Raw genomic sequence first — 57,671 nt, 5'->3', positions numbered from 1 at the left:
TTCTATCGATTAAATCATTATCTAACCCTTCTCCTTTTACTCTTTGAGCAGCGGCCATTGAGTGAACTCTGATTTTTTCGTGTAATTCCTGTCTGTCTTTGCCTCTTTTTACAGCTTCCATCATTATATTTTCAGTAGCCATAAATGGTAACTCTCTTTGAACATGAGATGCTATTACCTTATCGTATACTACCATGTTTTCAGCTATATTTATGTATAAATTTAAAACTCCATCTAATGCTAAGAATCCTTCAGCAACTGATAGCCTCTTATTAGCTGAGTCATCTAAAGTTCTTTCAAACCACTGAGTACCAGCAGTTATTGCTGGATTTAATGCATCTACTATTACATATCTAGCAAGTGCACTTATTCTTTCACTTCTCATTGGATTTCTCTTATATGCCATTGCTGATGACCCAATTTGATTTTTTTCAAATGGCTCTTCCATTTCCTTCATGTTTTGAAGTAATCTTAAATCATTACTAAACTTATAAGCACTTTGAGCAATTTCTGATAAAGTATTTAAAACTATAGAGTCAAGCTTTCTTGGATAAGTTTGGCCTGTAACTCCATAACTCTTTTCAAAGCCCATTTTTTCTGCAACTATTTTATCTAAAGCCTTAACTTTACTTTCATCCCCATCAAATAATTCCATAAAGCTTGCTTGAGTTCCTGTAGTTCCTTTAACTCCTCTAAGCTTTAGTGTTGAGATTAAAAAATCTATATTTTCAATATCCATTACTAAATCTTGCATCCATAATGTAGCTCTTTTTCCCACTGTAGTTAATTGAGCTGGTTGAAAATGTGTAAAACCTAATGTAGGCATATCTTTATATTCTAATGCAAAATTTTTCAAATGATTTAAAACTGTAACTATTTTGTTTTTAATTAAATTTAACGCATCTCTCATAATTATGACATCTGTATTATCTCCAACATAGCACGATGTAGCTCCTAAGTGAATTATACCTTTCGCATTTGGACATTGAAGACCATATGCATGTACGTGACTCATAACATCGTGTCTAACTTCTTTTTCTTTCTTAGCAGCTTCTTCATAATTTATGTCATTAATGTGTTCTTTTAATTCTTTAATTTGCTCTTCAGTTATATTTAACCCTAATTCTCTTTCACCTTCTGCAAGAGCTACCCATAACTTTCTCCATGTTGTAAATTTCATATCATCAGAAAAAATAAAACTCATTTCTTTTGATGCATATCTTGAATTTAAAGGTGTGCTATATAAATTTCTCATTCAAAAACCTCCACACGAATATATTTTATACTTTTTCTTTCAACATTCGTATTATATCATACTTTTTTTATTTTTGCCTATCTAATTTTTAATTTTATGTAATTCGATATAATTTAACCATAAATTTAATTTAACTTTTTGTTATTATTGTCTCTTATATTCATATAAATATAATAAGGCACAATAAAAAAATAACAATTCCATCTGCCTAAAATGAATAACGAATAGGAGTGAATACAATGTGTAAACTAAATATGCTGGACAAACTCTCTTTTTTACTTATTTTTATTGGCTCTTTAAATTGGGGAACTATAGGATTATTTAACTTAAATTTAGTGAGCATAGTATTTCTAAACAATATACTAATGCAAAGGGCCATTTATATTTTAATATCTTTAGCCGCTGCAAATATAATATCATTAATATTTAGATGCAACTTAATTTTTACTGATAAGTAAATAACCCTATTTGCTTTTAACCAAGCCTAGGTATTTAAATTCTTGTAATTTATAAATTTAAACAGAAAAAAGGTTCCATATTAAAAATATGGAACCTTATTTTGTATACTAGTCTTCTAAAGTTTCAACTAATTTAACGATTTCTTCAACAGCTAAAGCTTCATCGTCTCCTGAAGCTACAACTTTGATTACAGCGTCTTTAGTTACTGCTAAAGATAAAACTCCGATTAAGCTCTTTACATTTGCTTTCTTTCCGTTATATTCTATACTAACGTCTGATTTAAATGATGAAGCTTTCTTAACTAATAATGTTGCTGGTCTAGCATGAAGACCAGATGAATTTTTTACTGAAACCTCTTTTGCTATCATTATATACACCTCTTTACAAAATAATTAATAAATATAGCATTTAACTATTATAGTATAATCGTTTTTATAGATAATTTCAACTTAAAAATCATCTCTGCACTTATTAATTTAGAAATAATTTAATTATCTAGGTTGTACTATTAATTTTATGGCTGTTCTTTCTTCTCCGTCTATTTGTATATCCGTAAACGCAGGTACACATACTATGTCTTTTCCACTAGGTGCTACAAATCCTCTTGCAATAGCTATAGCTTTAACAGCTTGATTTATTGCTCCCGCCCCAACTGCTTGAATTTCAGCGACATTTTTTTCTTTAATTATAGCTGCAAGAGCACCTGCTACAGAATTCGGATTTGATTTTGTTGATACTTTTAATACTTCCATTTTTGTTATTCCTCCTAGAATTTATTATACAAACCGTTTACATTAAGTATATTCTATATTTTCCCTCAAATTCCTTTTTATAATTTTAAAAATTAAAAATTTTTTTCACAAAACTAATTATAAGTATTAATTATACAATATCATTTTAATATTAATATAATAAAATGAAGTATACTTTATTTTCAAAACAAAATATACTTCACTTTTTTACTTAGCAAAATCTACTGCTCTAGTTTCTCTTATCACATTAATTTTAATCTGTCCTGGATATTCAAGTTCTTCCTCGACACTCTTAACCAAATTACGTGCCAATTCAATTATTCCAGCATCATCTACTTTATCTGGTTTAACCATAATTCTAATCTCTCTACCAGCTTGAATGGCATATGACTTTTCTACACCTTCATGTGAATTTGCAATTTCTTCTAACTTTTCCAATCTCTTAATGTATGCTTCTAATGTTTCTCTTCTAGCGCCTGGTCTAGCCGCTGATATCGCATCTGCTGCTTGAACTAGTACGGCTTCTAAAGATTGCATTTCTACATCTGAATGATGTGCAGCTATTGCATTTACTACTAATGGTGACTCGTGATACTTTTTAGCTAGATCTCCACCAATTAAAGCATGAGGCCCCTCTTGCTCCTGATCAACAGCTTTCCCAATATCATGTAGCAATCCTGCCCTTTTAGCTAAAGTAACATCTAAACCTAGCTCTGAAGCCATTAAGCCAGCTAAGTATGAAACTTCTATGGAATGTTTTAAAACATTTTGACCATAACTTGTTCTATACTTCAATCTACCAAGAAGTCTTATAATTTCTGGATGTAGTCCATGTACACTAGTTTCAAGAGCTGCTTGCTCTCCTTCTTCTTTTATACTATTTTCCACGTCCTTAGTTGCTCTTTCAACCATCTCTTCGATTCTTGCTGGATGTATTCTGCCATCCACTATTAACTTTTCTAGTGCCATCCTTGCAACTTCTCTCCTAATTGGATCAAAGCTAGAAAGAATGACTGCTTCTGGAGTATCATCTATTATTAAATCCACTCCTGTTAATGTTTCTAAGGTTCTAATGTTTCTTCCTTCTCTACCTATTATTCTACCTTTCATCTCATCATTCGGTAGTGCAACAACGTGTACAGTTGATTCAGACACATGGTCAGCAGCACATCTTTGAATCGCAGTCGTAATTACTTCTCTTGCTCTCTTGTCTGCTTCTTCCTTAGCCTTACTTTCAATATCTTTTATCATTAAAGCAGCATCATGAGTAATTTCTTTTCTAATTTCATCTAAAAGAATTTCACGTGCTTCTTCACTAGAAAGGGCTGCTACTCTTTCAAGTTCTGCTCTTCTTTCTTCATAAAGCTTCTGTACCTTTGCTTCTACTTGATCTACCTCAAGCATTCTTTGATTGATTGTTTCGTCTTTCTTTTCAAGAAGTTCACTTTTCTTATCTAGTGCTTCTTCCCTTTGAATTACTCTTCTTTCAAGCCTCTGAATCTCACTTCTTCTTTCTCGAGATTCCTTATCAAAATCATTTCTCAATTTATGAAGTTCTTCTTTAGCTTCAAGGATTGATTCTTTTTTAGCTGATTCTGCATCCTTTTTTGCTCTAATCAAAACTTCTTCTGCTTCTTTTTCAAGCGATTCAATTTTTGCTTTTGATACATTTTGAATCGTTTTATAAACCACTATTCCTAATATTAATAGGACGATTATATCTATTAATATCATTCCCGCTGTTATTCCCACATAAACACCTCCTAATTTATTATTTTCTTATTATATTACTAACAAGAAAGTATAGTAGGTGTCATATTTTCTTCTCACTGCGTTTGGAATATGATAAACCAGTATTCCTTTTTATTCTATATTAAAAACAAAATTATGTCAAGTTTGCTCATATAATGGATATAGTCAGCATTGTGTTATGAAATATCCAAATAATCTAAATATAGCTACATAAATATAATTTAATATATATTATGCAGCTATACATTTATTATTATAAATATTATGTGATAATTTTATACTTATTTATGATTTGCATTTCTTACAATTGTTCTATTCTTCAGTCTCTACGTTACTATCAGCAGTTTTAACATCTTTATCTGCAGCTATTTCTTCAGATACATTTCTTTTAAGCATTTCAGCTGGTGGAAGACTATATTTTTCCCTAATTTGATTTTCTATATCTAATGCTACTTCTGGATTTTCCTTTAAATACAACTTAGCATTTTCTCTTCCTTGTCCTAATCTTATATCTCCATAAGAGAACCAAGCTCCGCTTTTTTGAACTATTTCTTCTTTTACCCCAACATCTACGATATTACCATATCTAGAAATACCTTCATTATACATAATATCAAATTCCGCTTGTTTAAATGGTGGCGCAACTTTGTTTTTTGTTACCTTAACTCTTGTTCTGTTACCAATGATTGCATCACCTTGTTTTATAGAATCTATTCTTCTAATATCAAGTCTTATTGATGCATAGAATTTTAATGCTCTTCCTCCAGTTGTTGTTTCTGGAGAACCAAACATAACTCCAACCTTTTCTCTTAATTGATTAATAAAGATAGCTACACAATTTGTTTTATTAATTGTTCCAGCAAGCTTTCTTAAAGCTTGTGACATAAGTCTTGCTTGAAGACCAATGTGTGAATCTCCCATTTCTCCTTCAATTTCAGCTTTAGGTACTAAAGCCGCAACTGAGTCTACTACTAAAACATCAATTGCTCCTGAACGAACTAAAGCTTCAGCGATTTCAAGACCTTGTTCCCCAGTATCTGGCTGAGATATTATTAAACTATCTACATCTACACCAAGTTTTTGAGCATAACTAGGATCTAATGCATGCTCAGCATCTATATATCCTACAGCACCGCCTTTTTTTTGTGATTCTGCTGCTATATGAAGTGCAACTGTCGTCTTACCAGAACTTTCTGGTCCATAAATTTCAATAATTCTACCTTTAGGTACTCCTCCTATTCCAAGAGCTATATCTAAATCTAAGCATCCAGTAGATATAGCATCCATATTAGAAATATTGTGGTCACCTAATTTCATTACTGACCCCTTACCAAATTGTTTTTCTATATGACTCATAGCACTTTCAATTGCTTTTAATTTTTCTGCATTTATATTTCCCATAATACTAATTAACTCCCTTCTATCGAACTTACGTTCTATATTTATTATAAATTAATTCTAAACTATAGTCAATAATTAATTCAAGGCATATAAAAGAAAATAATAGTTCAAAATAACAAGCATACTGGCCTATTATTTTTTTGAATTTGCCTTAAGAAAAGTCCCTTCTTTAACTTAATTTAAAGAAGGAACTGTTTAATTTATATCCACTTTATTACATTTTTAAACATAAAATAATAATAAATTTTATCTATCAATATAAGAAATTTTACTTATCAATAGAAACGGCCTCTTTATTTTTCTTAAAGTAATCATAACCAGAAATCAAAGTTACAATTACTGCAATCATAAGCATTATAGTTGGAAATACTTTGAAAAATTCTTGCAAATAATAATTATCTATTACAAAAATCTTTAAAATTTTGGCATCACGTATATTGACTTTTAGTAATAATGAAATTATTGCTATTATTTGTATAACTGTTTTAATCTTTCCCCACCAGCTGGCAGCTATAACTCTTCCTTGTGCTGCTGCTATAGATCTTAATCCTGAAACTGCAAATTCACGCGCAATTATAACTACTGCAGCCCATGAAGGCACTACATGTAATTCAACTAAAGATATTAATGCTGCTGTAACTAATAACTTATCAGCTAGCGGATCCATAAGTTTCCCAAAGTTGGTTATTTGATTTCTACTTCTAGCTATATATCCATCTAATTTATCAGTTAGTGAGGCTAAAATAAATATAAATGTTGCTATAAAACTTCCATAAGGTATATTCTTTACAGCTATAAATACTAAAAATACAGGAACTAAAAATATTCTAATTAAGGTTAACTTATTTGCAAGATTCATCAACAACAACTCCCACTAAATCATAATCCATACTCTCTATTATTTTTACTTTTACAAATTCGCCATTCTTTATACTTTCACATGACTTAAATAGTACATTTGCATCTATATCAGGAGCCATTTCATAGCTTCTTCCATAATAGTATCTTCCATTATATCCCTCAACAAGAATATCATATAACTTTCCAATTTTCAATTTATTTATTTCTTCTGAAATATCCTTTTGAATTAACATTAAAGCTTCTTCTCTTTTTTCTTTAATTTCTTCAGCTACTTGGCCTTCCATTTTTGCTGCTGGAGTATCTTCTTCTTGAGAGTATGTAAATACACCTACTTTATCAAGCTTATATTCTTTAAGAAAATCTATTATTTCATTAAAATCTTCTTGTGTTTCTTGAGGAAATCCAACTATAAAGGTCGTTCTTATAGCTATTCCTAATACTTTTTCTCTTAATTTTTCTATTTTATTTATAATATCTTGCTTACTTGTTTTTCTGCCCATAAGTTTTAAAATCTTACTGCTTATGTGTTGAATAGGTATATCTAAATATTTCACAACTTTTTCATTCTTAGAAATCTCATCTATAAGTTCATCATATATTTCTTCTGGATAGCAATAAAGAACTCTAATCCACTTAATACCTTCAATAGCTGCAAGCTCCCTAAGCAATAAGTGAAGTGTTTTCTTCCCATAAATATCACTACCATATAAAGTAGTATCTTGAGCTATAAGTATTATTTCTTTTACTCCGCTTTCACTTAGCTCTTTGGCTTCATTTATAATATTTTCCATCTTCCTACTTCTAAATTTTCCCCTTATTTTAGGAATTATACAATATGTGCAAAAATTATTACACCCTTCCGCTATTCTAATATATGCACTTTCCTTTTGTGTGGTAATAATTCTTTTTCCTTCATTTATATTTTCATCAGAATAATTTAAAAGTTCCAAAGCTTTCTTATTTCCATCTATAAATTCAGTTATAATTTCATTAATTTTATTATAGTCATTAACGCCCAACATCATATCTATTTCAGGTATTAATTTTCCTAATTCTTCTCCATATCTTTGAGTAAGGCATCCTGTAGCTATAAGTAGCTTACATTTGTAATTAATTTTATAATCAGCCATTTCTAAAATTGTATCAATAGATTCTTGCTTTGCACTTTCTATAAAGCCACATGTATTTACAATAATAATATCTGCATTTTTAGCATTACTAGTTATTTCATACTCATCACTCATCTTACCTAATATTATTTCTGAGTCAACTCTATTTTTATCACAGCCTAAACTTACCATTCCAACTTTATACTTTGCTGAAATGTTCTTATTTTTCTCTTCATTAGTTATTATTTCTATCTTACTTTCACTCAAGTCTTATATCCTCCTGTGTTTTAATAGTTTTAATTATAACAAATTAAAACTCCATTTTACAAGTTACTATTCTTATTATATATACTACTATATTACATAAAAATCATCTATTATTTTAGCTTAATAATGAAAGTTAACACAAAGTTTAAACTAATTTCATAATTAATTTAAACTAAATTAATCAGAAGTATATTAATATATGGTAATTTAACTATTCTCATCCTCATTGCTCTCATCTAATAACTGTTGTTTTGTAATCAGCACCTGCCTTGGTCTACTACCATCTTTTTCTGATATAATACCCCTCTCTTCTAATTGGTCCATTATTCTAGAAGCTCTATTAAAACCTATTCTAAATTTCCTTTGAATAAATGAGGTAGACGCTTGACCATATTCCACTACAATATTAATTACTTCATTAAGTAATTCATCTACATCATCATTGCTCTCACTCGACTCTGCTGATTTCGAGTCTGTTGCGCTGTTAATATGATCAATAATATCCTCTTCATAATTAATATCACCTTGCTCGCTCTTTATAAACGAAATTACCTGCTCTACTTCTTCCTCTGATATGAAGCACCCCTGAACTCTGAGAGGCTTACTTTCTCCTACAGGATAATATAACATATCCCCCTTTCCAAGAAGCTTTTCTGCACCTGATCCATCCAATATAGTTCTAGAATCAATTTGAGATGAAACTGCAAAAGATATTCTCGATGGAATATTGGCTTTAATTACTCCTGTAATTACATCAACTGATGGTCTTTGAGTTGCTATAACTAAATGCATACCAGCAGCTCTAGCCATTTGAGCTAATCTTCCTATGTAATCCTCAACGTCATTTGGACACACCATCATAAGGTCTGCAAGCTCATCTACAATGATAACTATATATGGAAGCTTTTGTTCAATAACACCTTTATTAAATAATTCATTATAAGATTCCATATTTCTTACGCCGCTATCTGCAAAAAGTTTATATCTGTTTGTCATCTCATTTACAGCCCAATTTAACGCTGCTGCAGCCTTCTTTGGATCAGTAACAACCGGAATTAAAAGATGTGGTATCCCATTATAAACATTTAACTCAACAACCTTAGGGTCAACCATAAGAAGCTTTACTTCCTCAGGGTTATATTTATATAATAAACTTATTATAAGTGAGTTTATACATACACTTTTACCTGAACCAGTGGCCCCTGCAATCAATGTGTGAGGCATCTTACTTAGGTCTCCCACAACACACTTTCCTGAAATATCTTTACCTAACGCAAAGGCTAACTTTTTCTTAGAATTAATAAATTCATCATTTTCTAGGACTTCTCGCAAAAATACTGGTGTTTGCTTTCCATTTGGAACCTCAATACCTACTGCTGCTTTACCTGGGATAGGCGCTTCTATTCTTATACCTGACGCTGCAAGCCCTAAAGCAATATCATCAGCTAAATTTACTATCTTACTAACTTTAACTCCTGGACTTGGTTGAAGCTCAAATCTTGTAACTGATGGACCTTTAGTTACTTGAGTAACCTTAGCATCAACACCGAAGTTAGACAATATCTCTTCAAGTTTATTTGCATTTTCTATCAGTTCTTTTTTATCTGTATTGTTTAGTTTTGTATTAGCATTTAACTTTAATAAATCCAAACTTGGATGTTTGTATTCCTTTAATTCTTTTTGCTCTAAAATATGTTCTTGTATTTCTTTATTAACTACGTCCTTAACATCATTATCTAAGTTTTCCTTCTTGCGAGTGTTGTTTTGCGTATTTTTTTCTAAAAAATTATTAATTTGTATATCTGATGAGATTTCAGATTTTAAATCTGGCGATATTTCCTCATTTTCGTTTGAATTTTTCATAAAGTCTAGAATCTTTATCTTTTTATCAACTCCAGAAAGAAATGCTTCCTTTTCCTTTTTACTTCTTTCTTCACTTTCATCTTTTTCTACTATGTTAATAAAATTACCGCTAGACCTTTCCTCACTTTTTTCTCTCATCTTTCTTTGTCTATTATTCCTTATTTTTTCCCCTTTGTTATACGCCTTTAATCCTAAATCATATAAAGTAATATCAAAAATCATAATAATAGCTATTAAAGAGAATGCTAGAAGCACTATATAAGTCCCAACTACTCCTATAATTTTATAAAGAGGATAGCAAATAAGATATGATATTATACCACCATGCATCGTCTTTGTATCATTATTAATAATTAACTTAATATTTTCGAAAAAAACACTTTGATTATCTAAGCTTTGAATATTTATAATTCCAAAAGTGAGCATAATTACAACTACTAATATAGTCATTCCAAAAAAATTCTTATTAAATTGTATATTTCCTCTTGTTCTTATATATTGAAAACCGAAATATATTAAATAAATAGGCAATGTATTTGCACCTACCCCAATTATAACGTACGATATTCTTTGTGCCAAAGATGATAATATTCCAGCCAAAGAAGTGTATATTGCTATTCCAAGTATTATACCTGTTGCAATATACACTATTCCAACTATATCGGGATTTATTGCATTTTCATCTTTTTTAGCTTTTCCGGAGCTATTTTTACCTTTAGTCCTACCCACCTTAAATCACCTCATGTTCTTATTAATGCGTTAGTTATTAAAAAAATCCAATACAAGAAATAATTTAAACTTAACAATACTACTATTTTACAACAATATGCCCAAATTTAAAACTCAAATCTTTTAAATTTAGAAATCTATATTTCACATATACAGAAAATAAAAGCTTGTATTTCTTGAGGTTTAAGTATAACTAAAATAAAGACACCAAAATTAACAAGGTAGATTAAACTATTATATAAAATTTAATCTACCTCATTATAATATTATTTACTTTCATCTTCTCCAATGAGTTCATTAAGTTTAGCTAATGCTTCGCGTATTCCTCCAACTTGATCAATTAGACCGCAATCTACTGCCTGCTTTCCAATTAGCATTGTTCCTACATCATTTAATAAATCATCAGTTTGTAACATCAATTTTTCCAAAGTCTCAGTCTTTATGTTTGATGTTCTCACTATAAATTCATTTATTCTTTCCTGCATTTTTTTAAAATACTCAAAGGTTTGCGATATTCCAATAACAAACCCATTCATTCTTACCGGATGAACTATCATAGTTGCTGATGGAGTTATAAATGAGAAATCTGCTGCTGTAGCTAGAGGTACTCCTATTGAGTGACCTCCACCAATCACTACAGACACTGTTGCTTTTGACATGCTGCGAATCATTTCAGAAATAGCAAGACCAGCTTCAACATCTCCTCCAACAGTATTTAAAACTATAAGCAGGCCTTTAGCTTCATCATTTTGTTCAATATCTATCAGCTGGGGTATAATATGTTCATATTTTGTTGCCTTGGTCTGTGGCGGCAATACTGAATGCCCTTCAATTTGGCCTATTATAGATAGAACCTGTATTTTTTTATTTGGAGTTGCTATGGCTGTGTTTCCAAGTTCCTTTACATTTTCTATTTTATCTTGTACTTCTGATTTATCTTTATCTTCTTTTTCTGTATTATCACTATTTAAAATATATTTATCCATAAAATAATTCCTCCTATACTTATTTTATTTTGTACATTCGGAATTATTTTATTCATGGTTAAAACGCATGAAGGATAGTATACTTCTTAAAAATTATTCTGAGTTAACTTATTCTTTTAAACATACTTAGAGTTTAAAAGTCTTATGTAAAACATTTATTGCTTCTTTCTCATTATCTGAATGAACAAGACACCAAATTGTCATGTGTGAATCTGCTGTTTGTAATACTTCAATATTATTATCACTTAATGCTTTAATAATCTTAGCCATAACACCAGGTATTCCCTTCATCTTTGAACCAATGACTGCTACTTTACTACAATTCTCTATCAAAGTATATTTTAAATTAGCGCTGCTTAAAACATTTTCTAAAGTCTCTTTATCATCTTGATTGACAGTAAAAATCTGTTCACTTGGGAATATATTTATTAAATCTAAGCTGATTTTATTGGCTGCTAGCAAATCTAAGACATTTTTATATTTGCTATTTCCTTGATTATCAGCAGCAGTAATAGATACTTGGAGCCTATTTTTCTGACTTGTAATACCTGTCATTATTCTATCACTGCTCTTATCACCAAAATTATTTATTAAAGTTCCTTTACAATTACTCATTGTATTCTTTATTAATATAGGAATATTCCCTTCCATTGCAACCTCTACAGCCTTTGGATGGATTACTGTAGCACCTTTCTCTGCTAATTGGAATACTTCATAATAGCTTATTACATCAATTAAATTAGCATTTTCAACCACCCTTGGATCTGCCGTCATAATTCCATCTACATCAGTATATATTTCAATGGCTGTAGCCTTAAGAGCAACGCCTAAGATTGAAGCAGTAGTATCACTACCCCCTCTTCCTAAAGTAGTTAAATACCCATTTTCAGTAATGCCTTGAAATCCTGTTATTACAGGTACTCTCCCCTGTGATACTAAATCTAAGATTTTTTTAGGTTTAACGTCAATACAAGTAGCTTCAGTAAAATTATTATCAGTTACTATGCCCGCTTGTCCCCCCGTAAGTGGTACAGCATCAATTCCTGCATTGTATAAATCATTACTCATTACAACTGAACTAATAATTTCTCCACAACACATAAGCAAATCTTTTGCTAACTTATTTGTATTTTTAAATTTATCATCTATTAATGATAATAGCGTATCTGTCGCATAAGGTTGACCTTTTCTTCCCATAGCTGATACCACTAAAACAGGACTATATCCTTCCTTAATGGCATTTTTAACCTTATTTATAACCTGCTGTCTATTTTCCTCAGTTGATACTGAAGTTCCTCCGAATTTTTGTACGACTATTTTCATTACATTTCCTCCTAATTATAGCTTAACCTTTTTAATCACTTCATCGTCTGCATCTAATATTATTGTTTTAGCCCCGATTTTCTTTACACATTCCCATGGAATCTCTAAAAAATCTTTACTACTAAAAAGATTAAATTTTCCACCATTGAGATTCACTATTAAATATTTAAAATTTCCTTCATCATCTATTATTAAATCATTGTTTAATAGATAGTCATACTTTTCCCCATCATTTATGTTAATAAGTTCATATCTTTCTATATCACTTAAATATTTAATTTTATTTTCTTCACTCATAATAAAAACCTCCTTTAGTACTCATAAAATAATATGAGTTAAGGAGGTATATTATTACATATTGTTTATAAATTAAGCTTATTGCCGCCTTTTGAGTTATCATAAGCTTCAGAATTTTTCAAGATTATAGAATCCAATTTGTTGTATTCTACATCCTGACCAACATATGCAGCATTTAAAACTCCTTTTTTAAAGCATCTATCTAGAACATATTGAATGTCATCTTTGCTTATATCATCAATCTTTTTTATAACTTCATCTTGAGTTTTTAACTTATTTCTAAAAAGATATGTTTTTGCATTCGAAAACATTCTGGAACTGGTACTCTCCAATCCTAAAATATAATTAGCCTTTATCTTTTCCTTATTAATCTCAAACTGTCTATCGGTTATACCATTTTTACTAAAAAGTGTAATTTCCTTGTCTATAACCTCTAATGCCTTTTCTCCATAATTTCTATTTAAACCAGCATATATATTCAGCGTACCAACATCTTGAAACGGTTGCAAGTAAGATGCTATTGAATAACATAAACCTAATTCTTCTCTTACCTTTTGAAAAAGAATTGATGATGCTCCACTTCCAAAAATATTATTAAGAAGTACTAAGGCATAATTGTTTTCATGTCCATAAGGCAATCCTTCTAATCCTAATGAAATATGAAGCTGCTCAATTTCCTTTTTAGCATATGCTGAATTAACTTGTATTTCATTTTTCTTATATTCTGGTTTGTATTGATTCTTACTTTCCCAAGCCCCAAAATATTTATTAATTAATTCATCCAGCTCCTTATCATCGAACTTACCACAAACTGATATTACAGAATTATAAGGTGTATATTTTTCACTAATAAAATTTAATATTTTCTCCCTTGTAAATGATTTTACAAGCGGGATAGTTCCCAAAATAGGGTATCCTAATGATTCCTCACCAAAAGCTGCCTTAGAGTGCACATCGTCTAATACATCTTCAGGTGAATCTTCACTCATATTAATTTCTTCTATTACAACACCTTTTTCTTTTTCTATTTCCTCTGGATCAAATTTTGCATTTAACATTATATCTGAAAGAACATCTAATGCTAGATCTAAATGCGTATTTAACGCTTTAATATAATAACAAGTAGCTTCTTTGCTGGTAAAGGCATTAATTTGCCCCCCGACATTTTCTATATCTTCCATCACTTCTTTTGAAGATCTTCTATCAGTTCCTTTGAAAAACATATGCTCAATAAAATGTGATATTCCATTGACTTCTGCACTTTCATTTCTTGAACCATTTTGAACCATTACACCAACACTAATTGAATTTAAGTGTTCTATTTTTTCAGTTACGACTCTTAATCCGTTTTTAAGGGTATATGTGTTATACATTTTGTACTTGCCCTCCTTAATAGTTAAAAAAAAGGCAATTAATTGCCCTTTATTTTTCCTCTTTATTTTCTTGTTCTTGTAAGGCATCTTTTCTTGAAAGATTTATTCTGCCTTGGCTATCAATTTCTGTAACCTTAACTAAAATTTCATCTCCAATAGATACTACATCCTCAACTTTATTCACTCTTTCCTTTGCTAACTTAGAAATGTGAACTAATCCTTCTTTGCTAGGTAAAATTTCTACAAAAGCCCCAAAAGTAGTTATCTTAGTTACTTTTCCTAAGTATACTTCACCAGATTTAACTTCTTTAGTTAGCCCTTCTATAATCTTTATTGCTTCTTTTACACCTTTATGATCAGTTGAGCTTACAAATACAGTTCCATCCTCTTTTATATCGATTTTAACACCTGTATCTTGAATTATCTTGTTTATAACCTTACCACCAGTTCCAATCACATCTCTAATCTTATCTGGATTTATGCTCATTATTTCAGTCTTTGGTGCATATAATGAGACATCTTCTCTAGGTGCTGCCATACATTCGTTAATTTTATCAATTATCATAACTCTGGCTTTTCTAGCATCTTTTATTGCATTTTCTACAACATTAAAGCTAAATCCTTGAAGCTTAGTATCAACTTGAATGGATGTTATTCCTTCTGTTGTTCCTGCTACTTTAAAATCCATATCACCAAAGAAGTCTTCTATTCCTTGAATATCAGTTATAACAGCTTCTTCAGTTAAATCTTCTGATGTTATTAACCCCATTGCAATACCAGCAGCTGGTCTCTTAATTGGTACACCTGCATCTAATAATGCTAATGTAGAACCACAAACTGATGCTTGAGATGTTGATCCATTTGAGCTTAATACTTCAGATACTAATCTAATTGTATATGGGAATTCTTCTTCTGAAGGTATTAATGGTTCAAGGGCTCTTTCTGCTAATGCACCATGCCCAATTTCACGTCGTCCAGGTCCTCTTAATGGCTTTACTTCACCAACACTATATCCTGGGAAGTTATAGTGATGCATGTATCTCTTTGATTGTGCTTCATCTATACCATCTAATATTTGTATTTCACTTATTGATCCAAGTGTTGCCACAGTCATTACTTGAGTTAATCCTCTTGTAAATAAACCAGTCCCATGTGTTCTTGGCAATATCCCAACTTCACAGCTTATTTTTCTAACTTCATCAAAAGCTCTTCCATCTGGTCTTCTCTTTTCTTTTAAAAGCATATGCCTTACAACTTTCTTTTGCATATTGTAAAGAACTTCTTTTATATCTCCTGATTTTTCAGGATACTTTTCAGCAAAAGCTTCGTTAACTTTTTCATACACTGCATCAACAGCAGCATTTCTCTCATCTTTGTCCATGATGTACATTGCTTCTTTAACCATATCAGAAGCGAATTCTTTAACGTCTTTTTCAATTTCAGGATCAACAGTATATAATACTGGCTCATCCTTTTTCTTTCCAAACTTAGCCATTGCTTCTTCTTGGAATGCAATAATTTTTTGACATTCATCAAAACCGTATTTTATGGCATCTATCATAATATCTTCTGGTATCTCTACACCACCAGCCTCAATCATCATTACCTTTTCTTTTGTAGCACAAACTGTTAAGTGAAGAATGCTTTTTTCACGTCCTTCAGTATCTGGATTTGTAACGAATTTACCATCTATAAGACCGACTTGCACTGCAGCAGCTGGAATTGTATATGGGATACTTGATAGGCATAATGCAAGAGATGCTGCATTGATGGCTAAGATTTCTGGTAAGTTATCTTTTTCAACGGATACTACTGTAGTAACAACTTGAACGTCATTTCTGTATCCTTTTGGAAATAGAGGCCTTATTGTTCTATCAACAGCTCTACCATTTAATATTGCTTTTTCTGATGGTCTTCCTTCTCTTTTAATGAATCCACCTGGAATTTTACCTACTGCATATAATCTTTCTTCATACTCAACACTTAGCGGAAAGAAATCTATTCCCTGTTTTGGCTCTGGTGATGCATTAACATTTGTTAAAATAACAGTATCACCATAACTGGTAAATGTTGCTGCATTTGATAACATACCTACTCTTCCGAACTCAACTTTCAACTCTCTTCCAGCGATTTCAGTCGTTAGAACATTACTCATAATTCATGACCTCCCTTTAGGTTCATCTAATTATTATAAATTTATTCATTTTATTGTTTATATTTCTCAATTTCATAATTGAAATGTTCTTTGTTGCGCTTTATAAGTTCCTTATTGTGCTACGCACCTTTTTTAGAAGGGCGCGCTTTTTTATAGGCGAAAAGATCCTGATTGTGCTGCGCACTCTTTTCATATGTGTATATTTTTAAAATAATAGAGCGGAAAACTCCGCTCTAAAAATTATCTTCTTAAACCTAATTCTTTGATTAAAGTTCTGTATCTTTCGATATCTACATCACTTAAATAGTTTAAAAGACCTCTTCTTTGACCAACCATCATTAATAATCCTCTTCTTGAGTGGTGATCTTTTTTGTGAACTTTTAAGTGTTCAGTTAAAGATTGGATTCTTTCAGTAAGTAATGCTACTTGTACTTCTGGTGAACCAGTATCTCCTTCGCTTCTTCCAAACTTTTTAATGATTTCTAATTTTCTTGCCTTATCCATTATAAGTGCACCTCCGTGTATTATATTAATTATCCCCTAGTTCCAAGTAAAAGATGGCACCTTACAACTTAGAATTAGGTTCCCTGTGTTATTATATCAAAAGTAACTATTATTGTAAACTATATTATTAAACTCGACATACAGTTCTCACTTCTTGCGAAAGATTTGTCTTTTTCAAGCTGGTCCCTCAAATCATCTAGGCTATTAAATTTTTTTTCATCTCGGATTTTCTTTATAAAACTAACCTCTATTTGTTCTCCATATATTTCTTTATCGAAGTCCAAAATATATGTTTCTATTGTTAATTTTTTTCCTTTTACAGTTGGATTATTCCCAACTGATGTAATTCCCTTATATATATTATTATTTACCCTTATATTAGTATAATATACACCAATCTTAGGTAAAATGAAATTTTCATCATATTTCAAATTTGCTGTCGGAAAACCCATACTCCTTCCAATCTTCTTTCCATGAATAACTTCTCCACTCAAGGTATATGGCATTCCAAGCATTTTACTAGCATCTAAAACATCGCCTTCTTCCAGGGATTTTCTTATTCTAGTGCTGCTTATAACTTCGTTATTATATGTGCATGGATCCATAACATATAATTCATAACCATACTCCCCTTGTAGTTCTCTTAAAAATTCCACATTACCAAGATTCTTATATCCAAATTTATAATTAAATCCTACTACAAAACCTTTAATATTATAATCATTAATTAAAAATTCTATAAACTCTTTAGGCGTAATCCTCATGAATTCCAGGTTAAATTCTTTGAAACAAACCATATCCACTTTATGAGTTTCTAAAACTTTAATTTTCCTTATATTATCCATTAAAAGTTTTGGAGCATCATCTTTATTCAAAAAAGTTCTTGGATGATTTTTAAATGTAAAAACCATGCTTCTTCCATTATGATTTTTTGCAACTTCTACAACTTTATATATTAAAGAAAGATGCCCAATATGAAGTCCATCAAAGCTTCCAAGAGCTACATAATTATTAGTATTTCGGATATCCTGTAAAGTTTTATCTATAATAATCATTTTTTTACTCCTAAATTTAAGACATATAAAAACAACTGCCTAATTTGATATATGCCTAAAGCAACAATTTTTCTATCTTAAAACCTTCATCATCCTGCTTTCCAATTCCTATGAAAGTATTTTCACTATCATAGACCCTATATAAAACACCTTTTTCTCTTTGCTCATCTGTTAACCTCTTGTCAAATACTTTTACACCATTTATCAAGAGTTTGGAAAATGAACTTTTTACTGTAATCTTAGGATAAAATGAAAGTGCTTCTTCAATGGTAATTACATAGTCGTTTATATTTTCTTTAGTTAAATTATCGATGTTAACACTATTATCTTGTTTAAATATAGATGTTTCAGATCTATTTAACTCAGTCATAACTGCTCCAACTTTAAGTTTTTCTCCAATATCATAACATAAGCTTCTTATATACGTTCCTTTTGAACACGCTACCTTCATATATACATAAGGCAGCTCAAGCTTTATGTTAGATATATTAAAGATTTTAACTCTTCGAGCTTCTCTTTCTACTTCAATTCCCTGGCGTGCTAAATCATATAGTCTTACACCATTTTTCTTTAAAGCAGAGTACATTGGTGGAACTTGATCATATTCTCCAATAAAGGATAATATAATTTCTGAAACCTCATCTTCTGTGAGATGTTCTGTTTCTTTTTTTTCTACTATTTCTCCTTCAAGATCATATGTAGTTGTCTTTGTTCCAAGTAAAAATTTAACATCGTATACTTTATTGCTATTCATTATATAATCAATTATTTTTGTAGCTTTCCCAATGCATACTGGAAGCACTCCAGTAGCTTGGGGATCTAAAGTTCCTGTATGTCCAACTTTTTTTTCGCTGGCAATAAATTTCACCTTTCTAACTACATCAAAAGAAGACATCCCTTTATTTTTAAATATGTTTAGTACTCCATTTATTGGTGCATTTTTTACGTTTTCTTTTATATGTGAAGTACTTATATCTGTTTTTGCAAATGAGGTTTCTATTCCTTTTTTCATAAGCGAAGTTCTTAATCCTTCCTTCATGGATTCATTTCTTGTTTAATAGCATGTAACAAATTTTCTTTTGCTGTCTTAATATCTACGCCCTTTTGCATAACACCAGCAGCTTTTATGTGACCTCCGCCACCGTATACTTCAGCAATTTTTCGTACATCTACGTCATTTTTTGACCTTAGACTTCCTTTAACACCATCTTCTACTTCTTTTAACAGCATAGATACTTCTACTCCTTTGATTCCAAGACCAACTGAAATTATATCCGAAGTATCAGTGCTTTGTAGATTTAATTCTTCCAATAGCTTTTTACTTACTTGAAGTACTGCTACTTTATTATCTAAAGCAAGTTCGATATTTGATAAAACACTTCCCATTAATTTTACCTTTTCAAAAGGTTTATTATCAAAAAGATTACTGTGAATTCTACTATTATCTATTCCAAGCTCTATAAGACTTGATACAATGCTATGAGTTCGCCTTGTAACATTTGAGTGCCTAAATGAACCGGTATCAGTTACAATACCGCAATAAACAGCAGTTCCTATAGCTATTTCAACATCAGTTTTATGCTTAAAGTCAATTCCTAATTCCTCTATTAATAAATAAGCTATTTCACATGTAGCAGCTGCGGCTATATCTACATAATTAATATATCCATAGTTTTCATTGGAAATATGATGGTCAATATTAATTATTTTTCCAGCATAGTTGCTTAAGTCTGCAGATATTCTTGCAACATTACCGCAATCCAATATTATTACTAAGTCAGTATTAGTCTTTGGCTCATTTACGTCCTTATTGATTTCATTAGATAAAGGAAGGAAGGAGAGGTTATCAGAAATAACATCTCTGCTTATAACATAAGCGTCCTTTCCTAAATGTCTTAAAGCATTAAGTAGTGCTAGAGTACTTCCTATAGCATCTCCATCAGGAGATGTATGAAATGATAATCCTATTCTTTTTGATTCTAAAATCTCTTTTTTTATATCCTTAAGACTAGTCATTATTCTTTACACTTATCCTTTGAATTAGTTCATCCATATGCATTCCATAATTAATTGAGTCATCTAATTCAATAATTATCTCTGGGGTGTGTCTTAAATTTATTTTTTGACCTACTGCTTTTCTTATAAATCCGCTTGCACTCTTTAATGCTTCAAGATTATTTTTCTTTTCTTCATCATCTTTTGAGAAAATACTTACATAAACTTTAGCGTATCTTAAATCTTTAGTAACATTAACATCAGTAACTGAAATCATAGCTGTAAGTCTTGGATCTTTAATTTCATTTTGAATTAAATTACTGATTTCTCTTTTAAATTCTTCGTTAATTCTGCCACCTCTATAATTTGCCATGTCTGCTATTCACCTCTTTAAAGTTCTTTTCTCTTAATTGCCTCCATCATAAAGCATTCAACAATATCGCCTTCCTTAATATCATTAAACTTTTCAACAGTTAGCCCACATTCATAACCAGCATTAACTTCTTTTGCATCATCCTTAAATCTCTTTAATGATGATAATGCCGATTCAAAAATTACTATTCCTTCTCTTATAACCCTTGCTTCTGCATTTCTTTGAAGTTTACCCTTTAACACATAACATCCAGCAATTGTTCCAACATTTGATATCTTATAAGTTTCTCTTACCTCTGCAGTTCCAAGAACAACTTCTTTATAGTCTGGCTCAAGCATTCCTATCATAGCAGATTTTACATCTTCAATTGCATCATAAATAATTCTGTAAGTCTTAATGTCAACTCCTTCTTTGTCAGCTTGAGAAGCAGCATTATTATCAGGTCTTACGTTAAATCCTATGACTATTGCATTAGATGCAGTCGCAAGTGTTATATCTGTTTCAGTTATAGCACCAGCTCCACCATGAATTACTCTTACCTTTACATCATCAGTAGAAAGTTTTTCTAGAGATTGCTTAATAGCTTCAACAGAACCTTGAACATCTGCTTTAACTATAATAGCAAGTTCTTTAACTTTACCTTCTTTTATTTGATTATATAAATCTTCCAATGAAACTCTATGGCTTGCAAGTAAACTTTCTGCCTTTAATTTTTCTTTTCTGCTTTCTGCCATATTTCTAGCAGTTTTTTCGTCTTTAACTTGATTGAATCTATCTCCTGCTTCTGGCACTTCTGAAAGACCTAAAACTTCCACTGGAATAGATGGCCCAGCTGACTTTATCTTCTTACCAGTATCATCGAACATAGCTCTTATTCTACCATATGTAGAACCAACTAAAATGGAATCTCCAACTCTTAGTGTTCCATTTTGAACTAGTAAACTTGCAACTGCCCCTCTACCTTTATCAAGTTTTGCTTCAATAACAGTTCCAACAGCTTTTCTGTTTTTATTGGCTTTAAGTTCAAGCATTTCAGCTGTAAGAAGAACCATTTCTAATAGCTTATCAATGTTTAAATTTTGCTTTGCAGATACTTCTTCACATATTGTATCTCCGCCCCAATCTTCAGCTAGTAATCCTTGTTCAGCTAATTCCTGCTTTACTCTATCTACATTTGCTCCTGGCTTATCTATCTTATTAATAGCAACTACAATAGGGACTCCAGCTGCCTTACAGTGATTAATAGCTTCCTTTGTTTGAGGCATGATACCATCATCAGCTGCAACAACTAAAATAACAACGTCTGTTATTTGTGCTCCTCTAGCTCTCATTGCTGTGAACGCTTCATGACCTGGAGTGTCTAGAAAAGTTATTTCTTCTCCGTTCAATTTAATAGTATAAGCACCTATATGCTGAGTTATACCACCTGCTTCAGTATCTGTAACTTTTGCTTTTCTTATACAATCAAGTAAAGATGTTTTACCATGGTCAACATGACCCATAACAGTTACAATTGGTGGTCTCTTTTGAAGATTTTCTTCGTCATCTTCTTCTATTTGTAGTACTTCTAATTCCTGAATTTCTTCTTTTCTCTCAACTAAAACTCCATATTCTGCACATACTTTTTCTGCAGTTTCAAAATCTATTTCTGCATTTATAGCCGCCATTACACCTGAAAAGATTAAAGTTCTTATAACATCATTTGAAGGTTTCTTTAATTTTTCAGCTAATTCTTTAACTGTTATACTTGCACCAATTTCGATTATTTGACCTTCTCCAGCTTCTGCTTCAGCTGCTCTTCTTGCTTCCTCTTGTTCTTCTTTTTTAGTTTTTTTCTTTTTCTTTGCACCTTTATTAAGTTCTTCAGCTAATTCATCTTCATACTCATCAACAATACTTTTTGAATTTTTACCTTTTTCCTCTGCTGATACTTCTAATTTCACATCAGAATTTCCAGCCAATAACTCTTTGATTAATGCGGCATCCTCATCTTCTATTGTGCTCATATGATTTTTTACTTCTATACTAAACTCTTCCATTAACATATTTATTAATTCTTTTGAACCTATATTAAGTTCTTTTGCTAATTCATGTACTCTTATTTTTGACATGCAGTCACCCCCGTATTATTCTCTATCCATATATTTTTCCTCCTCATATAGCATCAATAATTTTTCTGCTATATTTTTATCTAAAATTCCCAAAATCATAATTTCATCACGTCCAATTGGAATTCCTAACTGCTCTTTTGAGAAATCTTCAATATATGGTATATTTTTTTCATTACAATGCTTTATAAATTTATTTTTAGAAGCATTTGATAAATCTTTAGATATTATAAATAAATAAATTTTAGTTTTATTTCTTAAATCATCACATTTGCTATACCCTTGCAGTAAAGATCCTGATTTTTTTGCAATACTTAAGAAATTAAAGAACTTAATCATTATTAACTTCATCCTTTAGTCTTTCATAAATTTCTTCACTTATAGGTATTTCAAGATTTCTGCTAAGTCTTTTTGTTTTAAAAGACTTTTCAAGGCATTCTATGCTCTTGCAAATATATGCGCCTCTTCCAGATTTCTTACCTGTTAAATCAACACACACTTCTCCCTCAGGAGTTTTTACAACTCTTATTAATTCTTTCTTTGGTTTCATCTCCATGCAACCTGTGCACATTCTTAAAGGAATTTTCTTAACCTTCATGAAAAGCACCTCACTATTCTTGAATTTCTTCAGCTGAAACTTCTACTTCATTTGAATCATCAGTTTCAATATCTTCTAACATATCAAATTCGTTTAAATCAGTAGTTTGCTCATTTTCAATTTCTACATCTGTATTTAATATTCTTTCATCTTCTGCATCTTGTGCTTCTTTTTGAGATTTGCTCTTGATGTCAATTTTCCAGTTTGTAAGCTTAGCTGCGAGTCTAACATTTTGGCCTTCTTTTCCTATTGCAAGTGAAAGCTGATTATCATCTACTACAACTTTTGCTGATTTATTATCTTCATCAACTTCTACGCTTAAAACTTTTGCAGGACTTAAAGAATTAGCTATAAATTCTTCTGGATTTTTGCTCCATTTTATTATATCTATCTTTTCATTTTTCAGTTCATTAACTATACTTTGAACTCTAACTCCCTTAGGACCTACACAAGCTCCCATTGGATCTACTTCTTCATCATTAGAATGTACAGCTATTTTACTTCTTGAACCAGCTTCCCTTGATATGCTTTTAATTTCAACTACACCTTCAAATATTTCTGGAACTTCAAGTTCAAATAATCTCTTAACTAATCCAGGATGAGTTCTTGAAACATGTATTTGAGGACCTTTGCTTCCATTCTTAACTTCTACTATATATAGTTTTAACTTTTCATTGAATTTATATTCCTCATTTGGAATTTGTTCATTAGGCCCTATTATACCTTCCAGTTTTCCCAAATTAACAAAAACCATGCCTTTATCTTTTCTAAGAATAGTTCCTGTAATTATATCAAACTCTTTTTCCTTGTATTCGTCATATATTATGTTTCTTTCAGCTTCCTTTATTCTTTGAGTAACTACTTGTTTAGCAAGTTGAGCAGCAACTCTTCCAAAGTTTTTAGGAGTCACTTCTAAATTTATAACATCATCAACTTCGCTTTTAGGACTTATTTCTTTTGCTTCTTCTAATGAAATTTCTGTTACATCATCATACACTTCATCTACTACTGTTTTTTGAGCATATACATGAATTTCTCCAGTTTCCCTATCAATACTAACTTTTACGTTTTGTGCATTTGTGTTAGCATTAGCATAATTTTTCTTATATGCAGCAACCATTGCATCTTGAATAGTTGTAAAAAGTAAATCTTCACAAATCCCCTTTTCCTTAACTAATTCTTTAAGAGCACCTACAAACTCTTCATTCATTTTTATACCCTCCTCGTCTATATTTCCCCTTCTAAATTTGCTGACTTTATTTTATCTTTTGGAATTGTAAATTCTGTTTCTGATTCAACAACTATAAAATCTTCTGAAACATCTTTTAATATTCCTTTTATACTTTTTACTCCATTAATTGAACCAGTAAACTTAACAAACACTTCGCTTCCTATAAATCTTTTAAAGTGTTCTTCTGTATATAATCCTCTATTAAGTCCTGGTGAAGAAACTTCTAAATAATATGCCTCTTTAATTGGGTCTTCTACGTCTAAGATATCACTTACTCTTCTTGAGACTGCTTCACAATCATCTAGTGATATTCTGCCTTCTTCTTTATCTATATATATTCTTAAGTAAAACTCTCCATTTTCTTTTACGTACTCGACATAATACAACTCAAATGATAATTCTGAAATAACAGGACTAATTAATTCTTCAATCTTTTCAATTAATACATCTTTTTTCATTTTCTAACCCTCACTTTCATCTTTTAAAAACACATGCTCTAATATCATTAGCTTATGCATTTTTAAAATTTGTAATCAAAAACGCAACTATCTTAAGTTAGTTGCGTTACAAACAGAAAGAGCGGGTAATTTTCCCACTCCTTTATCCTAGCTATTAGAAATAAATCTGTATATATGATATCACATATAAATTAACATTACAAGGGATACTGGCAAATTTTAAATATCTACTAAATATTTGATAATATTTAGTCCATTTTAAAATATTTTTAATTGCATTTGAAAATTCTTAATTCTGCTTAAAAGTTCTGAATTGTGCTTCGCACTTTTTTCATCGGTGGAATGTTCTTGGTTGCACTGCGTGCTCTTTTCAGAGGCGAAATGATCTTGGTTGCACTTCGTGCTTTTTTTAATCGGTGAAATGATCTTGGTTGTGCTTCGCACTCTTTTCAGAGGTGAAATGATCCTAATTGCGCTTCGCGCTTTTTTTATCTGTGAAATGTTCTTAGTTGCGCTTCGCGCTCTTTTCAAAGGTGTATAACTTTTCGATTTCTTCCATTAGGGCATTTACTAATTCTTCTTCTTTGACTTTTCTTATTATCTCACCCTTTTTAAAAATAATTCCTTCACCTTTCCCTCCGGCAATTCCAATGTCAGCTTCTCTTGCTTCTCCTGGTCCATTAACAACGCATCCCATAACTGCAACTTTTATATCTTTTTTGTAATTTTCTAATCTTTTTTCAACTTCTTCTGCAATTTTAATTAAATTAATTTGAGTCCTGCCACAAGTAGGACATGATACAAATTCAACACCTTTTTTCTTTAATCCTAATGCTTTTAAAATTTCTGTACCAACTTTTATTTCTTCAATTGGATCAGTAGTTAATGATACTCTTATGGTATCTCCTATTCCTTCTGCAAGAAGTGTTCCTATTCCTATACTTGATTTTATTGTTCCTTTTTGAATAGTTCCTGCCTCTGTTACTCCTAAATGAAGTGGATAATCACACTTTTCGGCTATTAATCTGTAACACTCTATCATCATTTTAACATTTGATGATTTTATTGATATTACAATATCATGAAAATTTAAATCCTCTAAAATCTTAACATGTCTTAAAGCACTTTCAACTAACCCTTCAGCTGTAGGCATGCCATACTTTTCTAAAATATCTTTTTCCAATGATCCTGAATTAACCCCGATTCTTATTGGTATTTTTTTCTCACTACAAGCTTCTTTAAGGATTTTAATTTTATCTATACTTCCTATGTTGCCTGGATTTATTCTAAGGGCTGAAACACCATTTTCTATTGCCTTTAATGCTAATCTATAATCAAAATGTATATCTGCCACTACAGGAATAGGTGATTTTTTTGTTATTTCCCCTAAACTTTCTGCATCGTCCATATCTAAAACTGCACATCTTATAATGTCGCACCCTGCATCATATAATTTTCTTATTTGATTTAATGTATCTTCTACATTTTTTGTACGTGTTGTAGTCATTGATTGAACAGTGATTGGTGCATCGCCACCAACATATATATTTCCAACCTTAATTTTTCTAGATTCTCTTCTTTCCATACAATGTATCTCCTCTAATTCTCTCTAGATTAATATATTTCTTATATTATAGTAAGTCTAAAATATTTTAATTTATTTATATAATTAGCTTACTCCCATAAATCACTTTATTTGAGTAAGCTTTATTTTAACTTCAAAAATTCATAGGGAATAATATATCCTTAATAGTTACAACTATCATAAGTCCTATAAGTGCAGCAAATCCAACAAAATTCATTGCTCCAACTATCTTATCCGGAACCTTTCTTCTAGTAATAAATTCAATTAACAAAATAACACACCAACCACCATCTAATGCTGGAAAAGGTAATAAATTAAACACGGCCAAATTAACACTTAAAAAAGCGGTAAAATAAAGCAATGGCCAAATTCCTGCTTTAGCAGTTTCTGCTGACATCTTAACTATTGTAAGCGGTCCTCCCACATCAGTTTTAAGGTTTGCCTTTCCTGTAAATATCATTTTAAGTCCTGCAAAGGTTTGTGACACTAGTGATGCTGTTTTATTGAAACTTTGTTTAAAACTAGTTCCAATACTTGGCTTTTCAACAGCCTCAAACGCCACTCCTATTTTTAATTGACCATCTTCATTAACTTTCGGTGTTATAGTTAAATCTTTCTTTTCACCATTCCTATCAACGACAAAGTTTATTGGTGCTCCCTTTGATAAGTATATTTCGGTTATAATATCATCCTCTGAGAAAATTCTTGAATTTCCTACTTTAACAATTTTATCTCCTTGCTGTAATCCTGCTTCATATGCTGGTGAAGTATTATCAATTTGATTTATTGTTGTCGTTACATATCCAAAAGTATGTATAAAGAAAGTGAAAATAACTATTGCTAATACATAATTCATGAATACTCCAGCAATTATAATGCTTATTCTTCTTAGTGGGGATTTAGCTGAAAAACTTCTTTCATCCTGTACACTTTCTTCTTCTCCCATCATTTTTACATACCCACCCACAGGAAAAAGTCCTAGTGAATATTTTGTTTCTTTTCCCTGCTTTGAGAGAATTTTGGGTCCCATCCCAATAGAGAATTCTTCAACTCTTACTCCATTTAACTTTGCTAATGTAAAATGTCCTAATTCATGAACTATTATCAGTATCCCAAAAGCTAATATAGCTAAAATTATATACATATAAAAAACTTCCTTCCTAATTTATTGCCTTATCTACAACATATTCTTTAACTCTTTTATCTAGATCTATAATGTTTTCTAAAGTTAATTCTTTCTTAACTTCACCATTAAATACTTCCATGCACTTTTCAATTATCTGTGTAATATCTAAAAATTTTATTTTTTTATCCAAAAATAATTCAACCGCTGCTTCATTTGCTCCATTTAAAATAGTTGGCATAAGACCTCCTATTTTCCCTGCTCGGAATGCTAATCCTAAAGCCTTAAAAGTGTCTAAGTCCGGTTTTTCAAAAGTTAATTTAGATATTTCATAAAAATCTATTGTATCCGCAATAAGATCTTTTCTTTTTTCATAATTTAAAGCGTATTGTATTGGAAGTCTCATATCTGCTGCTCCTAATTGTGCTATCATACTTCCATCATTATACTCCACCATAGAATGTACTATACTTTGAGGATGCACAATAACCTGTATATTCTCATATTCACAATTAAAAAGCCAATAGGCTTCTATCACTTCAAGACCTTTGTTCATAAGTGTTGCAGAATCTATTGAAATTTTTCTTCCCATATTCCACTTAGGGTGCTTTAACGCATCCTCTACCCTTATATCTTGTAACTCATCAATTGTTTTCCCCCTAAAAGGACCTCCTGATGCTGTTAAGATTATTTTCTTTAATGAACTTATATCATTCCCTCTTAAGGCTTGAAATATTGCACTATGCTCTGAATCTACCGGAAATATTTTTACATTGTTTTCTTTTGCAGCCTTCATTACAATTTCTCCGGCAACAACTAAAGTTTCTTTATTTGCAAGAGCAATATCTTTTTTAGCTTCAATAGCTTTCATTGTTGGCTCTAATCCTATCATACCAACTACAGATGTCACTACTATGTCAATTTCATCTAAAGATGCTATTTTATTAAGTCCCTTTATTCCTTCATAGACTTTAATCTGTTTATTATTTTCTTTACAGTAACTTCTAATTTCATCAGCGCTCTTTAAATCCATCATTGCTATATATGCTGGATAAAATTCTTCTATTATTTCAATCACTTTCTTTACAGAAGTATTTGCACTTACGCCAATTAATCCTAGCTCTCCTTTTGATTTTCTAATTACATCTAAGGTTTGAGTTCCAATAGAACCTGTAGCCCCTAGTATGGAAATTTTCCTCATTCTTCTTCCTCCTAAAGCAAGTCACAATACGCACATAAATCAATTAACAGTTAACTGTACATTGTTAACTGTAAACTGTACTAGTCTGTGCTATAAATTATTTCTTTGGCTAAAATACTATACATTGGACCAACTAATATTCCTAAAATTCCAAAGATTTTCACTCCGATATATATAGATACTAATATAACTATAGGGTGAATATCTAATTTTTCTCCTAGAAATTTAGCTTCTAAAACTTCTCTAACTATTTGCACTAATACATACAAACATATAAGTCCAAATGCAGTAATAAATTTCTTCATTATAATATTGTATATTATAATAGGAATAAATACAATTATAGTTCCTACATAAGGCAAAATATCTAAAATCCCACAAATTACTCCAAACATAAAAAAATTAGGAACATCAAATATAAAAAAACCAACTATAATTTGTAATGTTGACATAAGAATCAGTATTCCCTCTATTCCAATCATTTGAATAAAATTATCCTTTTGATGTTTAAATTTTATTATTATTTCCTTTGGAAATAACATTGAAATGAATTCTATCATTTTCTTCCTATCTATTAATATAAAAAAGGTACAGATATTGCCTATAAAATAAGCCAAAATACCATCTCCTGTATTAACAGCACCCCTTCTTATATTTTGGTCATTAATTATTGAAATTACACTTTCCCCAACCTTAAAATTACTAAAATTTATATTCAGTGCAATAGATGCATCTTGAATAAGTTTATTTATCCATTCTAAATTCGTGTAATATAACTTCCTAATTACATAAAAAATTTCACTTCCTAAGTATATCCCAATTAGTATTATAATAATATTCACAGCTATAATACTTAAAGCACCTGCAATTTTACTTGGTATCCTTGCTTTAATCATAATTTTATATATAGGGGCGCATATTATAGTCATAATAATCATTGATAGAAATGGTTTAAAATAATACTTTACCAAAAATGTTGCTATTACTACCAAAACAAGGGATAGTAATAGTGAGAAAAGCTTCTTATATGTTTTAAAAATATTCTTCACCCCCACAAGACTTATTAATACTTTTATAATATATGCTTATATTTTTTCCTTAAAAACTCCTTAACTTAATTTACATAAAAAAAAAATTAAACTTTACATTGTTACATAAAGTTTAATTATAAATATATATTAAATTTTTACTATAAAAGTTAAGTAATAAAAAACTATTGTCGCCGAGAATATTATACTATCAAACCTATCAAGTATCCCTCCGTGCCCTGGAATTAAATTACTATAATCTTTTATACCTACATACCTTTTTATAGAAGAAGCTACCAAATCTCCTAATTGCCCAAACAAACCACACATTGTTCCGATCAAGAAATAATTATATACCGGCATAATATATACATACTTCTGCACTATAATTCCAAAAATACCAGAAAAAATTGTTGCACCTATAAGTCCGCCTATGGAGCCCTCAATAGTTTTTTTCGGTGATACTCTAGGTGAAAGTTTATGCTTTCCAAAAAACTTGCCACTATAAAAAGCAGCTGTATCCGAAAGCCATGAGCCTATAAATATAATCCAAACCAAAAATTCACCTAATGGTTTTGCATTAACTAAATAAACAAAACTAAATAAAATTCCACAATATATAAATCCCAAAAGTGTTAGTGAAACATCAATAAACGTATATTCTAAATTGATAACTGGGATTATCAATAATAAAAATGCAGCTATAACAAGAATGTACATCATAAATTCAAAATTATTATTTATCAAATAATATGTTATTAATAAAATATATCCAGCTATTTTAACTGGCTTAAAGCTTTTTTCATTTAACGCATTATAAAATTCCCAAAGTGCCATTATAGATAATGCTAATACAAACCCTTTAAGATATATTCCTCCAAGAAAAACAAATATTATAAATGGAGCAATCATAGCAGCACCTAAATATCTATTATTAGACTTCAAAATCTAACCACTCCTCTATTTAACTTTTCCAAAGCGTCTATCTCTATTTTGATAATCCGCTATTGCTCTCTTTAAATCCTTTTCCTTGAAATTTGGCCAATTTATATTAGAATACCAAAATTCTGAATAAGCACATTGCCATAACAAGAAATTACTAAGCCTTTGTTCCCCAGATGGTCTAATAATTAAATCTGGATCTGGTATACCCTTAGTATATAAATATTTTCCCACCATAGCTTCATCAATATCTTCTTCTTTTATTTTATTATTTTTTACATCTGAACTAATAAGCTTTATAGCTCTAATTATTTCATCTCGTCCACCATAGTTTAAAGCAAAATTCAGGTTTATTTTTGTATTATTTTTAGTAGTTTCTATAGCTTTTTTTAAAGATTCTTGACACTCTTTAGGCAATCTACTTATATCCCCTAAAACGTTCATTTTAACACCATTTTCATGACATTCTTTTAATTCTTTATTCAAATAAGTGACTAACAGCTTCATAATTGCTCCAACTTCATCTTTTGGTCTAGCCCAATTTTCAGTTGAAAATGCATATAATGTTAAATTTTTAACTCCTAGTCTTGTTGCTTCTTTAAGAATTATTCTAATAGTTTCCATTCCCGCCTTATGTCCAACACTTCGAGGCAAGTTCTGTTCTTTAGCCCAACGTCCATTACCATCCATTATTATAGCTATATGATTTGGTATGTTATTCATATCCAATTCAAAATCTTCATTATGTTGTTTTTTTGATTTAAATATATTTAACATATTTTCTCCCCCTAGTTAATAAAAACAACTCTATTTCCAAGCTTGATTAACATCTTAGAGAAAAAACCTGCTTTTTAGCAGGTTTTAAAATCTAAACTGACATGACCTCTTTTTCCTTTGCAGCGATTATAGAATCTATTTCCTTTACAACTGCATCAGTTTTCTTTTGAACCTCATCTTCGGCTTTCTTTATTTGGTCCTCTGATAAATCAGCATCTTTTTTTAATGCTTTTATCTTATCATTTGCAGTTTTTCTTATTGATCTTACAGCTACCTTAGCTTCTTCACCAGTTTTCTTAACATTTTTTACAAGAGCTTTTCTAGTTTCCTCAGTTAATTCTGGTATTACTAATCTAATAATCGAACCATCATTTGAAGGATTTAATCCCAAATCAGATTTTAAGATAGCTTTTTCTATTTCTTTTAAAAGAGGTTTTTCCCAAGGTGTTATCATAAGCACTCTTGGTTCTGGAGCTGAAACATTAGCCACTTGGCTAAGTGGACACATGCTGCCGTAATATTCAACTTGAATTCTATCAAGCATTGTTGGATTTGCTCTTCCTGCTTTCATTGTTGATAAATCTGACTGTAATACAGATATAGTTTTTTTCATTTTTTCTTCTGCATTTTTAATGATATCCTTAATCATGATTTTCCTCCTATTTCTTCTTTACTAATGTACCTATACTTTCTCCATACATAGCTCTCTTTATATTCCCTGGCTCATCTAATCCAAATACAAGAATTGGAATTTCATTATCCATACATAATGAGGTTGCTGTAGAATCCATTACTTGTAATCCTTGTTCTAACACCTCTATATATGATAGTGTATCATATTTTTTAGCATCTGAATACTTATGCGGATCTTTATCATAGACTCCATCAACCTTTTTAGCTAAAAGAATTACATCAGCTTCTATTTCAGCAGCTCTAAGTGCTGCAGTAGTATCTGTTGAAAAATATGGGTTTCCTGTTCCAGCAGCAAATATAACAACTCTTCCTTTTTCCAAGTGTCTCATTGCTCTTCTTCTTATGAATGGCTCTGCAATTTCCTTCATTTCTATAGCAGTTTGTACTCTTGTTTTAACGCCTACTTGTTCCAATGAATCCTGAAGTGCTAGAGCATTTATACAAGTTGCCATCATTCCCATGTAATCTGCAGTGGTTCTGTCCATTCCTTCCCCACTTCTTCCTCTCCAAATGTTTCCGCCGCCTACTACAGTCCCTACTTCAACACCCATATCAACTAATTCCTTAATTTCAAGTGCTATTCTCTTTGCAACATTAAAATCAAGTCCAAATCCATTAACACCAGCTAATGCCTCTCCTGAAAGTTTTAAAATTACTCTCTTGTATTTACAATCTGCCATTTATAATACCTCCTGAATCTTTGAGGGGTTACCACAAAACCTCTTTTAACTATATTTACTTTATTTCTTAAAAAAAGAGAACACAAAGTGTTCTCTTTGGGTTAAAACTATTTACCGATTTGTCTTGCAACTTCTTCAGCAAAGTCAACCTTTTCAACTTCGATTCCTTCTCCTCTTTCGTATCTTACGAATCTAGTTACCTTAACTGGAGAACCAACCTCTTTAGATTTTTCTTCTAAAAATTTAGTAATTGTCTTATCGCCATCTTTAACCCATGGTTGTTCTAAAAGACAAACTTCTTTGAAGTATTTTTGAATTCTTCCAATTACCATTTTTTCAACGATATTTTCTGGTTTACCTTCATTTAAAGCTTGAACTCTATAGATTTCTTTTTCTTTTTCCATAGATTCTGTATCAACATCATCTTTACCTAAGAATAATGGATTTGCTGCAGCGATTTGCATACAAACTTCTTTAGCAACTTCATCAAGAACTTCTGAATCTTTTTCGCAAGAAACTTCTACTAAAACTCCAATTCTTCCGCCACCATGGATATAGCTCTTAACTATTCCTTTTTCAACTGAGAATTTAGTAAATCTTCTTATTGTCATGTTTTCACCAAGTTTTGCTATTAATGCTTTTAAGCTTTCTGAAATTGTAGCTTCTCCGTCAAATTTTTGATTAAGAAGTTCTTCTACTGTAGCAACTGAAGTTTCAGTTACTATTTTAGCTAACTTATCAGCGAAATCAACAAATTCTTCATTTAACGCAACGAAATCTGTTTCACAGTTGAATTCAAGAACTGCTCCAGTCTTCTTATCTGCTGAAATATATGTCTTAACTACACCTTCAGCTGCAACTCTTCCTGATTTCTTAGCAGCATCTGCAAGACCTTTTTCTCTTAAAAATTCAACAGCTTTGTCAAGATCTCCTTCAGTTTCAACTAAAGCTTTTTTACAGTCCATCATTTTAGCTCCAGTCATTTCTCTTAGTTCTTTAACTAATTGTGCACTTATATTTGCCATTATTTAAATTCCTCCTCAATTGTAAAGTAATCCTTAACACTTAACAAAAGGGCAGTTGAAGTGAACCACTTACCCTTTTTTTATATAAATTTATCAAATTATTCAGCTAATTGTTCACCTTGTCTTGCTTCTATTATAGCGTCAGCCATTTTTGCAGTTATTAATTTAACAGCTCTGATAGCATCATCATTACCTGGTATTACATAATCAACTTCTTCAGGGTCACAGTTAGTATCTACGATAGCAACTACTGGTATTCCTAAAATTCTTGCTTCTAAAATAGCATTCTTTTCTTTTCTTGGATCAACAATAAACATTGCTCCAACATTTGAAGCATCTAAGTTTCTGATACCACCAAGATTCTTTTGAAGTTTTTCCATTTCTCCTTTAAGTTTAATAACTTCTTTCTTTGGAAGAACATCAAAAGTTCCGTCTTCTTGCATTTTTTCGATTTGTTCTAATTTTCTTATTCTACCTCTAATTGTAGAGAAGTTTGTTAACATTCCACCTAACCATCTGTTATTAACGAAATGCATGTTACTTCTGATTGCTTCTTCTTCAATAGCTTCTTGAGCTTGCTTTTTAGTTCCAACAAAAAGTATATCTTTACCTTCTTCAGAAACTTGCTTAATAAAGTTGTAAGCTTCTTCTGCTTTTTTAACTGTTTTTTGAAGATCTATGATATAGATTCCGTTTCTTTCTGTGAAGATATAAGGAGCCATCTTAGGGTTCCATCTTCTAGTTTGGTGTCCGAAATGTACACCTGCTTCTAATAATTGTTTCATTGATATTACTGACATTTTGTTACCTCCTTGGTTTTTACCTCCACTATCTTCAGCTAATAGATTTCCCTCAGAAAAGGGCACCTAACCTATAAATTGGATAGTGTGTGTATTTCTTACCTTAAGTAGTATATCATAAGGTATTTAACGTATCAACAAAAATTTTTTAAATTAGACACGTAAAAAACTAAAACTTTATAAATACCTCTAAGATTTTCTTTTAAAACGGCTTATTATAGACAAGTGATTTAATGTTTTTTAAATAATATGATATAAAGTTATTAATTATATTTAAATTGCTTAGATATTAATTCTTTTTAAAGTTTTATCAAAGAAATTAAATTTTATACATTTAACAGTAAATTCTTTTATCCCGACAGATAAATTAAGAACAAAGTTACTGCGCACGTTTCAATTGACAGTTGTTAATTAGTGAATAATTAATAATAATGATTAAGGTAGAAAAGCCTTCGGCTTTTCAAAGATAAAATCTTTAAGAAATTACGGAGTAAAAAGTGAGAATCGAAAAGTGAATGTCCAAAAAGTGAGAATCGAAATTTTATATTTCGTTCCTCGAACTTTCTCCTTGGAGCTTCCCCCTTAATTATTCATTATTCATTTTTCATCAGTCATCTTCCCTCATCTAAACCTCACTAACTTTTCCCTCTTTAAATATTGTATATATCCTTAGTTATAAATAAAAATAGCTATAGAGTAATTTACCCAATAGCTATTTTTATTATTTAATCTTTTTTAATTCTTCTATTAATTTTTCATTTAGTATTCGAATATAAGTACCTTTCATACCAAGGGATCTAGATTCAATTACACCAGCGCTTTCAAATTTTCTTAATGCATTTACTATAACACTTCTAGTTATTCCTACTTTATCTGCTATCTTTGAAGCTACTAGCAATCCTTCATTTCCATTTAACTCATCAAATATATGCTCAACTGCTTCTAATTCTGAATATGAAAGTGTTCCTATAGCAAGTTGTACTACTGCCTTTTTCCTTGCCTCTTCTGCAATTTCATCTTGCATAGCTCTAAGCATTTCCATACCGACAATAGTTGCACTATATTCTACTAATACTAAGTCCTCATCAGTAAATGAATAGCCAAACCTTGCCAATATTAATGTTCCAAGTCTTTCTCTGCTTCCAATAATCGGAACTATTGTTGATAGCTTATCTACCTTCTTGCATCTACCAATTTCTTGAAACACACATCTTCCTTCATTGGGAAGATTTGCTAGAGTATCGTTAACATCTAATAACGACTTATTATAATCTTCAGGGAATTTCTTATCCTCTATTACCTTCTTTTTCATAGCGTCACATTCAAAATCTTTACCAAAAGTATAACCAAGCACTTTCCCTTTTTTACTGATTATGTAGACATTACAATCAAGAACCTCACTTAATAATGTACATATATCTTGAAATGCTACAGGTTCTGTACCAGACTTCTGCAGAATTTTATTTAACATTCTAGTTTTGCTTAATAATGATGACATATTATTATCCTCCTTGGCAACCGCATAACAACATTTATTAGTTAAATGAAAATATAATTATTAGAAAATTCATAATTTATTGAATTTTTCTACAAGTTGCTATTAAGACTAGTGTATCATATAAAATTCTGCTTTTCAACACTCTTTTATTCCAATTCGACAAATAATGTTAACATTATTTATACTATTTCAAAATTTTAATGTTTATTCCTCTTCTTTGGCATCTTTTTTCAGTTCTTCTTTGTAATTACATTCACTATTAGAACATTGAATATAGTTGCCTTTTGATTTTGAATATTTTAATACCATGTATGAATTACAATTAGGACACTTTTCTTTTACAGGTTCATGCCAGCTGACAAACTTACACTCTGGATAACCTACACACCCAAAGAATTTTTTCCCTTTTTTGCTCTTCTTTGCAACAATAGCCTTACCACATTCTGGACAAGGTACATCCAATTCCTCAACTATAGGTTTAGCATTTTTGCATTCCGGATATCCAGGACATGCCAAGAATTCTCCATACCTTCCCCTTTTGATAACCATCATGCGACCACATTTCTCACATTTTACATCACTGACTTTATCCTCAATTACAACTTTTGATATTTCTTTTTCAGCTTTTTCTATCGCAACCTTTAGTGGAGTGAAAAATTCCTCAACTATTTGAGTCCAGTTCTCAGTTCCTTCTTCAACATTATCAAGTTTTCTCTCCATGTCTGCAGTAAAGTCAATATCAACTATTTGCTTAAAATACTCACTTACTATATTATTTACTATTTCACCAAGTTCAGTTGGAATTAAATTTTTCTTCTCTCTCACAACATAATTTCGGCTAAGCAAAGTTGAAATTGTGGGTACATAAGTACTTGGCCTTCCTATGCCTTTTTCTTCTAATAATTTAACAAAAGATGCCTCTGTATATCTAGGTGCTGGTTGGGTAAAATGTTGAGTTCCTTGAAGAGAGTCTACATTAAGTTCTTCATTCTCTTCTAATTCAGGTAATAATACTGAATTTTCATCATCTTCGTTGGAATACTCATATATTTTCATAAAACCATCAAAAGCAATTACTGATCCTGATGCCTTAAATTTATATTCACCATTTATAATGTCTATTGAATTTGTGTTCAGTTCACACGATGCCATTTGACTAGCTATAAATCTATTCCATATTAGCGAATATAATTTATATTGCTCAGCTGTTAAATTTTCCTTTGCTACTTCTGGAGTAATTTCCACATAAGTAGGCCTTATTGCCTCATGGGCATCTTGAATATTCTTTTTACCTTTATATATTCTAGGAGCGCTTGGTAAATACTCTTTTCCGTAAGTGCTTTCAATAAACTCTTTAGCTCTTTCTTGAGCCTCTTGAGAAATTCTTACTGAATCTGTTCTCATATAGGTTATTAGACCTATAGTTCCATGTCCTTTAATTTCAACACCTTCGTAAAGTCCTTGAGCAATAGACATAGTTCTTTTAGTCATAAAGTTTAATTTTCTATTTGCATCTTGTTGAAGTGTGCTTGTTGTAAAAGGCGGAAGGGGATTTCTATTCTTCTTTCCCTTTTTTATTGCTTTCACAATAAACTGCCCATCATTTAATTGTTCAATTATATTATTTGAAGTTTCTTCATTTTCAACTTCAATTTTCTTACCTTTATAAGTTGAAAGCCTTACAGGAAATTTCTTTTTCTCTTTCTTTAATACGCAGTCTATAGACCAATACTCTTTAGGGATAAACTCGTTTATTTCTTTTTCCCTATCACAGATTAATTTCAAAGCCGCTGATTGAACTCTTCCTGCACTTAGTCCCCATTTTACATTTCTCCATAAAATTGGACTTATTTCATATCCAACAAGTCTGTCTAACACTCTTCTTGCTTGTTGTGCATCAACTAAATCAAAATCTATTTTCCTTGCTTCTTTTATAGATGCCTTTACAGCAGTTTTAGTAACCTCATTAAAGACAATTCTACAGGTTTCATCTTCTGAAATTTTTAAAATATTAGCCAAATGCCACGAAATAGCTTCTCCTTCTCTATCAGGGTCCGTAGCTAAATAGATTTTTTCAGCCTTTTTTGCGGCTTTTCTTAACTTATCTATTAATTCTCCCTTTCCCCTGATGGTTATATACTTCGGAGTATAATTATTTTCTATGTCAACACCTAATGTACTCTTAGGTAAATCTCTTACATGCCCCATTGATGCTTCTACAATATAATTTTTCCCAAGATATTTGCCGATTGTTTTAGCTTTTGCCGGCGATTCAACAATTACAAGTTTTTGACCCATAGCACAAACTTCATAAAAATTTATGAAGTATTCACCCCCTACACATTTTTAGATTGTTTTCACATAGTAATTCCCTGGTAAACAAATTATTTCACTCTTTATTTGCATCTCAAATAATAGTGCATAAAGAGCCCCTCTATCAACAGACGTATTCTTAAAAATATCATCTATGTGAATTGGCGAATCTGTTATTAATTCTAATATTTCACTTTTCTCAGGTGTAAAGTTCATAGGTTTAATATTAATACGTTCTAAACTAAGCAAAACTCTTAAGTCTTCTACATCTGTACAGATGCTGGCACCATCTCTAATTAATTTATTAGAGCCGCTTGCTCCACAGTACAATATTGAGCCTGGAACAACAATTACGCTTTTTTGTTGTTTTTGAGCAAGTCTTGCTGTAATTAATGATCCACTTTTTTCAGAAGCTTCTATTACTATTATTCCATCACTAAGCCCACTAATTATCCTATTTCTTTTAGGAAAATTTTCTCTTAGAGGAGCTGTACCAAGTAAAAATTCAGAAATCACTACGCCTTTTTCTGCTATTTTGGAAAACAAAGCTTTATTTTCTGCTGGATACGCAATATCTATACCACAACCTAATACTGATATGTTATATCCTCCGTTCTCTAAAGCAGTTTTATGTGCAACAGAATCTATACCTCTTGCACCTCCGCTTATAAGCGTTATATTATTAGTAATAAGCTCCTTTGTCAAGAGTTTTGTTACAGTTAGTCCATAATTTGAGCATTTTCTTGCCCCCACCACTCCAATAGATTTATTATTTATAACGTCTATATTTCCTATATAAAACAGAAAAAATGGTGTTTCTAAAATTCCACTCAATTTCTCTCTATATAAAGGATTAGCGTATGTTATATAACCTATATTTCTTCTTGCTAATGTCTTTTCTAAATTTAAAACTTCATGGTACAAAGATTCCTTTTGAAAATTTTTTAATTTTTTAGATATCATTTTATTTTCTTTCAAAATTTCCTCAAAATTATTATATACATTTTCTGCAGTTTTATATTTATTTATTAACTTTATTTTTTGAAAATTAGTTACATTCAAAAGTATTAACCATAAATCATAGTTCATAAATAGATCTCCCTTTTATATAATTTCTCCATTAATATTTTTTCTATAACTGAAGGCTTCTAAAATATGGCCTTCTGAAATTTCCTCTTTGTTTTCTATATCAGCTATTGTTCTTGCTAATTTTAACACTTTACCATATCCTCTTAATGATACATTTGATGTATTATAGTAATGCTTAAGAATTTCTGCACATTTTCTACTAATTTTGCACATTTCAAAAATATCCTTCCCTCTTATATCTGAATTATATTTGTATGAAGTATTTTTAAGTCTTTCTTTCTGAATTTCTCTAGCTCTAAGGACATTTTCTTTCATTGCCTTTGAATCATATTTATCTTTTTCATGTTTTATTTCATCATAATTTAGCCTTGGAACATAATTTAAGATATCAATTCGATCTAATAATGCACTTGAGAATTTTTTTGTATATTTTTTAATTCTATTATTAAAATAATATTTATCATTAATTAAATCTTTTTCTTCATTGCTATCGACAGGATTAAATGCACCTATTAATAAAAAGTCTGCCGGCATTTGGTAACTTCCACTAAGTCGATTGATATTTACATATTTTTCTTCAAGAGGCTCTCTTAACGACTCCAGTACTTCTTTTTTAAATTCTAGAATCTCATCTAAAAATAATACTCCATTATGCGCAAGAGTTATTTCCCCAGGTTTTATTTCTTTTCCACCGCCTATTAATGTTAGTTTCGTAGCTGTATGATGTGGCGCCCTAAAGGGTCTGCTAAAACATGACGTATTAGTTATAAGACCACATGCACTATATATTTTTGCAATTTCAATTAATTCCTCCTGAGACAAAGATGGTAAAATTGATATTAATGCTTTTGCGAGCATTGTTTTCCCACAGCCTGGTTCCCCATAAAGAATGATATTGTGATTTCCAGCTGCGGCTATTTCTAATGCTCTCTTAGAAGAATATTGACCTATAATATCTCCATAGTCTAACGAATTATAGATTTTATCATTCTGTATATTATTATTTTCTGTATACGGAAGCATATCCTCGTAGGTTATATACGAAATCACTTCTTTTAGATTTTTGAACGGATAATATTCAACACCTTTAAAATAGTAACTTTCCTCAAGATTTTCATAAGGGAAAATATATTTGCTGATATTTTTCCTAGCTCCCTCAATAATAATTGGTATAGTTCCTTTTATGCCTTTAAGTTCACCAAATAATGATAACTCGCCAAAAACCATATAGCTTTCCATATCTCTTTTACATATCTGGTTTGATTCCATAAGAATGCCTAATGCAATAGGTAAATCTAAAAGTGAACCTATTTTTTTTACATCTGCTGGTGCTAAATTAATGGTAATTCTACCCAAAGGGAACTCAAATCCACAATTTATAATTGCAGCTCTTACCCTTTCTTTTGCTTCTTTTACCGATACATCTGGTAAGCCTACTATGTTAAACACAGGTAAGCCCTTGGATATATCAACTTCAACTTTTATTAAAAATCCTTCTAAACCATTGTGCGTTGCACTTATAATTTTTACTGCCATATAAATCACCCATTCAAATTATAGACACACATTTAAATATTAATCCTAAAAAAATTATTTGTTTAAGTTATTTTTTAATTGTTAATAATTCAAAGTAATAAATTAAGTAAGAAAAATCTTTACCTTCCGACAAGATTTTTTTTAGAATGGAGCAGCTTAATGAAAAAATTAAATAAAGATATAGGTAATTATTGCGAGATTTTAGCAAAAGATTATTTAAAAATTAATAAATATAATATACTTGATTGTAACTTTAGAAATTGTTTGGGCGAAATCGACATTGTATGCACTTGCAACAATTTGTTGATTATTGTAGAAGTTAAAGGTAGGTATAACTATGATTATGGATTACCAAAAGAATCAGTCAGCCTTTCAAAACAAAAATCTATAATCAAAGTAACTAATTCCTATATATCCTATAAAAGGTTATTTAACTTTAATATAAGATTTGACGTCATAGAAATTTATTTAAATAAAGATAACTCACTTATAAAAATAGAACATATTACAGATGCTTTTAGATTATATTAAATAATTTTAAAAACAAAAAAAACTATAAGAATAATATTTATCTCTATTATTCTTATAGTTAAAAATATAATTTTCTTATATAAAATTTCACCTTAAAATTTCAAATAAAAATACAAAATAATCATAATAATTTAGTCAAGAAACTATTTCTATGAATGCTGCATTTCCCATAAGTTTTTAGGCCTTCAATATGTTTTGAGGTACCATATCCAACGTTATTTTCAAAGTCATAATAAGGATATTCTTTAGCGTATTCTTTCATAAGATTATCCCTATATACTTTTGCTACAATTGATGCTGCTGCAATGCTTGCACTCTTAGTATCTCCTTTTATAACCGACTTATTTTCAATCTTAATATTCTTAACTAAGTATCCATCAGACAAGACTAAATCGGGCTTTATACTAAGTAAATTACAGCTTTCTAAAAACACCTTATTATTAGCAAAGGCTATCCCTTTTTCATCTATTTCTTCATTTGAAGAAACTGATATATGATAACTTAACGCCTTTTCTTTTATTATTTCAGCTAATTCCTCTCTCTTAGATTCTTTCACCTTTTTTGAATCATTTATATATAAAATCAAATCCTTATCCAAGACATTTAAATCTAAAATAACACTACACGCAACTATCGGTCCAGCAAGAGGCCCTCTTCCAACTTCATCTACACCTGCCACATATCTATAATTTCCAAAGGATTTATCAAAGTCATACATTGCTTTAACTCTTTTAACTTCATTTAAATACGAATCCAATTCTTTTTCAACTCTATTTTTTAATGATAATACATTTTTTCTTTTATCTTTACTTAACCAATTTAAGATTTTTATATGTTCTCCATTTTTATAGGAATCAATAATTGAAAGCTTATGTATCTCTTCTTTTATTTCTGCAAATGATAAAGCTCCTATATCCTCATTAAATTGTATCATCTTCTTCAACTGGGCGTTCTAATGTAATATTGCCCATTTTTCCCCCTCTAAATTCATCAAGCAGAATAACAGCAATTCTGTTATAGTCAATTTGACCTCCAGAAATTAATGTTCCTCTCTTCTTACCTATAGCATCTAATGTATCTAATGGATTTTCAAAAACCTCAGTTAACTTATATCTTTCTTTTAATTTCTCTTCATAACTATTCTGCAATCTTTCAACAAGCTTTAGGGCTAATTCTTCTATATCCATTATTTCATCTTTTATAGCTCCTGTAAAAGCTAAATTTAAAGCTGTTTCATCATCTTCAAATTTAGGCCATAATACCCCTGGAGTATCTAACATTTCAATTCCAATTCCTGTCTTTATCCATTGTTTGCTCTTTGTAACACCTGGTCTATCACCTGTTTTAGCTATATTATTTCTCGCCATTTTATTTATAAATGTTGATTTTCCTACATTAGGTATTCCAACCACCATTACTCTCATTGTTATATTAACCATACCTTTTGCTTTTAATCTATCATGCTTTTCCTTTAATAGGGTTAATAACGTAGGCTTTATGTTTTTAAGACCATCACCTTTTAAGCAATTAACTTCTAATACTTTAACATCATCCTCAGTTAAATAATTAATCCATTCTTTCGTAACTTTACTATCAGTTAAATCACTTTTATTTAAAAGTATAATTCTTGGTTTTCCTTCTAATAATTTTTCGATATCTGGATTTGCAGAACTTCTTGGTATTCTAGCATCTCGTATTTCAATTACAGCATCCACTAATTTTAGATTTTCTTTAATTTCCCTTTGAGTTTTTTTCATATGTCCTGGAAACCAATTAATTGCCATATGAATTCCTCCTTCTTATATTTAAATATAAAAAAAGGACTTAAACAGTCCCCTTTTTAAATACTATCTAGTTAATAATTCTTTAACTTTAGCAGCCTTACCAACTCTATCTCTTAAGTAGTAAAGTTTAGCTCTTCTAACTTTACCTTTTCTTGAGATTTCAATTTTGTCGATGATTGGTGCATTCATTGGGAATGTTCTTTCAACTCCAGTTCCATAAGCAACTCTTCTTACAGTGAAAGTTTCTCTTAAACCACCATTTTGTTTCTTGATAACAGTACCTTCGAACATTTGAATTCTTTCTTTGTTACCTTCTTGGATCTTAACATATACCTTTATAGTATCTCCGATAGCAAAGTTAGGTAAGTCAGTTCTGATTTGTTCAGCTTCTATAGCTCTAATTATTTCGTTCATTGTGCATTCCCTCCTTATAGATAATTTGACGTTCTTAACATATATACATTGACAGAGGAACGCCCGTACTAGCACAAATTTAATATTATCACATAACTTTTTATATTTCAACAAAAATTATTTATAATTTTATAATTCTTTGTTATTCTTTAACAGCTTAATATCTTCTTTAGTTAATGTAATGTTTTTATACAAATCCGGCCTTATCCTTTTAGTTACTTCTAAAGATTTAAGCCTTCTCCATTTTCTTATATTTTCATGGTGTCCTGATAATAATATTTCTGGAACCTTATCACCTTCAAATTCTTCCGGCCTAGTATATTGCGGATACTCTAGCAGTCCGTTGTAAAAAGATTCTTCCATAAAACTCTCTTCTTTCCCAAGCACTCCTGGAATTAACCTTAATACGCAGTCAATAACCGGAATTGCAGCCATTTCTCCTCCAGTCAAAACAAAGTCCCCAAGAGAAATTTCCATATCTATATGCTTGTAAACCCGCTCATCTATACCTTCATAGTGTCCACATAAAAATATAAGACTCTCCTCTTTAGAAAGTTCTTTTGCGATTTCTTGATTAAAAGTCTTTCCTCTAGGCCCTAGAAAGATAACTTTACCTTTATTGTTTTCCTTGGCGCACTTTATAGCATCAACAATAGGTTGCACAGCCATTACCATTCCAGCTCCACCGCCATAAGGGTAATCATCAACTTTCTTATGTTTATTTAATGTATAATCTCTAATATTTAATAAATTTAAGTCGATTATTTTATTGTCCTTTGCTCTCCCTATAATACTATGTTCAAAAATCGAGAACATTTCCGGGAACAATGTTAATATACTAATCTTCATCTTGCCATTCACCTACTGGTCTAACAACGATTTTTTTTAAATCTATATCTATACTAAGAACTATGTCTCTTAGAACTGGTATCAATAATTCTTTAGGTTCTTTAATCCAATACACATCATTATTAGGAGTACTTATAACATCAAAGACCTTTCCAAGCTCCTTTTCATTGGTATCGTATACTGTGCACTCTTTTAAATCAGTAACATAATAAGTATCTGGTGGAAGCTCAGGTTCATTCTCACGTGGTATTTCAATATATCTTTGCTTGTAAGTCTCAGCATCATTCATAGAGTCTACACCTTCTAATTTTAGTATAACTCTATCCTTTTGAAACTTGACTCCCATTATATTTTTTTCTACTCCATCTACTAAAACAGTTTTTAGACGCTTAAATTTATTCAAATCTTCAGTTAGAGGATAAACTTTAACTTCACCTTTAATTCCATGAGTATTTATAATCTGCCCAATTTTAAATAACTTTCCCACTCTCTTCACCTCTATTCAAGTTAATTAATGATTAATGATGAATAATGACTAATTAAAGTTGAAATTCCTACGGAATTTATTAAATCTATTATAGAGATTCCAAAGAAAAAGTGACAGTCCAAATCTTGCATTTGGTTACTGAGACTTTCTCTTTGGAGCTCTCCACCTTAATCATTCATTATTCATATACTAAAAAGAGCTAGGTTACCCTAACTCTAAATTTTTAGATGATTTCTACTATAACTCGTTTATTTTGTTTAACTGCTGCAGCTTTTATAACTGTTCTTATAGCCTTTGCAATTCTTCCTTGCTTACCTATAATCTTCCCCATATCTTCTGGTGCAACTTTTAATTCCAGTATTATGGATTGTTCTCCATTTACTTCATTAACAGTAACTGCATCAGGGTTATCAACAAGGGATTTAGCCATAAATTCAACTAATTCCTTCATAAACGTCCACAATTAGTATGTACTAATTGCAGAATTCACCTCCAAAAATTACTTAGTAAGACCTGCATTATTGAAAAGTCTCTTAACTACTTCTGTTGGTTGTGCTCCATTAGATAACCATTCATTAGCTTTTTCTTCGTTGATTTTAACTTCAACTGGTTCAGTTAATGGATTATAGTATCCAATTTCATCGATGAACTTACCATCTCTTGGTGCTCTTGAATCTGCAACTATTATTCTATAGAAAGGAGCTTTCTTAGCACCCATTCTTCTTAATCTGATTTTTACTGCCATTTTAATTTCACCTCCTTTAAAGGATAATTATATATATCAACTCTATTGAATGTGCTAGAAAGGTAATTTTCCAAATAGTCCGCCTTTCTTTGCTTGCTTCTGTAATGATTTCATTTGTTTCATGTTCTTTTTCATCATTTCATAGCCTTTCATGAGTTTATTAACCTCTTGAATATTTGTACCTGAGCCCTTAGCTATTCTGGTTTTTCTTGATGGAGACTTTAGTATAAGGTTTGGATTTCTTCTTTCTTTACTTGTCATAGATTGAATAATCGCCTTAGTTCTATCAAGGGCTTCACTACTTTTATCAAAGTCAAAACCTTGAAGTTCCTTTGTATTTAAACCAGGTATCATCTCCATAATTTTATTTAACGGTCCAAGTTTCTTCATTTGCTCCATTGCCATTAGATAATCTTCAAAGTTAAATTCTTGATTTAACATTCGCTTACCTAAATCAGCAGCTTCCTTTTCATCAATTGCTTCTTGAGCTTTTTCTATAAGTGATAAAACATCACCCATTCCCAAGATTCTTGATGCCATTCTGTCAGGATGGAACACTTCAAAATCATTCATTTTTTCTCCAACACCAGCATATTTAATTGGTTTATTAATTATGCTTTTTATTGAAAGAGCAGCTCCACCTCTGGTATCACCATCTAATTTTGTTAAAATAACTCCATTTAAATCTAAATCGTTATTAAAGCTTTCTGCAACATTAACAGCATCTTGACCTGTCATTGCATCAACTACTAATAATATTTCTGATGGTTTTACATTTTCTTTTATATCTTTTAATTCATGCATTAATTCTTCATCAATATGAAGTCTACCTGCAGTATCAATAATAACTACATTATTCCCATTATCTTTTGCATGAGCTATTCCATTTTTCGCAATTTCAACTGGATTTACCTTATCCCCCATCGAAAATACTGGAATCTCAATTTGCTTCCCTACGACTTCTAATTGTTTTATAGCCGCTGGTCTATATATATCACATGCTACAAGCAATGGTTTTTTATTATCTTTTCTAAGGTTCAGCGCAAGTTTACCACACATTGTAGTTTTACCTGCCCCTTGCAATCCGACTAACATTATAATTGTAAGTCCCGAACTGCTGTAGTTAATTTTACTTTCACTTCCACCCATAAGATTAGTAAGTTCTTCATTAACTATTTTTATTACTTGTTGTCCAGGTGTTAAGCTTTCAAGAACTTCACTTCCCACACACTTGGAACTAACAGAAGAAATAAATTGTTTAACAACCTTATAGTTAACATCTGCTTCTAACAAGGCAAGCTTTACTTCTCTCATGGCTTCTTTTATATCTTTTTCATTTAACTTTCCTTTACCTTTTAATTTTCTGAAAGTTTCCTGTAATTTTTCGCCTAATCCTTCAAAAGCCATGGTTATATCCTCCTTACAAATTTTCTAGCTTTTCTTTATATTTTATAATATCCTCATCATCTATGGAATATTTATTCTTTAAGTGTTCTAAAAAATTCATAATTTCTTTTTCCCTACTAATACTCTTTTCAAGCAAGTGAAGCTTACTTTCGTAGGATAGAAGCTGTTTATAACATCTTTTAATCAAATCGTGAATAGCTTGGCGACTTGTTTTATTAATTTCAGCTATTTCAGCTAAAGATAAATCATCATCATAATACCACTGCATAATTTCTACTTGTTTTTCTGTTAATAATGAACCGTAAAAATCCATAAGCAATGAAATTTCAACTCTATCTTCCATTTTTAATCACCTTACCCACAAAAGAGATTTTAACAGGATTATTTATACGTGTCAAGTATTTTTACTTAACACCATAAAAAATTTTTTCCCACTACCAGAATTCATATTCTTTCCTTAAATAAATTGCTTTAACGCACCAAAGAAAAGATTAATTATAAGTTATAAGTGATAAATTAGAGACGAAATCCCAAAAGGGATTTCTAAAAACATTTTTTAGAAAAGCCTATGGCTTTTCATCCTTCAAGTGTTAACTGCCCACAGGGTACCCTAAAGGACATTAATTGTTAACTGTAAACTGAATTAAATTAGCGCTTCTGCAAATCCTTCTGCATCAAATTCCTGAAGATCCTCTATACCTTCTCCTACTCCTATATATCTAACAGGAATATTTAAACTTTGCTTTATAGATAATACCACTCCGCCTTTTGCTGTTCCATCTAACTTGGTTAATATTATTCCATCTATAGGGCAAGCCTCCATAAATTGTTTTGCTTGAATAACAGCATTTTGTCCTGTAGTTGCATCTAATACAAGTAATGTTTCTTTTTTGAATCCTTCTAATTCTCGATCTATTATTCTATTAATCTTTTCAAGCTCATTCATTAGATTCTTTTTATTATGAAGCCTTCCAGCAGTATCACATATCAACAAATCAACATTTCTAGCTTTCGAAGCCTCTATTGCATCAAATACTACTGCTGCAGGATCTGATCCCTCTTGATGTTTCACTATATCTACTCCGGCTCTAGAACTCCAAACTTCGAGTTGATCTATAGCCGCTGCTCTAAATGTATCAGCAGCAGCTAGCAATACTTTTTTTCCACTTTCCTTATTTTTAGCTGCAAGCTTTCCTATAGAAGTAGTTTTACCAACACCATTAACCCCTATTACAAGCATTACTTTTTTACCTTCTTCATTATCTTCATAAGCTCCTTCAAGCAGTATATCTTTTATTACTTCCTTTAATGCTGGTTTAACTTCTTGAGGATCATTTATTTTTTCCTTACGAATTTTATTTCTTAATCTTTCAATAATATCTACTGTAGTATCCATTCCTACATCAGATGTAATAAGTATTTCCTCTAATTCTTCATATAAGTCCTCATCAATTGTAATAGCTAAATTTAATGCTTCATTAATTTTATCAGTTAATCCATCCCTAGTCTTCGTTAATCCTTCTTTTAACTTATTAAATAAATTTCCAAACAAATTCATTTCCTCCTAATTAAAATTTTCTGATCAAGTGAAACTTGATTCAGACGGGGTTTCATCCCCGTCTGAATCTTAGTTGAACTAATACCCTCAAGGGGTACCTCGTCTAGGAGCGTGCAGCTGTCAGCTCCCACTTAAGGTGGGAGTGTTACGGATGCTAGCTATCAGACAAGTCTACAGATACTACCTTGGAAACTCCTTTTTCCTCCATAGTTACTCCATATATAATATCACTAACTTCCATAGTTCCTTTTCTGTGAGTAATAATTATAAACTGAGTGTTTTGAGAAAACATTTTTAAAAATTCTGCATACCTATACACATTAGCATCATCTAGCGCCGCCTCTATTTCATCTAATATACAAAATGGTGTAGGTTTCATTTTTAGTATTGCAAAAAGTAACGCAATAGCAGATAAAACTTTTTCTCCACCTGACATTAAATTAATATTTTGAAGTTTCTTACCTGGCGGCTCTACATTTATATCTACGTTAGCTGTCAGCTCATCACCTTCACCTAAAATAAGTTCTGCACTTCCACCTTTAAATAAATCTTTAAAGGTTTCATTGAAATTATAATTTAATATTTTAAAATTTTCCTTGAATACTACTTTCATTTCTGTAGTCATCTCTTCAATAACTGCAATCAATTCTTTTTTAGCATTTTCCAAATCTTCGGCCTGTGTAGACATAAATTCATATTTTTCTTTTATTTCCTCATATTCTTCAATAGCTGCTAAATTTACTACTCCAAGTCTTGTGATCTTACTCTTTGTAGTAGCAATTTCCTGTTTTAACGCTTCTTCATCAATTACTGGTTCGCATATATCCAATGCTTCTGCATATGTTAATTCTAATTCTTCGTTAAGTTTCTTATAAGTATGCTCCTTATCAGCTTCTTTTTTTGCTTTTATTACTTCTTTTTTATTAATTTCCATTTCTTTTATACTGACTTCATCTAAGATTGCACTTATAATATTATCTCGCTCTTTAAATTCTTGTTTTAATTTTTCTTTTAGTATTTCTTCATCTTTAAAATTTAATTCCAGTTTGTTAATTATAATCGCATTATCTTCTATATTCTTATGTTTAACTTTTATATCTAAATTTAAACTCTCTATGTTGCTCTTATTTTCGATATTTTCCTTATTCAATAGTTCATTCTTAACTTTTAAGTCTTGAATTTCCTTTTCCATTCTTAAAAATTCACTCTTTTTATTTTCAATAGCTTCATCTAAAGTTGCCTTACTTATTTTCATTTCTGTAAGCTTAGTATCACTATCGTTTACTTCTTGAACTTTTATTCCTATTAAGTTCTCCAACTCCATACTCCTACTCTTATTAGAAGTATTTTCATTTTCTAAGGATTTAATCTCGGCTTCTTTAACATTAAGCTTTTCTTGAATTAATTCTTTTTCACTTATTGTTCTTTTTAATTCTTCTTTAGTTATTTCTAAATTTCGCTTCAAGGTATCAGTATCACTTTGTAATCCTTTTAGTTCACTTTCTTTCTTAGTCAACTCAATATTCTTTTCGTGAACCGCATCTCTTTGATTTAAAATTTCTTCATCTAAATTTTTAATTTCTTCTTTAAGAGCTTGTACTGTTTTAGTTAACTCATCATAATGTTCTTTCTTTTCACTTATATTTTGTACTAACTCCTCGATTTCCCTTTTTCTACCCAGAACATTAGAATTCTTACCTTTTATGCTACCTCCAGTTAAGGCACCTCCTGGATTTACTACTTCCCCATCTAATGTAACAATTTTATAACTATATTTTCCTATACGTGCTATATTAAGTGCAGAATCCATATCGCTGCAAATTATTGTTCGCCCTAGAATATAATTCATTATATTGTTATACTCTTCATCATAGGAAATCACATCACTTGCAATACCAATATACCCTTTAGCTCCAGTAATATTTTTATCTAATTCTAACCTTTTACCTCTTATTATGTTTAAAGGCAAAAACGTTGCTCTTCCTAAATTGTTTTTCTTCAAGTATCCAATAAGCACTTTTGCTATCTCTTCATCTTTAGTAATTACATTAGAAATTGCAGCACCTAATGCTATTTCTATGGCCACCTCAAACTTTTTATCAACGCTAAAAATTTCACCTACAACTTTAGTGTCATCTGCAGCTGTAATTTTTTCCCTTTGTATTGATTCCATTAAGGACTTTACAGACCTATTGTAGCCCTCATAATGCTTTTCTAAGTTTTCTAACATAGCTCTATTTGCATCCAGCTTTGTTAAAGTTCCATTTAGCTCTCTAAGCTCATTTTCCTTTTTGGTTAAGTTTGCAGATAATATTCCTATCTTTTTCTTATCTTCGATTATTTTAAAATTTAAGGATTTTATCTTATCTTTCTTATTTTCAATATCATTACTCAAGTCTTTATATGTTGCTAAATTAATTACAATATTATTCTCTAGAGATGAGATTGACGAAACTAATGTTTCCCTTTTTTCTTCTCTAAGTGAAATATCTTTATTTAATATAGTTATTTCATTTTTTATATCAGAGTTACTTCTTAAAAGTTCAAATTCTCCTTCTCTTAAAGATTTCAACTCTTCTTCAATCTTTTTTAGTTCTGCTGCACTTTTTGAATTATCCTCTTGAAGCTTTTTTATATCTTCATTTTTAATACTTTGATCTTTTATCCTGTTTTCTAATTCAACCTCTAAGGTTCTTTTATTTTGGTTTAATTGTTCTATTTTTACAGCTATATCATCTAATTCATATTTATTTCTATTAATCTTTTCTTCAAAACTTTTAATTCTTTCATTGTAAAGTTCAATACTTTTTTCATCTTCACTTATTAACTCTTTAAAATTATAATATTGCTCTTTTTCTTCTAAATTCTTTTTCTCTAATTCTTCTATCTTATTTTCTAATTCTTTAAGCTTTACTTTATCTTCAGCTATTTCTTTTCGCTTATCTTCAATTTCTTTGATTTTCAAATCCAAATCTTCATTGAAACTCTTTAGTTCTTCTTCCATTTTGTTAATAGTATGGACTATTATCGATACTTCTTTTTTCTTTAAGTCTTTTGATAATTCATTAAATTCTAATGCTTTTTCTCTTTCAATTCTTAAAGGCTCTATTCTTTCCTTATAAGTTGATAAAATATCATTTATTCTAACTAAATTATCATCAGTATTACTTAACTTTTTTTCCGCTTCTTCTTTCCTATTCTTAAATTTAACAATACCTGCTGCTTCTTCTAGAAGTGACCTTCTATCTTCAGGTCTACCACTTAAGATAGCTTCAATTTTACCTTGTCCAATTAAAGAATAACCTTCTTTACCTATTCCTGTATCCATAAAAAGATTAGTAACATCTTTAAGCCTGCATTTCGAATTGTTTATTAAATATTCTGATTCTCCTGATCTAAATATTCTCCTGGATACTGTTACTTCATTATATTCTGTTGCTAATTTCTCATCGCTGTTATCAAGAGTTAATGAAACTTGTGCAAGCCCAACAGGTTTTCTAAACTGAGTTCCTGCAAATATAACATCTTCCATTTTTCCGCCTCTTAAAACTTTGATACTTTGCTCTCCAAGTACCCATCTTACAGCATCAGAAATGTTACTTTTTCCACTTCCATTGGGTCCTACGACAGCTGTAACACCCTTTTTAAATTTTAATTCTGTTTTATCAGCAAAGGATTTAAACCCTCTTATTTCTAGAGATTTTAAAAACATGTGCCCACTCCTTACAACAAACGTATGACAGGCATGAATCCCATAATAAAAATTATTATTATGAAAATAGCCATTATAATTTTCATTTTGTCTCTAGTCTTTTTTCTCATTTTTCAAACACTCCTTATTACTGCCTTATATTTTAGTTTATAGTAAACATAATCAAATATCAATAATACCAATAGAATATGTAGATAAACAAATTAAAAATTTGATTTATAATATATAAATTGCCTGATTATACATTTTAGCTTTCGCATATTAAAAGCGAGAGTCTCCCCTCGCTAATATATTATATCTAATTTTTTATTGCTTAAACAGAGTTTTATATGCCCTCTTTTAATTGTATCATCCTGTTTTACTACTATTATCTTATTCTTTTCTTTTAATTTATTAAAATATACTTTTTTATTAGCATAAAGCTTACTTAAATCTTTAGAATTAATATAAAGGAATGCATTCCTTTCTTCCTTCATGTTTTCTAAAACAAGATCTACTAGTAAACTTCCTTGAACCAATTCTCTAAATGCCGGATGAAACGGCCCTGCCACTATATCTCCGCCTTCATTAATCGTCTCTGTTGGCTGAAGTCCTATTCTAATTACATTAATTCCATTTTCTTTATATAAATTATATAGAATTTTGCTTATTTCCACTGCCTCTTCTAGTGAATATGGAGTATACTCTTTAGATTCAAACATCTTTTCCATAGGCGTATCTTTTATAACTAAAGATGGATATATTCTACAAATATCAGGATTCATTCCAATGGATTCTTTCGCTGTATTAATATCCTTTTCAAATGTATCTCCTGGAAGCCCCGGCATTATTTGATGCCCTAATACGAACCCATACTCTTTTATCAATTCAGAAGCTTTTATAACGTCATAAACACTATGCCCTCTGCCAGCTTTTTTTAATACTTCTTCATCCAAGGACTGTACGCCAAGTTCTATTATATCGACCCCATACTCTTTTAGGTAAGATAATATATAATCATTAATGTAATCCGGTCTTGTGGAAAGCCTTATCTTATCTATAAGCTTTTTCTCTTTATAGTCTTTAGCTGCCTTCAAAAGTTCCTTTTGTTTTTCTTCTCTTATACCAGTAAATGTGCCACCAAAAAATGAAACCTCAATAGTTGCACTATTATTTTGTATAGTACTTAAATACTCATTTATTGTATGCCTCACGCTTGCTGCCGTAACCTCTTCATCAACCCCTGTTATTCGGTCTTGGTTACAAAACACACAATTATGTGGACACCCTTCATGTGGGACAAATATAGGTATTATATAATAATTCTTACTCATGTATACCTTCCAACATATCTAAAGCTTGCTTAGCAGCATTCTGCTCTGCTTCCTTCTTACTATAACCAGACCCTTCACCCATTAGCTTTTTATCTATAATTACGTTAGTATAAAACTTTCTTCTATGAGGCGGTCCTTCATACTTTATTAATTCATATTGAATTGCTACCTCTCCATCTTTTTGAAGAAGCTCCTGAAGTTTTGTCTTAAAATCTAAAACTATTTCATTGTTTATGGCCTTCTTTATTACTTCCTCAAAATGCAGTAATATAAAATCTCTCACAAAGCCAATTCCCTTATCCAAATAAACTGCAGCTATTACTGCTTCAACTGCATCCGCTTGTATAGAAATTCTTTCCCTGCCGCCTGTGAGCTCTTCTCCTTTACTCATTCTAATATAAGACCCTAGATTTATCTTTCTTGCTATTTCATAAAGAGAATTTTCACAAACTATTAAGCTCCTAATTTTAGTTAACTCACCTTCACTCTTATGCTTATAGTTATTGAAAAGATGCTCAGTTATGCAAAGCTGCAATACTGAGTCCCCTAAAAACTCAAGTCTTTCGTTATATTCAGCATCTTTGAATTGGTTACCAAAGGAACTATGAGTAAGTGCTGTCTTTAGCAAAGTAGGATTGTTAAAATAAACTCCTAAGTTTTCTTCTATTTCTTTCAGTGTGTATCTATTCATGTATTCCACCCCTTGAAGTTTATTCTTCAATTTGCTAATACATTCTTTTAGAATGTCTAAACATAACAAATTCAAGAATAAACTAGTTAATCTTATGCCTTCACTATCAGTCATTTCTTTATTGCCTAAAATATAATGACTGCTTAGTTAAAACCAAATACCTTTTTGTATACCATATACATTCATAATATACTTTCAGCTAAATTTAGTTGAAATGTACTATTATATCTAAAAATGTTTCACTTTTACAAAAATATAAAATCCCGCAAAAATGCGGGATATTTTTATTCTTCGTGATGAGCTTTTACGTAATTGACAACATCTCCAACTGTTTTAAAGTTTTCAACATCTTCGTCTGGTATTTCCATGTCTAGTTCATCTTCTAGAGCCATTATAAGCTCAACTATATCTAATGAGTCCGCATTTAAATCTTCAATAAATGATGCTTCCATAACAACGCTTCCTACATCGATACTTAATTTATCAGCAATAATTGCTTGGATCTTTTCAAACATTTGTTTCACCTCCCAAGTTCTACATTTAGATAATATTATATATTGTTTAAATCGTCAATATTAGTTTCAATAATATTTTAATTAATTTTCCAAAGAAAATTCATTTCTCATATCTTTTAATACACCATTTTCATAAAAAATCTTAGTTTGCTTAATTGAATTCTTAAAGGCTTTTGCATCAGAACTGCCGTGTGCCTTAATGCATATACCATCAACACCTAAAAATGGTGCTCCTCCATACTCCTTATAATCAAACTTTTTCATTATATTTTTTAATACCGGCTTTAACAGAACTATGCCTAACTTAGATATAATTGATGATTTTAAGATCTCATCCTTTACTATGCCTAATATGCTCGATGCTGAACCTTCATACATTTTTAAAGCAGTATTCCCGACAAAACCATCACTAACTAGAATATTAGTTTTACCAGAAGGTATATCCCTTGGTTCTATATTTCCTATGAAATTTATAGAGTTTTCTTGCTTTAATAGCTTGAATACAGCCTTAGTAAGTTCATTTCCTTTTTCTTCTTCTTCCCCAATATTTATAAGCCCTATACTTGGATCTTTCACATTAAAAACCTTTTGATAATATATCTTTCCCATTTTAGCAAATTGCACTAAAAACTCTGGCTTGCAATCAACATTCGCACCAACATCTACTATCATAAAGCTTCCATATCTTCCTGGCATTATAGGCGCAAGAGCAGGTCTTTCCACTCCCTTTATTCTTCCTACTATTAGAGTACATCCAGCTAAAAAAGCCCCTGTACTTCCACCAGATACTATTGCATCACAAGTACCTTCTTTAACTAAATTCATTGCCTTAACTATACTTGAATCCTTCTTTTTTCTTAATGCCATTACTGGATGCTCATTTGGTGAAATTACCTCTTTTGCATCTACAACAGTAACTTTACTTTTTGAATAATTATACTTGGCTAATTCCAAATTTATAACGTCTTCTGGTCCAGTAATATATAATTCAATATCATCATACTCTTTTAGAGCGTTAATCGCGCCTTCTACTACAGCTACAGGTGCATTATCTCCACCCATACCATCTATAGCTATTCTCACCAACAATCCCCCTCTCACGCTTATAAACCTTAGTATTTGATTTAACTAGAATTTTTACAGCCTTCTGAATTTTGGTTTGCATTTACACCTTATAGGATTACTATAATAAAAATCATCACCAGTTAAATTTGGCTGGTGTTATTTTTAGGTAGTTATCAACATGTAAATATAGTATTTTGCAATCCCACATTAGACTATTCATCCTAATTATTCTATATCATACAATAATTATACACATCGTAACTTACTCTTATCAATACTAATTTTTAATATACAATATTATAATATATCCCTAAATATAACAAAAGAAAGTCCTAAAGACTTTCTCTTATTTTTCAGAAGCAACAACTTCCTTACCTTTATAATAACCACAGCTTTTACATACTCTATGAGCAAGTTTCATTTCGTGGCATTGTGGACATTCAACTATGCCAGGTAAACTAGCTTTAAAAGTTTGAGCTCTTCTTGCTTTTACTTTTGCTTTTCCTGATTTTCTTGCTGGACAACCCATTCATTACACCTCCTTATTATCAAACAAACCTCTTAAGGCTTCGAAACGTATATCTACGTCTTCCTTTTGACATGAACATGAATCATTATTTAAATTACATCCACATTCTTGACAAAGCCCCTTACAGTCGTCTTTACAAACTCTTTGAATAGGTAAAGTTGAAATTATACTATTTTCAACAATCTCTGTAATGTCTAATTCATCATCCATTACAACAATAGCCTCATCATCTTCACTATTCTTATTAGTTGTAAACCTTTCTTCTATATCAATATCTATTGGATAGATAAAGGTATCTAAGCATCTTGAACATATCATTTCTAAGTCAGCTTTAATTTCAGCATTTAATATTAATATATCATTATCAGATGAAATCTCTCCAATAACTTCACAAGAGCCTATAGGTTTAATTACATCTCCCTCAAAGTTAAATGCAGGTATCTCAAACTTATAATCAATTTTTTTGCTTCTATCTTTGCCCGAAATAATATCTAAAATTTGTACTTTCATAAAACCATAGGGTAGCAATATAATTAACCAATCGTAAATTATACAATACTTTCCCTTTTTCACTCCTTAGCACATATATTTATAAAACAAACACAACTAATTATATAAATTGAGTGGTAAAAAGTCAAGGTATTTATAATAAATACTTTCTTTGACATATAAAATATATACAGATATCCAAACTTATGTGGTAGCTTACCGAAATCATAAATATTTTTGCTCCGAAGAACTATGAAAATATCACTGAAGGCTCTAAGCTGAAGGTTGCACCCAATTCAGCATGCTCCCGCTTTCAGCGTGACAAGCTGAATTGGAACAACCAATAGAGGAAACTCGACTCACATTCGTTCGCTGAGTAAGCGATTCA

56 protein-coding genes (1 of these 56 running past the window's edge) are annotated in these 57,671 nt (G+C 30.6%); 2 read left to right on the top strand and 54 right to left on the bottom strand.

From position 1 onward, the window contains the following. A protein-coding gene (purB, locus tag COL3_RS21010) for an adenylosuccinate lyase (RefSeq protein WP_008424725.1) crosses the window boundary here: on the bottom strand, nucleotides 1-1,255 show its 5' portion. The gene continues 176 nt to the left of window position 1, outside the view; the window shows 1,255 of its 1,431 coding nt (coding positions 1-1,255); it begins with the start codon at nucleotides 1,253-1,255; its stop codon lies beyond the left edge, outside the window. A 239-nt stretch (nucleotides 1,256-1,494) separates the two neighbouring features. On the opposite strand from purB, the gene COL3_RS21005 reads away from it, so the two are divergent. Continuing rightward, nucleotides 1,495-1,713: a DUF378 domain-containing protein gene (locus tag COL3_RS21005; RefSeq protein ID WP_008424727.1), complete on the top strand. Its 219-nt coding sequence runs from the start codon at nucleotides 1,495-1,497 to the stop codon at nucleotides 1,711-1,713. Between the two features lie 108 nt (nucleotides 1,714-1,821). On the opposite strand, the gene COL3_RS21000 is transcribed toward COL3_RS21005, so the two are convergent. From COL3_RS21000 to COL3_RS20825, 36 genes are all read right to left on the bottom strand, one after another. Continuing rightward, nucleotides 1,822-2,082, bottom strand: coding sequence for an HPr family phosphocarrier protein (locus COL3_RS21000; RefSeq protein ID WP_008424732.1), 261 nt, complete (start codon nucleotides 2,080-2,082; stop codon nucleotides 1,822-1,824). A 123-nt stretch (nucleotides 2,083-2,205) separates the two neighbouring features. After that, complete coding sequence (locus tag COL3_RS20995; protein WP_008424733.1) at nucleotides 2,206-2,466, bottom strand: stage V sporulation protein S; 261 nt, start codon at nucleotides 2,464-2,466, stop codon at nucleotides 2,206-2,208. Nucleotides 2,467-2,673: 207 nt separating this feature from the next. After that, a complete protein-coding gene (gene rny / locus COL3_RS20990; protein ID WP_035283572.1) occupies nucleotides 2,674-4,200 on the bottom strand; it encodes a ribonuclease Y in 1,527 nt (508 codons plus the stop codon). Between the two features lie 330 nt (nucleotides 4,201-4,530). Beyond that, the gene (gene recA, locus COL3_RS20985) at nucleotides 4,531-5,619 is read right to left on the bottom strand and encodes a recombinase RecA (RefSeq protein WP_008424737.1); all 1,089 of its coding nucleotides are present in this window, start codon (nucleotides 5,617-5,619) and stop codon (nucleotides 4,531-4,533) included. A gap of 268 nt (nucleotides 5,620-5,887) precedes the next feature. Next, a complete protein-coding gene (gene pgsA / locus COL3_RS20980; protein WP_008424738.1) occupies nucleotides 5,888-6,478 on the bottom strand; it encodes a CDP-diacylglycerol--glycerol-3-phosphate 3-phosphatidyltransferase in 591 nt (196 codons plus the stop codon). Continuing rightward, the gene (rimO, locus tag COL3_RS20975) at nucleotides 6,462-7,781 is read right to left on the bottom strand and encodes a 30S ribosomal protein S12 methylthiotransferase RimO (RefSeq protein ID WP_180277970.1); all 1,320 of its coding nucleotides are present in this window, start codon (nucleotides 7,779-7,781) and stop codon (nucleotides 6,462-6,464) included. Before rimO ends, pgsA begins: the two co-directional genes overlap by 17 nt. Nucleotides 7,782-8,063: 282 nt before the next feature. Beyond that, a complete protein-coding gene (locus tag COL3_RS20970) occupies nucleotides 8,064-10,448 on the bottom strand; it encodes a DNA translocase FtsK (protein WP_008424741.1) in 2,385 nt (794 codons plus the stop codon). Between the two features lie 266 nt (nucleotides 10,449-10,714). Continuing rightward, a complete protein-coding gene (locus tag COL3_RS20965) occupies nucleotides 10,715-11,434 on the bottom strand; it encodes an ATP-dependent Clp protease proteolytic subunit (protein ID WP_008424742.1) in 720 nt (239 codons plus the stop codon). Nucleotides 11,435-11,560: 126 nt separating this feature from the next. Then, complete coding sequence (dapG, locus tag COL3_RS20960; RefSeq protein WP_008424743.1) at nucleotides 11,561-12,757, bottom strand: aspartate kinase; 1,197 nt, start codon at nucleotides 12,755-12,757, stop codon at nucleotides 11,561-11,563. A 15-nt stretch (nucleotides 12,758-12,772) separates the two neighbouring features. Beyond that, on the bottom strand, nucleotides 12,773-13,054 hold the full coding sequence (locus COL3_RS20955) for a YlmC/YmxH family sporulation protein (RefSeq protein WP_008424744.1): 282 nt from the start codon (nucleotides 13,052-13,054) through the stop codon (nucleotides 12,773-12,775). Nucleotides 13,055-13,119: 65 nt separating this feature from the next. Then, nucleotides 13,120-14,427, bottom strand: coding sequence for a pitrilysin family protein (locus tag COL3_RS20950; RefSeq protein WP_008424746.1), 1,308 nt, complete (start codon nucleotides 14,425-14,427; stop codon nucleotides 13,120-13,122). Between the two features lie 49 nt (nucleotides 14,428-14,476). After that, a complete protein-coding gene (locus COL3_RS20945; RefSeq protein WP_008424748.1) occupies nucleotides 14,477-16,582 on the bottom strand; it encodes a polyribonucleotide nucleotidyltransferase in 2,106 nt (701 codons plus the stop codon). Nucleotides 16,583-16,822: 240 nt separating this feature from the next. Next, nucleotides 16,823-17,086 carry a 30S ribosomal protein S15 gene (rpsO, locus tag COL3_RS20940; RefSeq protein ID WP_008424749.1) on the bottom strand — a complete coding sequence of 88 codons (264 nt, stop codon included), beginning with the start codon at nucleotides 17,084-17,086 and terminating at the stop codon, nucleotides 16,823-16,825. Between the two features lie 119 nt (nucleotides 17,087-17,205). Then, nucleotides 17,206-18,141: a bifunctional riboflavin kinase/FAD synthetase gene (locus tag COL3_RS20935; RefSeq protein ID WP_008424751.1), complete on the bottom strand. Its 936-nt coding sequence runs from the start codon at nucleotides 18,139-18,141 to the stop codon at nucleotides 17,206-17,208. Nucleotides 18,142-18,196: 55 nt separating this feature from the next. Further along, nucleotides 18,197-19,072 (bottom strand): tRNA pseudouridine(55) synthase TruB, encoded by an 876-nt coding sequence (gene truB / locus COL3_RS20930; protein ID WP_035283575.1) that lies wholly within the window; start codon nucleotides 19,070-19,072, stop codon nucleotides 18,197-18,199. Nucleotides 19,073-19,176: 104 nt separating this feature from the next. After that, nucleotides 19,177-20,157 carry a bifunctional oligoribonuclease/PAP phosphatase NrnA gene (locus COL3_RS20925; RefSeq protein ID WP_008424757.1) on the bottom strand — a complete coding sequence of 327 codons (981 nt, stop codon included), beginning with the start codon at nucleotides 20,155-20,157 and terminating at the stop codon, nucleotides 19,177-19,179. Then, the gene (rbfA, locus tag COL3_RS20920) at nucleotides 20,150-20,509 is read right to left on the bottom strand and encodes a 30S ribosome-binding factor RbfA (RefSeq protein WP_008424759.1); all 360 of its coding nucleotides are present in this window, start codon (nucleotides 20,507-20,509) and stop codon (nucleotides 20,150-20,152) included. Before rbfA ends, COL3_RS20925 begins: the two co-directional genes overlap by 8 nt. Nucleotides 20,510-20,526: 17 nt before the next feature. Further along, nucleotides 20,527-22,620 carry a translation initiation factor IF-2 gene (infB, locus tag COL3_RS20915; protein WP_008424761.1) on the bottom strand — a complete coding sequence of 698 codons (2,094 nt, stop codon included), beginning with the start codon at nucleotides 22,618-22,620 and terminating at the stop codon, nucleotides 20,527-20,529. Between the two features lie 15 nt (nucleotides 22,621-22,635). After that, nucleotides 22,636-22,956: a 50S ribosomal protein L7ae-like protein gene (locus tag COL3_RS20910; RefSeq protein WP_008424762.1), complete on the bottom strand. Its 321-nt coding sequence runs from the start codon at nucleotides 22,954-22,956 to the stop codon at nucleotides 22,636-22,638. Next, nucleotides 22,949-23,215 (bottom strand): YlxR family protein, encoded by a 267-nt coding sequence (locus COL3_RS20905; protein ID WP_008424763.1) that lies wholly within the window; start codon nucleotides 23,213-23,215, stop codon nucleotides 22,949-22,951. Before COL3_RS20905 ends, COL3_RS20910 begins: the two co-directional genes overlap by 8 nt. Before the next feature lie 13 nt (nucleotides 23,216-23,228). After that, a complete protein-coding gene (gene nusA / locus COL3_RS20900) occupies nucleotides 23,229-24,425 on the bottom strand; it encodes a transcription termination factor NusA (RefSeq protein ID WP_008424764.1) in 1,197 nt (398 codons plus the stop codon). A gap of 17 nt (nucleotides 24,426-24,442) precedes the next feature. After that, nucleotides 24,443-24,904: a ribosome maturation factor RimP gene (rimP, locus tag COL3_RS20895; protein ID WP_008424765.1), complete on the bottom strand. Its 462-nt coding sequence runs from the start codon at nucleotides 24,902-24,904 to the stop codon at nucleotides 24,443-24,445. Nucleotides 24,905-25,409: 505 nt separating this feature from the next. Next, nucleotides 25,410-26,489: a flavodoxin-dependent (E)-4-hydroxy-3-methylbut-2-enyl-diphosphate synthase gene (ispG, locus tag COL3_RS20890; protein WP_008424766.1), complete on the bottom strand. Its 1,080-nt coding sequence runs from the start codon at nucleotides 26,487-26,489 to the stop codon at nucleotides 25,410-25,412. A 133-nt stretch (nucleotides 26,490-26,622) separates the two neighbouring features. Beyond that, nucleotides 26,623-27,633: an RIP metalloprotease RseP gene (gene rseP, locus COL3_RS20885; protein ID WP_008424767.1), complete on the bottom strand. Its 1,011-nt coding sequence runs from the start codon at nucleotides 27,631-27,633 to the stop codon at nucleotides 26,623-26,625. Nucleotides 27,634-27,649: 16 nt separating this feature from the next. After that, nucleotides 27,650-28,813 (bottom strand): 1-deoxy-D-xylulose-5-phosphate reductoisomerase, encoded by a 1,164-nt coding sequence (dxr, locus tag COL3_RS20880; RefSeq protein ID WP_008424768.1) that lies wholly within the window; start codon nucleotides 28,811-28,813, stop codon nucleotides 27,650-27,652. 80 nt (nucleotides 28,814-28,893) lie between these two features. Continuing rightward, nucleotides 28,894-29,862: an AI-2E family transporter gene (locus COL3_RS20875; protein WP_035283562.1), complete on the bottom strand. Its 969-nt coding sequence runs from the start codon at nucleotides 29,860-29,862 to the stop codon at nucleotides 28,894-28,896. A 129-nt stretch (nucleotides 29,863-29,991) separates the two neighbouring features. Then, the gene (locus COL3_RS20870) at nucleotides 29,992-30,786 is read right to left on the bottom strand and encodes a phosphatidate cytidylyltransferase (RefSeq protein WP_008424770.1); all 795 of its coding nucleotides are present in this window, start codon (nucleotides 30,784-30,786) and stop codon (nucleotides 29,992-29,994) included. Nucleotides 30,787-30,801: 15 nt separating this feature from the next. Then, nucleotides 30,802-31,560 (bottom strand): isoprenyl transferase, encoded by a 759-nt coding sequence (locus COL3_RS20865; RefSeq protein WP_008424771.1) that lies wholly within the window; start codon nucleotides 31,558-31,560, stop codon nucleotides 30,802-30,804. Between the two features lie 91 nt (nucleotides 31,561-31,651). After that, on the bottom strand, nucleotides 31,652-32,209 hold the full coding sequence (gene frr, locus COL3_RS20860; protein ID WP_008424773.1) for a ribosome recycling factor: 558 nt from the start codon (nucleotides 32,207-32,209) through the stop codon (nucleotides 31,652-31,654). A gap of 10 nt (nucleotides 32,210-32,219) precedes the next feature. After that, on the bottom strand, nucleotides 32,220-32,933 hold the full coding sequence (pyrH, locus tag COL3_RS20855) for a UMP kinase (RefSeq protein WP_008424775.1): 714 nt from the start codon (nucleotides 32,931-32,933) through the stop codon (nucleotides 32,220-32,222). A 107-nt stretch (nucleotides 32,934-33,040) separates the two neighbouring features. Then, complete coding sequence (tsf, locus tag COL3_RS20850) at nucleotides 33,041-33,958, bottom strand: translation elongation factor Ts (RefSeq protein WP_008424777.1); 918 nt, start codon at nucleotides 33,956-33,958, stop codon at nucleotides 33,041-33,043. A gap of 98 nt (nucleotides 33,959-34,056) precedes the next feature. Continuing rightward, nucleotides 34,057-34,758: a 30S ribosomal protein S2 gene (rpsB, locus tag COL3_RS20845; protein WP_008424778.1), complete on the bottom strand. Its 702-nt coding sequence runs from the start codon at nucleotides 34,756-34,758 to the stop codon at nucleotides 34,057-34,059. Between the two features lie 721 nt (nucleotides 34,759-35,479). Next, nucleotides 35,480-36,256, bottom strand: a complete 777-nt coding sequence (gene codY, locus COL3_RS20840) for a GTP-sensing pleiotropic transcriptional regulator CodY (RefSeq protein WP_008424781.1) — start codon at nucleotides 36,254-36,256, stop codon at nucleotides 35,480-35,482. A 204-nt stretch (nucleotides 36,257-36,460) separates the two neighbouring features. Next, entirely contained in the window at nucleotides 36,461-38,554 is a 2,094-nt protein-coding gene (gene topA / locus COL3_RS20835) for a type I DNA topoisomerase (protein WP_008424783.1), read from the bottom strand. A gap of 48 nt (nucleotides 38,555-38,602) precedes the next feature. Further along, nucleotides 38,603-39,658, bottom strand: coding sequence for a DNA-processing protein DprA (gene dprA, locus COL3_RS20830; RefSeq protein WP_008424785.1), 1,056 nt, complete (start codon nucleotides 39,656-39,658; stop codon nucleotides 38,603-38,605). A 15-nt stretch (nucleotides 39,659-39,673) separates the two neighbouring features. Beyond that, nucleotides 39,674-41,194 carry a YifB family Mg chelatase-like AAA ATPase gene (locus COL3_RS20825; RefSeq protein WP_008424787.1) on the bottom strand — a complete coding sequence of 507 codons (1,521 nt, stop codon included), beginning with the start codon at nucleotides 41,192-41,194 and terminating at the stop codon, nucleotides 39,674-39,676. 159 nt (nucleotides 41,195-41,353) lie between these two features. Here COL3_RS20825 and COL3_RS20820 point away from each other — a divergent pair, with 159 nt between their 5' ends. Next, entirely contained in the window at nucleotides 41,354-41,725 is a 372-nt protein-coding gene (locus COL3_RS20820; protein ID WP_008424789.1) for a YraN family protein, read from the top strand. Nucleotides 41,726-41,846: 121 nt separating this feature from the next. Here the strand turns inward: COL3_RS20820 and COL3_RS20815 are convergent, their stop codons facing one another. The 17 genes from COL3_RS20815 to COL3_RS20735 form a co-directional block, all read right to left on the bottom strand. Then, nucleotides 41,847-42,659, bottom strand: a complete 813-nt coding sequence (locus tag COL3_RS20815; RefSeq protein WP_008424790.1) for a ribonuclease HII — start codon at nucleotides 42,657-42,659, stop codon at nucleotides 41,847-41,849. After that, nucleotides 42,646-43,509 (bottom strand): ribosome biogenesis GTPase YlqF, encoded by an 864-nt coding sequence (gene ylqF, locus COL3_RS20810; protein ID WP_008424791.1) that lies wholly within the window; start codon nucleotides 43,507-43,509, stop codon nucleotides 42,646-42,648. The genes COL3_RS20815 and ylqF overlap by 14 nt, the downstream gene beginning before the upstream one ends. A gap of 63 nt (nucleotides 43,510-43,572) precedes the next feature. Further along, nucleotides 43,573-43,923, bottom strand: coding sequence for a 50S ribosomal protein L19 (rplS, locus tag COL3_RS20805; protein WP_008424792.1), 351 nt, complete (start codon nucleotides 43,921-43,923; stop codon nucleotides 43,573-43,575). A 129-nt stretch (nucleotides 43,924-44,052) separates the two neighbouring features. After that, nucleotides 44,053-44,772 carry a tRNA (guanosine(37)-N1)-methyltransferase TrmD gene (gene trmD, locus COL3_RS20800; protein ID WP_008424795.1) on the bottom strand — a complete coding sequence of 240 codons (720 nt, stop codon included), beginning with the start codon at nucleotides 44,770-44,772 and terminating at the stop codon, nucleotides 44,053-44,055. Then, nucleotides 44,762-45,259: a ribosome maturation factor RimM gene (rimM, locus tag COL3_RS20795; RefSeq protein ID WP_008424796.1), complete on the bottom strand. Its 498-nt coding sequence runs from the start codon at nucleotides 45,257-45,259 to the stop codon at nucleotides 44,762-44,764. Before rimM ends, trmD begins: the two co-directional genes overlap by 11 nt. 223 nt (nucleotides 45,260-45,482) lie before the next feature. Further along, nucleotides 45,483-45,710 (bottom strand): KH domain-containing protein, encoded by a 228-nt coding sequence (locus COL3_RS20790; RefSeq protein WP_008424797.1) that lies wholly within the window; start codon nucleotides 45,708-45,710, stop codon nucleotides 45,483-45,485. A 48-nt stretch (nucleotides 45,711-45,758) separates the two neighbouring features. Continuing rightward, the gene (rpsP, locus tag COL3_RS20785) at nucleotides 45,759-46,004 is read right to left on the bottom strand and encodes a 30S ribosomal protein S16 (RefSeq protein WP_008424801.1); all 246 of its coding nucleotides are present in this window, start codon (nucleotides 46,002-46,004) and stop codon (nucleotides 45,759-45,761) included. Nucleotides 46,005-46,058: 54 nt separating this feature from the next. Continuing rightward, entirely contained in the window at nucleotides 46,059-47,411 is a 1,353-nt protein-coding gene (gene ffh / locus COL3_RS20780) for a signal recognition particle protein (protein WP_008424804.1), read from the bottom strand. Between the two features lie 13 nt (nucleotides 47,412-47,424). Further along, nucleotides 47,425-47,754 carry a putative DNA-binding protein gene (locus tag COL3_RS20775; protein ID WP_008424806.1) on the bottom strand — a complete coding sequence of 110 codons (330 nt, stop codon included), beginning with the start codon at nucleotides 47,752-47,754 and terminating at the stop codon, nucleotides 47,425-47,427. 300 nt (nucleotides 47,755-48,054) lie between these two features. Beyond that, complete coding sequence (gene ftsY, locus COL3_RS20770) at nucleotides 48,055-48,963, bottom strand: signal recognition particle-docking protein FtsY (RefSeq protein ID WP_008424808.1); 909 nt, start codon at nucleotides 48,961-48,963, stop codon at nucleotides 48,055-48,057. A 160-nt stretch (nucleotides 48,964-49,123) separates the two neighbouring features. Beyond that, nucleotides 49,124-52,681, bottom strand: coding sequence for a chromosome segregation protein SMC (smc, locus tag COL3_RS20765; RefSeq protein WP_008424810.1), 3,558 nt, complete (start codon nucleotides 52,679-52,681; stop codon nucleotides 49,124-49,126). A 284-nt stretch (nucleotides 52,682-52,965) separates the two neighbouring features. Continuing rightward, nucleotides 52,966-53,994, bottom strand: a complete 1,029-nt coding sequence (locus COL3_RS20760; protein WP_008424812.1) for a radical SAM protein — start codon at nucleotides 53,992-53,994, stop codon at nucleotides 52,966-52,968. Continuing rightward, nucleotides 53,987-54,685, bottom strand: a complete 699-nt coding sequence (rnc, locus tag COL3_RS20755) for a ribonuclease III (protein ID WP_035283566.1) — start codon at nucleotides 54,683-54,685, stop codon at nucleotides 53,987-53,989. Before rnc ends, COL3_RS20760 begins: the two co-directional genes overlap by 8 nt. Before the next feature lie 284 nt (nucleotides 54,686-54,969). Next, nucleotides 54,970-55,200, bottom strand: coding sequence for an acyl carrier protein (gene acpP / locus COL3_RS20750; protein WP_008424816.1), 231 nt, complete (start codon nucleotides 55,198-55,200; stop codon nucleotides 54,970-54,972). Between the two features lie 81 nt (nucleotides 55,201-55,281). Further along, a complete protein-coding gene (plsX, locus tag COL3_RS20745; protein WP_008424818.1) occupies nucleotides 55,282-56,283 on the bottom strand; it encodes a phosphate acyltransferase PlsX in 1,002 nt (333 codons plus the stop codon). 328 nt (nucleotides 56,284-56,611) lie between these two features. Then, on the bottom strand, nucleotides 56,612-56,794 hold the full coding sequence (gene rpmF / locus COL3_RS20740; RefSeq protein ID WP_008424820.1) for a 50S ribosomal protein L32: 183 nt from the start codon (nucleotides 56,792-56,794) through the stop codon (nucleotides 56,612-56,614). 3 nt (nucleotides 56,795-56,797) lie between these two features. Further along, complete coding sequence (locus COL3_RS20735) at nucleotides 56,798-57,304, bottom strand: DUF177 domain-containing protein (protein WP_008424822.1); 507 nt, start codon at nucleotides 57,302-57,304, stop codon at nucleotides 56,798-56,800. Nucleotides 57,305-57,671: the final 367 nt, after the last annotated feature.

Origin of the sequence: Clostridium sp. LS, assembly GCF_002760435.1 — a bacterium.
Classification (GTDB): Bacteria; Bacillota; Clostridia; order Clostridiales; family Clostridiaceae; genus Clostridium.
The sequence above is the reverse complement of the archived record's forward strand: the minus strand, read 5'-3'. Positions and strand labels throughout refer to the sequence as shown.

What these genes read in the sequence shown, in the direction of transcription:
- COL3_RS21005 (WP_008424727.1), top strand. Translation starts at nt 1,495, where the DNA reads ATGTGTAAACTAAATATGCTGGACAAACTCTCTTTTTTACTTATTTTT.
- COL3_RS21000 (WP_008424732.1), bottom strand. Translation starts at nt 2,082, where the DNA reads ATGATAGCAAAAGAGGTTTCAGTAAAAAATTCATCTGGTCTTCATGCT.
- COL3_RS20995 (WP_008424733.1), bottom strand. Translation starts at nt 2,466, where the DNA reads ATGGAAGTATTAAAAGTATCAACAAAATCAAATCCGAATTCTGTAGCA.
- rny (WP_035283572.1), bottom strand. Translation starts at nt 4,200, where the DNA reads ATGATATTAATAGATATAATCGTCCTATTAATATTAGGAATAGTGGTT.
- recA (WP_008424737.1), bottom strand. Translation starts at nt 5,619, where the DNA reads ATGGGAAATATAAATGCAGAAAAATTAAAAGCAATTGAAAGTGCTATG.
- pgsA (WP_008424738.1), bottom strand. Translation starts at nt 6,478, where the DNA reads ATGAATCTTGCAAATAAGTTAACCTTAATTAGAATATTTTTAGTTCCT.
- rimO (WP_180277970.1), bottom strand. Translation starts at nt 7,781, where the DNA reads ATGGTAAGTTTAGGCTGTGATAAAAATAGAGTTGACTCAGAAATAATA.
- COL3_RS20965 (WP_008424742.1), bottom strand. Translation starts at nt 11,434, where the DNA reads ATGGATAAATATATTTTAAATAGTGATAATACAGAAAAAGAAGATAAA.
- dapG (WP_008424743.1), bottom strand. Translation starts at nt 12,757, where the DNA reads ATGAAAATAGTCGTACAAAAATTCGGAGGAACTTCAGTATCAACTGAG.
- COL3_RS20955 (WP_008424744.1), bottom strand. Translation starts at nt 13,054, where the DNA reads ATGAGTGAAGAAAATAAAATTAAATATTTAAGTGATATAGAAAGATAT.
- COL3_RS20950 (WP_008424746.1), bottom strand. Translation starts at nt 14,427, where the DNA reads ATGTATAACACATATACCCTTAAAAACGGATTAAGAGTCGTAACTGAA.
- COL3_RS20945 (WP_008424748.1), bottom strand. Translation starts at nt 16,582, where the DNA reads ATGAGTAATGTTCTAACGACTGAAATCGCTGGAAGAGAGTTGAAAGTT.
- rpsO (WP_008424749.1), bottom strand. Translation starts at nt 17,086, where the DNA reads ATGGATAAGGCAAGAAAATTAGAAATCATTAAAAAGTTTGGAAGAAGC.
- COL3_RS20935 (WP_008424751.1), bottom strand. Translation starts at nt 18,141, where the DNA reads ATGATTATTATAGATAAAACTTTACAGGATATCCGAAATACTAATAAT.
- COL3_RS20925 (WP_008424757.1), bottom strand. Translation starts at nt 20,157, where the DNA reads ATGACTAGTCTTAAGGATATAAAAAAAGAGATTTTAGAATCAAAAAGA.
- rbfA (WP_008424759.1), bottom strand. Translation starts at nt 20,509, where the DNA reads ATGGCAAATTATAGAGGTGGCAGAATTAACGAAGAATTTAAAAGAGAA.
- infB (WP_008424761.1), bottom strand. Translation starts at nt 22,620, where the DNA reads ATGTCAAAAATAAGAGTACATGAATTAGCAAAAGAACTTAATATAGGT.
- COL3_RS20910 (WP_008424762.1), bottom strand. Translation starts at nt 22,956, where the DNA reads ATGATTAAGTTCTTTAATTTCTTAAGTATTGCAAAAAAATCAGGATCT.
- COL3_RS20905 (WP_008424763.1), bottom strand. Translation starts at nt 23,215, where the DNA reads ATGAAGGTTAAGAAAATTCCTTTAAGAATGTGCACAGGTTGCATGGAG.
- nusA (WP_008424764.1), bottom strand. Translation starts at nt 24,425, where the DNA reads ATGAATGAAGAGTTTGTAGGTGCTCTTAAAGAATTAGTTAAGGAAAAG.
- rimP (WP_008424765.1), bottom strand. Translation starts at nt 24,904, where the DNA reads ATGAAAAAAGATGTATTAATTGAAAAGATTGAAGAATTAATTAGTCCT.
- ispG (WP_008424766.1), bottom strand. Translation starts at nt 26,489, where the DNA reads ATGGAAAGAAGAGAATCTAGAAAAATTAAGGTTGGAAATATATATGTT.
- rseP (WP_008424767.1), bottom strand. Translation starts at nt 27,633, where the DNA reads ATGTATATAATTTTAGCTATATTAGCTTTTGGGATACTGATAATAGTT.
- dxr (WP_008424768.1), bottom strand. Translation starts at nt 28,813, where the DNA reads ATGAGGAAAATTTCCATACTAGGGGCTACAGGTTCTATTGGAACTCAA.
- COL3_RS20865 (WP_008424771.1), bottom strand. Translation starts at nt 31,560, where the DNA reads ATGTTAAATATATTTAAATCAAAAAAACAACATAATGAAGATTTTGAA.
- frr (WP_008424773.1), bottom strand. Translation starts at nt 32,209, where the DNA reads ATGATTAAGGATATCATTAAAAATGCAGAAGAAAAAATGAAAAAAACT.
- pyrH (WP_008424775.1), bottom strand. Translation starts at nt 32,933, where the DNA reads ATGGCAGATTGTAAATACAAGAGAGTAATTTTAAAACTTTCAGGAGAG.
- tsf (WP_008424777.1), bottom strand. Translation starts at nt 33,958, where the DNA reads ATGGCAAATATAAGTGCACAATTAGTTAAAGAACTAAGAGAAATGACT.
- rpsB (WP_008424778.1), bottom strand. Translation starts at nt 34,758, where the DNA reads ATGTCAGTAATATCAATGAAACAATTATTAGAAGCAGGTGTACATTTC.
- codY (WP_008424781.1), bottom strand. Translation starts at nt 36,256, where the DNA reads ATGTCATCATTATTAAGCAAAACTAGAATGTTAAATAAAATTCTGCAG.
- topA (WP_008424783.1), bottom strand. Translation starts at nt 38,554, where the DNA reads ATGGGTCAAAAACTTGTAATTGTTGAATCGCCGGCAAAAGCTAAAACA.
- dprA (WP_008424785.1), bottom strand. Translation starts at nt 39,658, where the DNA reads ATGAACTATGATTTATGGTTAATACTTTTGAATGTAACTAATTTTCAA.
- COL3_RS20825 (WP_008424787.1), bottom strand. Translation starts at nt 41,194, where the DNA reads ATGGCAGTAAAAATTATAAGTGCAACGCACAATGGTTTAGAAGGATTT.
- COL3_RS20820 (WP_008424789.1), top strand. Translation starts at nt 41,354, where the DNA reads ATGAAAAAATTAAATAAAGATATAGGTAATTATTGCGAGATTTTAGCA.
- COL3_RS20815 (WP_008424790.1), bottom strand. Translation starts at nt 42,659, where the DNA reads ATGATACAATTTAATGAGGATATAGGAGCTTTATCATTTGCAGAAATA.
- ylqF (WP_008424791.1), bottom strand. Translation starts at nt 43,509, where the DNA reads ATGGCAATTAATTGGTTTCCAGGACATATGAAAAAAACTCAAAGGGAA.
- rplS (WP_008424792.1), bottom strand. Translation starts at nt 43,923, where the DNA reads ATGAACGAAATAATTAGAGCTATAGAAGCTGAACAAATCAGAACTGAC.
- trmD (WP_008424795.1), bottom strand. Translation starts at nt 44,772, where the DNA reads ATGAAGATTAGTATATTAACATTGTTCCCGGAAATGTTCTCGATTTTT.
- COL3_RS20790 (WP_008424797.1), bottom strand. Translation starts at nt 45,710, where the DNA reads ATGAAGGAATTAGTTGAATTTATGGCTAAATCCCTTGTTGATAACCCT.
- rpsP (WP_008424801.1), bottom strand. Translation starts at nt 46,004, where the DNA reads ATGGCAGTAAAAATCAGATTAAGAAGAATGGGTGCTAAGAAAGCTCCT.
- ffh (WP_008424804.1), bottom strand. Translation starts at nt 47,411, where the DNA reads ATGGCTTTTGAAGGATTAGGCGAAAAATTACAGGAAACTTTCAGAAAA.
- COL3_RS20775 (WP_008424806.1), bottom strand. Translation starts at nt 47,754, where the DNA reads ATGGAAGATAGAGTTGAAATTTCATTGCTTATGGATTTTTACGGTTCA.
- smc (WP_008424810.1), bottom strand. Translation starts at nt 52,681, where the DNA reads ATGTTTTTAAAATCTCTAGAAATAAGAGGGTTTAAATCCTTTGCTGAT.
- COL3_RS20760 (WP_008424812.1), bottom strand. Translation starts at nt 53,994, where the DNA reads ATGAGTAAGAATTATTATATAATACCTATATTTGTCCCACATGAAGGG.
- rnc (WP_035283566.1), bottom strand. Translation starts at nt 54,685, where the DNA reads ATGAATAGATACACACTGAAAGAAATAGAAGAAAACTTAGGAGTTTAT.
- acpP (WP_008424816.1), bottom strand. Translation starts at nt 55,200, where the DNA reads ATGTTTGAAAAGATCCAAGCAATTATTGCTGATAAATTAAGTATCGAT.
- rpmF (WP_008424820.1), bottom strand. Translation starts at nt 56,794, where the DNA reads ATGGGTTGTCCAGCAAGAAAATCAGGAAAAGCAAAAGTAAAAGCAAGA.
- COL3_RS20735 (WP_008424822.1), bottom strand. Translation starts at nt 57,304, where the DNA reads ATGAAAGTACAAATTTTAGATATTATTTCGGGCAAAGATAGAAGCAAA.